Here is a 57,671-nt window from a genome sequence, read left to right as displayed (position 1 = left end):
GGTGAACTCGAGTACTTGGGTCGCGCCGACGATCAGGTGAAGGTGCGTGGTTTCCGCATCGAGCTCGGCGAGATCGAAGCCGCCATCCTCGAACAGCCCGGTATCGCCCAGTCCGCGGTCATCGTGCGCGAGGACCAGCCCGGCGGCCAGCGCATCGTCGCCTATGTCGTCGCCGAACCCGGTATCGAGCTCGACCTCGACGACGTCCGCCGCGCCGCCTCGGACCGGCTGCCCGCCTACATGGTGCCCTCGGCGTTCATGGCGCTCGACGCGATCCCGCTGACCGTCAACGGCAAGCTGGACCGCCGCGCGCTGCCCGCGCCGGTGTTCGAGGTGCGCGAATTCCGCGCTCCCGCAACGCCGATCGAGGAGATCGTCGCCCAGGTCTTCGCCGACGTGCTCGACCTGCCCCGCGTCGGCGTCGACGACGACTTCTTCGACCTCGGCGGCAACTCGCTGATCGCCACCCAGGTCGCCTCCCGTGTCGGCATCGCACTGGACACCCGCGTCCCGGTGCGCATGCTCTTCGAGGCGCCCACCGTCGCCGCACTCGCCGCCCGCGTGGAATCGCAGGCGGGCGACGGCGCGCGCAAGGCGCTGGTCGCGCGCGAGCGGCCCGAAGAGGTGCCGCTGTCGCTCGCTCAGCAGCGCATGTGGTTCCTGAACCGCTTCGACACCTCCTCGGCGGTCAACAACATTCCGGTCGCCATCCGTCTCTCCGGTGAGCTGGACGTGGCCGCGCTGCAGGTCGCGGTCATCGACGTGATCGACCGGCACGAGTCGCTGCGCACCGTCTTCCCGGAGACCGGGAGCGGCCCGGTGCAGGTGGTCCTCGACGCGGCGCAGATCGTGCCGGACCTCACCCCGTACCGGGTGACCGAGGAGACCCTGCTCGAGCATCTGATCGACCTGGCCACCATGGCCTTCGACGTGACCAGCGAAGTACCGCTGCACGCACGGCTTTTCGAGATCAGCGAGACCGAGTACGTGCTCGGCATGGTGGTGCACCACATCTCCGCCGACGGCTGGTCGATGGGGCCGCTGTCGCGCGACGTCATCGTCGCGTACGCGGCGCGCACCACGTGGGAAGCGCCGACCTGGGCCGAATTGCCGGTCCAGTACGCCGATTACGCGCTCTGGCAGCGCGAGATCCTCGGCTCCGAGGACGACCCGCGTTCGCTGATCTCCAGCCAGATCAGCTACTGGACGCGCGAACTCGCCGACCTGCCCGACGAGCTGGTGCTGCCGTCCGATCATCCGCGTCCCGCGGTCGCCTCCTACCAGGGCGGCACCTACGCGTTCGTGATCTCCGGCGAAACCCAGCGCGCCCTTGTGGAATTGGGCCGCCGCTACAACGCCTCGCTGTTCATGGTCATGCACAGCGCCCTCGCGGTGCTGCTCGCGCGGGCCAGCGGCACCTCCGACATCGCCATCGGCACGCCGGTCGCGGGTCGCGGTGAGGCCGCCCTCGACGACCTGATCGGCATGTTCGTCAACACCCTCGTGCTGCGCACCGAGGTGGATGGCGCGGGCACCTTCGCCGAACTGCTCGACCGGGCCAGGGAAACCGACCTGCAGGCGTTCGCGCATTCCGACGTGCCGTTCGAGCGGCTGGTCGAGGTGCTCAACCCCGCCCGCTCGCAGGCGCGGCACCCGCTGTTCCAGGTGATGCTGGCCTTCCAGAACACCAAGCAGGCCACCCTGCAGCTGCCGGGCCTCTCGGTCAACGGCATCGACTACGACGCCCGCCTGGCCAAGTTCGACTTGCAGCTGACCCTGCAGGAGACCCAGGACGAGCTGGGCGAGGCCGCGGGCATGTCGGCCGAGTTCTCCTACGCGCTCGACCTTTTCGACGAGTCGACGGTGGCCGCCTTCGCGCGCCGCCTGGACCGCATCCTGGCGGCCGTCATCGCGAACCCGGACGTGCCGATCGGCGACATCGATCTGCTCGCGCCCGAGGAACACGCGCAGGTGCTCGTCGACTGGAACGACACCGACCACGCGGTGCCCACCGAGACGCTGGTCTCGCTGTTCGACGCGCAGGCGGCGGCGAGCCCGGACGCCATGGCGCTGGTCTACGAGGACGAACAGCTCACCTATCGCGAGCTCCAGGAGCGCGCCAACCGCATCGCCAGGGAGCTGATCGCCTCCGGCGTCGGCCCGGAATCGCTGGTGGCGCTTGCCATGCGGCGTTCGACCGAGCTGGTCGTCGCCATGTACGCGGTGCTGCAGACGGGCGCGGCCTACGTGCCGCTGGACCCCGATCAGCCCGCCGACCGTATCGGTCACATCCTCGACACCGCGCGGCCCAGCCTGCTGCTGACCACCCGCCGCGACGGGTTCGTCACCGACGGCGCGGTCGACGCCCGATACGTCGAGGACCTGCCGAGCTCGGCGCAGATTTCCGGTGCGCCGATCACCGACGCCGAGCGGGTGCGCCCGCTGCGGCCGGGCAACACCGCCTACGTCATCTTCACCTCCGGTTCGACCGGTCGGCCGAAGGGCGTGGCGGTCAGCCATGCCGCGATCGTGAACCGCCTGCTGTGGATGCAGCACGAGTACCCGATCGGCGCCGACGACGCCGTGCTGCAGAAGACTCCCGCCACCTTCGACGTGTCGGTGTGGGAGTTCTTCTGGCCCTTGCAGACCGGCGCTCGCCTGGTCGTCGCGAAGCCGGACGGCCACCGCGACCCGGTGTACCTCGCGCAGATCATCGCCGAACAGGGCATCACCACGGCGCATTTCGTGCCGTCGATGCTGTCGGTGTTCGTCTCCACGCTGGGCAACGAGAACGGCGACGCCGCGACCGTGCCCGCGCCGCGCCTGCGTCAGGTGTTCGCCTCCGGTGAGGCGCTGCCCGCGCCGACCGCGCAGCGTCTGCGTGAGCTGACCGGTGCGCGTCTGCACAACCTGTACGGCCCGACCGAGGCCGCGGTCGACGTGACCTACCACGAGGTCGTGGACGCCGACGTGGTGTCGGTGCCGATCGGCCGTCCGGTGTGGAACACCAGGGTTTTCGTGCTGGATTCGCGTTTGCACCCGGTGGCGCCGGGTGTCGCGGGTGAGCTGTATCTGGCGGGTGATCAGCTGGCGTTGGGCTACCTGAGCCGCAGCGATTTGACCTCGGATCGTTTCGTCGCCAACCCTTACGGCGCCGCTGGTTCGCGTATGTACCGCACGGGTGACTTGGTCGCCTGGACCAAGCAGGGCGAGCTGGAGTATCTGGGCCGCACCGACTTCCAGGTGAAGCTGCGTGGTCTGCGTATCGAGCTGGGCGAGATCGAGGCGGCGCTGCTGGCGCAGCCGGGTGTCGCGCAGTCGGTGGTGGTGGTGCGCACCGATCCGCACGCCGGTGATCAGCTGGTGGGTTACGTTGTCGCCGAACCGGATTCCGTCGTGGACAGCACGGCGGTCAAGTCCGGCCTCGCCGCGGCGCTGCCCGGGTACATGGTGCCCGCGGCGCTGGTCGTGCTGGACGCCTTCCCGCTCAACGCCAGCGGCAAGCTGGACCGTAAGGCGCTGCCCGCGCCGGTCTTCGAGGCCAAGAGCTTCCGTGCGCCGTCCACCCCGATCGAGGAGATCGTCGCGGACATCTTCGCCGACCTGCTCGGCGTCGACCGCGTCGGCGTGGACGACGACTTCTTCGAACTCGGCGGCAACTCGCTGGTCGCGACACAGGTCGCGGCCCGGCTGAGCAAGGCGCTGGACGCCGAGGTCGGCGTGCGCACGCTGTTCGAGGCGCCCACGGTCGCCGCGCTGGCGGCCCGCGTCGAATCGCACGCGGGAACCGGTGTGCGCCAAGCGCTCAGCGCGCGGACCCGTCCCGAGCACCCGCCGCTGTCGCTGGCGCAGCAGCGGATGTGGTTCCTCAACCGCTTCGATCTCGGCACCGAGCCGGGCGCGGCGGCGGGCACCTACAACATCCCGGCCGCCGTCCGGCTGCGCGGTCTGCTCGATCTGAGCGCGCTGCGCGGCGCGCTCGGCGACGTGATCGCGCGGCACGAGTCGCTGCGCACCGTCTACCCGTCGCACGAGGGCGTCCCGTACCAGCGGGTGCTTCCGTCCATCCGCGCCATTCCGGAGCTGGACGTCGTCGAGGTCGACCAGACCGAGATGTACGGCGCGCTCTACGAATTCGTCAACCGCGGCTTCGACGTCACCGCCGAGCCGCCGGTGCGGCTGCGCATCTACGAACTGGGCGAGCGCGATTACGTGCTCGCGGTCGTGGTGCACCACATCGCCGCCGACGGCTTCTCCATGCGGCCGCTGGTGCGCGACCTGATGACCGCCTACGTGGCGCGCACGTCGAACTCCGAACCGGGCTGGCCGCCGCTGGCCGTCCAGTACGTCGATTTCGCGCTCTGGCAGCGCGAAACCCTCGGCGACGAGGACGATCCCACCTCGCTCATCTCCGAGCAGCTCGACTACTGGCGTACGGCGCTCGCCGATCTGCCCGACGAGTTGCGCCTGCCCGGCAAGCCGCGCCCGACCGTGGCCTCCTATCAGGCCGGTACGCACCGCTTCCGGGTGCCCGGCGAGCTGATCGACGAGCTGAACCGGGTCGCGCACGCGCACGGCACCACGCTGTTCATGGTGGTGCACAGCGCCTTCGCGACGCTGCTCTCGCGCCTGTCCGGCGCCGACGACATCGCCATCGGCATCCCGGTGGCGGGCCGCGGCGAGCAGGCGCTCGACGACCTCGTCGGCATGTTCGTCAACACCCTGGTGCTGCGCACCCAGATCGACACCGCCGCCTCGTTCACCGACCTGCTCGCCCAGGTCCGCGAGCGCGACCTGCAGGCGTTCGCGCACGCGGACGTGCCGTTCGAGCGGCTGGTCGAGGTGCTCAACCCGGCCCGTTCGCAGGCGCGGCATCCGCTGTTCCAGGTGATGCTCACGTTCCAGAACATCGGCCGCACCTCGCTGGAGCTGCCCGGCCTGACCGTGTCCGAACTGGGCATCGATCAGCCGACGGCCAAGTTCGACATGCAGCTCACGCTGAGCGAGATCCCGGACGGCGAGTCCGAGATGGACGCCGAACTCGTCTACGCCACCGACCTTTTCGATTCCGCCTTCGCGGATTCCTTCGGCGCTCGCTTCCTTCGCGTGCTGCGCGGAATCGCCGCAGCGCCGTCCACCGCGATCGGCGACATCGAGCTGCTCGACGCCGCCGAGCGCGCGCTGGTGCTGAAGCAGTGGAACGACACCGAATTCGCGGTGGACGCGGCACTGGCCTCGCCGGTGGGCGACGACGACGCCGCGACGCTGGTCGCGCTGTTCGAGGCGCAGGTCGCGCGCACCCCGGACGCGACCGCGCTCACGTTCGAGGGGACGAGTCTGTCCTACGCCGAGTTCGCGAGCCGGGTGCACCGGCTTGCGCGCTGGCTCAAGCAGAACGGCGTCGGCCCGGAATCGTATGTGGCCCTTGGTATGCGCCGCTCGCTCGACCTGCTCGTCGGCATGTACGCGGTGTCCGCGGCCGGTGGCGCGTACGTGCCGCTGGACCCGGACAACCCGACCGAGCGCATCGAGCACATCCTCGACACGGCGCGCCCCGTCTGCGTGCTGACCTCCGGCGCGGATCTCGGTGTCGCGCTCGCGCGCCAGGTGCGCATCGACGAGCTGGATCTGTCGGCGTACTCCGACGAGCCGCTCACCGACGCGGACCGGCACCGGCCGCTGCGCACCGGCAATACCGCGTACGTGATCTTCACGTCGGGTTCGACCGGTCGCCCGAAGGGTGTCGCGGTCTCGCACGCCGCGATCATCAACCGCCTGGTGTGGGGTCACGCGCAGTACGGCCTCGCCGCCGACGACGTGGTCCTGCAGAAGACCCCGGCGACGTTCGACGTGTCGGTGTGGGAGTTCTTCTGGCCCTTGCAGGTCGGCGCCCGCTTGGTGATCGCCAAGCCGGACGGCCACCGCGACCCGGCCTACCTCGCCCAGCTGATCATCGAGGAGCAGATCACCACGGCGCACTTCGTGCCGTCGATGATGTCGCTGTTCGTCGTCGAGCCGCGCGCGGCCGAATGCACCGGTCTGCGCAACGTCTTCGCCTCCGGCGAGGGCCTGCCCTCGGTCACCGCGCAGCGCCTGCGCGAGCTGACCGGCGCGCGACTGCACAACCTGTACGGCCCGACCGAGGCCGGCGTCGAGGTGACCTTCCACGAGGTCACCGACGCCGACACCGTCACGGTGCCGATCGGCGCCCCGGTGTTCAACACCCAGGTGTACGTGCTGGATTCGCGCCTGCGGCCGGTTCCGGTCGGCGTCCCCGGCGAGCTGTACCTGGCGGGCGCGCAGCTGGCGTACGGCTACGTCACCCGCCCCGACCTGACCACCGAGCGCTTCGTCGCCGACCCGTTCGGCAACGGCGTGCGCATGTACCGCACCGGCGACTTGGTGGCCTGGACGCCCGCCGGTGAGCTGGAGTACTTGGGCCGCACCGACTTCCAGGTGAAGCTGCGCGGTCTGCGCATCGAGCTCGGCGAGATCGAGGGCGCGCTGACCGCGCTGGACGAGGTCTCGCAGTCGGTCGTGGTGGTGCGCACCGACGAGCGCACCGGCGATCAGCTGGTGGCCTACCTCATCGCCAAGCCGGGCACGGCCATCGACATCGAGCGCGTCAAGTCCGCGCTCGCCGAGCAACTGCCCGCCTACATGGTGCCCGCCGCCTTCGTGGTGCTCGACGCGTTCCCGCTGAACACCTCGGGCAAGCTGGACCGGAAGGCGCTGCCGGAGCCGACGTTCGAGGCCAAGGTCTTCCAGGCGCCGGTCACCCCGGTGCAGCAGATCGTGGCCAGCGCGTTCGCCGACGTGCTCGGCATCGAACGCGTCGGCCTGGACGACGACTTCTTCGGTCTCGGCGGCAACTCGCTGGTCGCCACCCAGGTGGCGGCCCGGCTCGGCGAGGCGCTGGACACCCAGATCCCGCTGCGCACCCTGTTCGAGGCGTCCACAGTCGCCGCGCTGGCCGCCAAGGTGGAATCGGCCACCGGTACGGGAGCGAAGGCGCCGCTGGTCGCGCAGCCAAGGCCGGAGCTGGTGCCGCTCTCGCTCGCACAGCAGCGGATGTGGTTTCTCAACCGGTTCGACAACCGCACCGCGGTGAACAACATCCCGGTCGCCATCCGGTTGACCGGGAAGCTCGACGCCGTCGCGCTGCAGGCCGCGATCCGCGACGTGATCGCCCGCCACGAGGCGCTGCGCACCATCTACCCGGAGGTGGAGGGCGCGGGCTACCAGCGCGTCGTGCCCGCCGACGAGGTGCGCTTCGACCTGTCCGCGGAATGGGTGCCGAGCACCGAACTGCCTTCGCGCATCGTCGAACTGGCGAGCGTGCACTTCGACGTGACCAGCGAGATCCCGTTCCGGGCCTACCTGCTCACAGTCGATGAACGCAGCCATGTCGTGGTGCTGGTCATGCACCACATCAGCGCCGACGGCTTCTCGCTGCGTCCGCTGCTGCGTGACGTGGTGGTGGCCTACACCGAGCGCGCCGGCGGGGAAGCGCCCGGCTGGGCGCCGCTCGACGTGCAGTACGCCGACTACGCGCTGTGGCAGCGCGAGGTCCTCGGCTCCGAGGACGACGCGGAGTCGGTGGCGGCCAAGCAGATCGCCTACTGGACCGAGCAGCTGCGCGATCTGCCGGATCAGATCGAGTTGCCCGCGGATCGGCCGCGCCCGGAAATCGCGTCGAACACCGGTGGGCTGCACGCCTTCTCGGTGGACGCCGAGCTGCACCGCGCGCTCGAGGATGTGGCGCGCGCGCACGGCGTGACGTTGTTCATGGTCGTGCACGCCGCGTTGGCGACTTGGGCGGCACGGCTGTCCAACAGCACCGATATCGCGATCGGCACCCCGATCGCCGGTCGCGGCGAGCGTGCCCTGGACGACTTGGTCGGCATGTTCGTCAACACGCTGGTGTTGCGCAACGAGATCGACCTGGGCGGAAAGTTCAGCGATCTGCTCGAGCAGGTGCGGCGCACGGATCTGGCGGCCTTCGCCAACGCCGACGTGCCGTTCGAGCGGTTGGTGGACGTACTGAGCCCGGCGCGTTCGCAGGCGCACCACCCGCTGTTCCAGGTGGCGTTGACCTTCGAGGCGGCCTCGGCCGCCGACATGGGCACCGTCGCGCTGCCCGGCTTGGACCTGGATGTCGTCGAGTTCGACGCGGGCACCGCGAAATTCGACGTGCAGCTGACCGTGGGCGAGGCCCGCGACGGTGGGCTGGCGATGTCGTGGAACTACGCGAGCGAGTTGTTCGACCCGGAGACGGTCGCCTCGTTCGCCGATCGCCTGGTGCGCATCCTGCGCGGTGTGGCCGAGGACCCGTCGATGGTCGTCGGTGACATCGATCTGCTGGGCGAGGCCGAGCGGCTGGATGTCTCGCAGCGTTGGGTGTCGGCGGGTGCAGATGCCGGTGTGGGCCGGTTCGCCGAGCCGGGTGTGACGCTGGTCGAGTTGTTCGATCAGATGGTCGCCGCGCACCCGCACCGGGTCGCGGCGCGGTTCGGTGCGGACTCGTTGAGCTACGCCGAGCTGGACAAGCGCGCGAATGTCTTGGCGCGCAGGCTGATCGACGACGGCGCTGGGCCGGAGTCGCTGGTCGCGGTGATCCTGCCGCGGTCGTTGGATCTGGTCGTCGCGCTGCTCGCGGTCGTGAAGACCGGTGCCGGTTACGTGCCGGTGGACCCGACCTATCCGGCCGACCGTATCGCCTACGTGCTGGCGGATTCGCGTCCGACCAGCGTGGTCCTGGATTCCACGGTCGAGGTCGAGATCCCGGCGGGTCTGCCCTCGGTGGTGCTGGACGGGTTCGCGGTGGAGACCGGCAATGTGGTCGACGCCGACGACGCGCCGATCACCGACGCCGATCGCCGCGCCGCGCTGACCCCCGACCATGTCGCCTACGTGATCTACACGTCGGGTTCGACGGGTCGTCCGAAGGGTGTGGCGGTCGCGCATCGGAACGTGGTGCGGTTGTTCGCGAACACCGATCGTGATTTCGGTTTCGGTCCGGATGATGTGTGGACGTTGTTCCACTCGTATGCGTTCGACTTCTCGGTGTGGGAGTTGTGGGGTCCGCTGCTGTTCGGCGGCACGGTGGTCGTTGTCGACTACTTCACCTCGCGGTCTCCGGAGCAGTTCCTGGAGCTGTTGCGCGACGAGCGGGTGACCGTCCTCAACCAGACGCCCTCGGCCTTCTACCAATTGGCCGAAGCCGACCGCAATGCCGCCTCGGATGCCGCGCCGCTGTCGCTGCGTTACGTGGTGTTCGGCGGTGAAGCACTGGAGCTGCGTCGTCTGTCGGATTGGGTTGCCCGGCATGGCGATTCCGCTCCGGTGCTGGTCAACATGTACGGCATTACCGAGACCACGGTGCACGTGTCCTTCCGTGCCCTGGACGCGGCGACGATCGAAGCAGCCTCCGGCAGCATCGTGGGTCGCGCGATCGCGGGCCTGAACGTGTACGTGCTCGACAACCGGCTGCGTCCCGTGCCGGTCGGTGTCGCTGGCGAAATGTACGTCGCCGGACCGCAGTTGGCGCGCGGCTACCTCGGCCGCCCCGATCTGACCGCTGCTCGTTTCGTGGCCAACCCGCTGGCGACCCCGGGCGATGCGGGTTCGCGCCTGTACCGCTCCGGCGACCTCGCGCGCTGGAACCGCTTCGGTGAACTCGAGTACTTGGGTCGGGCCGACGATCAGGTGAAGGTGCGTGGTTTCCGCATCGAGCTCGGCGAGATCGAAGCCGCGGTGCTCGCGCAGCCGGGCATCGCCCAGTCCGCGGTCATCGTGCGCGAGGACCAGCCCGGCGATCAGCGCATCGTGGCTTACGTCGTCGCCGAACCCGATGTCGTCCCCGACCTGGACGCGGTGCGTTCCGGCGCGGCCGAGCGGCTGCCCGCCTACATGGTGCCCGCGGCCATGGTGCGCCTGGAATGGATCCCGCTGACCGTCAACGGCAAGCTGGACCGCCGTGCGCTGCCCGCGCCAGCCGCCAAGGCCAGGGCTTTCCGCGCTCCGGTGACGCCGGTGCAGGAGACGGTGGCCGCCGTGTTCGCCGAGGTGCTCGACCTGCCTCGCGTCGGCGTGGACGACGACTTCTTCGATCTCGGCGGCAACTCGCTCATCGCGACCAGGGTGGTGTCCCGGATCGGCGCGGCGCTCGGCACTTCGGTGCCGGTGCGCACGCTGTTCGAGGCCTCCACCGTGGAAGCCCTTGCCGCACGGGTGGAATCGCATACCGGTGGCGACGGCCGCGCCCCGCTGGTCGCGCGCAAGCGCGCCGCCGGCGAACTGGTGCCGCTGTCCTACGCGCAGCAGCGCATGTGGTTCCTGAACAAGTACGACACCTCCTCGGCCGCCTACAACCTGCCGATCGCGATCCGGATGTCCGGCGCGCTCGACGTCGAGGCGCTGCGGCTCGCGGTCGCCGACGTCGTGCGCAGGCACGAATCGCTGCGCACGCGCTACCCCGAGCACGGCGGCACGCCGGTGCAGGTGATCGTCCCGGCCGAGGAGATCGCGCTCGACCTGCACCCGGTCGCGGTGCCGCAGGCCGAGCTGCTCGGCGCGGTGACCGAGTTCGTCACCGCGGGATTCGATGTGGCCGAACAAGTTCCGCTGCGCACCAGGCTGTACGCCGCGGGACCGGACGAGCACGTGCTCGTCGTCGTCGTGCACCACATCGCCGCCGACGGCTTCTCCATGGGCCCGCTGACCCGCGACGTCATGCTGGCCTACACGGCTCGCACCCAGGACAGCGCGCCCGGCTGGTCGCCGCTCGCGGTGCAGTACGCCGATTTCGCGGTCTGGCAGCGCGAGGTTCTCGGTTCCGAGGACGACGCGGATTCGCTGCTGGCCCGCCAGGTGGCGTACTGGCAGCGCGCCCTCGACGGCGTGCCGGACGAGCTGGCGCTGCCGACCGACCGCCCGCGTCCGGCGATCGCCTCGCATCGCGGCGCGACGCTGCATCACGAGCTCCCCGGTGAGCTGATCGCGGCGCTCGACGAGATCGCCCGCGCCAGCGGCGCTTCGCTGTTCATGGTCATGCACAGCGCGCTCGCCGTGCTGCTCGCGCGCCTGTCCGGCGGCGACGACATCGCGGTCGGCACGCCGATCGCGGGCCGTGGCGAACAGGCGCTCGACGACCTCGTCGGCATGTTCGTCAACACGCTGGTGCTGCGCACCGGCATCGACAACGGCGAATCGTTCACCGAACTGCTCGACCGCGTCCGCAAGACCGACCTGGACGCCTACGGCAATGCCGACGTGCCGTTCGAGCGCCTCGTCGAGCTGCTCGCGCCGGAGCGTTCGCAGTCGCGCAACCCGCTGTTCCAGGTGATGCTGGCCTTCCAGAACCTGGACCGGACCGCGCTGGAACTGCCGGGTCTTTCGGTCTCCGCGCTCGATCTCGAAGAGAACGTGGCGCGCTTCGACCTACAGTTCACGCTGTCGGAGAACGATGCGGTGGCCGGTAACGGCGTCGCGGGCATGACGCTCGCGCTGACCTACGCCACCGAGCTGTTCGACGAATCGACCGCGCGGGAGATCGTGGACCGCTGGGTGCGCGTGCTCACCGCCGTCGCGGCCGATCCGGCCGTCACGGTCGGCGCCGTCGACGTGCTCGACGCGGCCGAACTGGCCGATCTGGTCGCGCGCACCGGCGCACCCGCGGTGCCGCCGCGCACGCTGCCCGAGCTGCTCGCCGAGGCCGCCGCGCACAACCCGGACGGGCCCGCGGTCGTGTTCCGGGGGACAACTCTCTCCTACGCCGAACTCGACGAACGCTCGAATCGCTTGGCCCGCTTGCTGATCGCCGAAGGCATCGGCGCGGAAGACCTGGTCGCGGTCGGCGTTCCGCGTTCGGCGGACTCGGTGTTCGCCGCGTGGGCGGTGTCCAAGACCGGCGCCGCGTTCGTGCCGGTGGACCCGAACTACCCGGCCGAGCGCATCGCGCACATGGTCACCGATTCCGGTTCACCCCTTGGCATCACGGTCACCGCGGTGCGGGAAGGTCTGCCCGAGTCGGCGCGCTGGCTGGTGCTCGAGGACCTCGCGCTGGACGGCTTCGACGGCGGTCCGATCACCGACGCCGACCGGGTCCGCCCGGTGCGTCCGGAGCACCCGGCCTACGTCATCTACACCTCCGGTTCCACCGGTGTGCCCAAGGGCGTCGTGGTGACGCACGCGGGTCTGGCCAACTTCAGCGCCGAGCAGATCGAGCGCTACGGCCTCGACTCCGATTCGCGCGCACTGCATTTCGCCTCGCCCAGCTTCGACGCCTCGATCCTCGAGCTGTTGCTCGCGGTGGGCGCGGGCGGCGTGCTGGTCGTGGTGCCGCCGGGCGTGTACGGCGGCGAGGAGCTGTCCGAGCTGATTCGCGGCGAGCGGGTCACGCACGCGTTCATCACCCCGGCCGCGCTGGCCACCTTCGACCCGAGCGGCCTGGACACGCTGCGTGTGCTGGTCGCGGGCGGCGAGGCCTGCCCGCCGGAGCTGGTCGCGAAGTGGGCCGTGCCGCTCGGTGAGGGCGGCGCGCTGCGCGCGTTCCACAACGGCTACGGCCCGACCGAGACCACCATCATGACCAACATCAGCGATCCGCTGGTGGTCGGCGAGACGGTGACCATCGGCGGACCGATCCGCGGCATGCGGTCGCTTATCCTGGACGCCCAGCTCAGGCCCGTTCCGGTGGGTGTCGCGGGTGAGCTGTACCTGTCGGGCGTCCAGCTGGCGCGCGGCTACCACGCCCGCCCCGGCCTGACGGCCGAGCGTTTCGTGGCCAACCCGTACGTCGACGGCGAGCGCATGTACCGCACCGGTGACGTGGTCCGCTGGACTCGCACCGGCGAGGTCGAGTACGTGGGCCGCTCCGACTTCCAGGTGAAGGTCCGCGGTTTCCGCATCGAGCTCGGCGAGATCGACGCGGCCCTCGCGGCGCACGAGACCGTCGACTTCGCGGTCACCGTCGGCCACAAGAACGCCGCTGGCGCGGTGTCGCTGGTGTCGTACGTGGTTGCGGCGCAAGGACATTCCATCGATGTCGCGGCGCTCACCGCGCACGTCGAGGACCGGCTTCCCGCCTACATGGTGCCCTCCTCGATCATGGTGATCGACCGGGTGCCGCTGACCCCGGTCGGCAAGCTGGACCGCAAGGCGCTGCCGGAGCCGGTGTTCGCGACCGAGGTGGTGTTCCGCGCCGCCCGCACGCCGGTCGAGCAGGTCATCGCCGAGGTGTTCGCCGAGGTGCTCGGCGTGCAGCGGGTCGGCGTCGACGACTCGTTCTTCGCGCTCGGCGGCGACAGCATCGTCTCGATCCAGCTGGTCTCGCGGGCGAAGGCGCGCGGCGTGGTGTTCACGCCGCGGCACGTCTTCGAGCAGAAGACCGTCGCGGGCTTGGCCGCGGTCGCCGAGACGGCCGACGCTTCGGCGCCCGCCGTCGCCGCGCTCGCCGAACTGCCCGGCGGCGGCGTCGGTGACATGCCGCTCACCCCGGTGGTGCGGTTCATGGCCGAGCGCCCGGGCTCCTTCGGCCGGTTCAACCAGACCCTCGCGCTGGAGCTGCCGCTCGGCATCGACCGCGCGGGCATCGCGACGACCGTCGGCGCGGTGATCGACCGGCACGACATGCTGCGCGCCCGGCTCTCCCGCGAGGGCGACGACTGGGTGGTGCGGACCGCCGAGCCCGGCGCCGTGGACGTGGACGCGCTGATCGAGCGCGTCGAGTTCCCGGCCGCGGCCACCGATGCCGAACTGCTCGACATCGCCTCCGCCGCACTGGATTCCGCGCTGGACCGACTGGATCCGGCGGCCGGTGTCGTGGTGCGGTTCGTCTGGCTCGATCCCGCGCAAGGCGGCCGGATGGGCCGCCTGATCGTGGTCGCCCATCACCTGGTGGTCGACGGCGTCTCGTGGCGCATCCTGGTGCCGGACTTCGTCGCCGCCTGGGGCCAGCTCACCGCCGGGCAGCAGCCCGAGCTGGTGGCTCCGGCTACGTCGATGCGGGCTTGGGCGCACGCGCTGGAGCGCGAGGCCGAAAGCGCTTCGCGGGTAGGCGAACTCGACTACTGGCGGTCGGTGACCGACACCCCCGATCCGCTGCTGACCGCGCGTCCGATGGATCCCGCGGTGGACGTCTCCGGCGCGATCGAGAAGGTTCAGGTCGAGGTCTCCGCCGAGACCACCAAGGCACTGCTCACCACGGTGCCCGCGCTGTTCCACGGCGGCGTGAACGACGGTCTGCTCACCGCGCTCGCGCTGGCGACCGCGAAGTGGCGGGCCAGCCGGGCGGGCGCGCGCACCGACGACGCGCTGCTGATCCGCCTGGAAGGCCATGGCCGCGAGGAAGACGTCGTCCCCGGCGCCGATCTGTCCCGCACCGTCGGCTGGTTCACCGCCATCTTCCCGGTGCGGCTGGACCTGACCGGCGTCGACGTGGACGCCGCCCTCGCGGGCGGTCCCGCGCTGTCCAAGGCCGTGAAGGCGGTCAAGGAGCAGCTGCTCGCGGTGCCGGACAAGGGCATCGGCTACGGCCTGCTGCGCTACCTCAACCGGCGCACCGCCGCGGAGCTGCCCGCGCAGCTGCCCGGCCAGGTCAGCTTCAACTACCTGGGCCGCGTCTCCGACAGCGACGTGCCCGAGGCCCTGCGCGGCTTCGGCTGGACTCCCGCGCCGGAACTCGGCGCGCTCGGCGGCGCCTACGACGCCGACATGCCCGCGATGGCCCCGCTGGACGTCAACGCGATCGTGGTCGGCGACAAGCTGACCGCGAACATCGGCTACCCGTCGACGCTGCTCGACGCCGCCGAGGTGCGCGAGTTCGCCGAGCTGTGGACCACCGCCCTGGACGCGGTTGCCCGGCACGCCAATTCGGCCGAGGCGGGCGGGCACACCCCGTCCGACTTCGCCCTGGTTCGCGCGAGCCAGCGCGACATCGAGGGCTGGGAGCGGCGCTTCCCGGCGCTGGCCGACGTGTGGCCGCTCTCGGCGCTGCAGGCGGGTCTGCTCTTCCACGCCCGCCTCGCCGCCAGCTCGGTGGACGTCTACACCGCGCAGGCCGTGCTCACCCTCACCGGCCGCGTCGACGCGGCCCGGTTGCGGGCGGCCGCGCAGGCGCTGGTCGACCGTTACGAGAACCTGCGCACCGCGTTCGTCAGCGACGCCGACGGCAACCCGGTGCAGGTGGTGCTCGACAGCGTGCGCGTCGCCTGGGCCGAGCACGACCGGACCGAAACCGGTTCGGCCGCCGACCTGATCGAGGCCGACCGCATGCAGCGGTTCGACCTCACCGCGCCGCCGCTGATCCGCTTCACGCTGATCCAGGTCGCGCAGGATCGTTGGCAGTTCGTGGTGTCCAACCACCACATTCTGCTCGACGGCTGGTCGATGCCGCTGCTGATGCGCGACCTGATCGTGCTCTACGCGGTGCACGCCGACGCCAGCGCGCTGCCCGCGGTGCGCTCCTACCGGCACTTCCTGGAATGGACCGCGCGCCAAGATCATTCGGCCTCGCTGGCCGCCTGGTCGACGGCGCTGCGCGGGGTGAGCGAGCCGACGCTGCTCGCGCGCCCCGACGCGGGCCGGGAGATCACCGCGCTCTCCGGCGAGTACCTGTTCGACCTCGACGAGGCCGCGACCGCGCGCCTGACCGCGCTGGCGAGCTCGCTGGGCGTCACCCCGAACACGGTGCTGCAGGTGGCCTGGGGCATCCTGGTCGGCCGCACGACCGGCTCGGAGGACGTGCTGTTCGGCACCACCGTCTCCGGCCGCCCTGCGCAGCTGTCCGGCGTGGAATCCATGGTGGGTCTGTTCATCAACACCGTCCCGGTGCGGGTGCGCTTCGATCCCGCGGAGTCCGCGCGCGAACTGCTGACCCGCACCCAGGGTGAGCAGGCCGACCTGCTCGACCACCACTACATCGGACTGGCCGACATCCAGTCCGCCGCGGGCGTCGGCGGCCTGTTCGACACCCTGGTCGTGTTCGAGTCCTACCCGGTGGACGCCGAAGGCCTGCGCTCCCAAGCCGCCGACATCGACGGCATGGCCGTGGCCGACCTGGAGGCCGCCGACGCGACGCACTACCCGCTGACGCTGATCGCTCAGCTGGATTCGCGCCTGCGCATCCGCGCGGGCTACCTGCGCGACCTGTTCGACGAGCAGACCGTGCGCCGCATCGCCGACCGCCTGGTCCGCGTGCTGTCCGCGATCACCGCCGATTCCGGTGTGGCCGTTGGTGATATCGAGCTGCTCGACACCGCCGAGCGCGAGCTCGTGGTGTCCGGCTGGAACGAGACCGCGCACGAGGTCGACGCGGCGGCGACGCTGGTGTCGAAGTTCGAGGCGCAGCTGGCCGAGACGCCCAACGCGACCGCGGTGACCTTCGAGGGGACGAGTCTGTCCTACGCCGAGTTCGCTGGCCGGGTCTACCGCCTGGCGCGCTGGCTCATCGAACGCGGCGTCGGCCCGGAGTCCTCGGTGGCGCTCGGCATGCGGCGCTCGATCGACCTGGTCGTCGGCATGTACGCCGTCACCGTCGCGGGCGGCGCGTACGTGCCGCTCGACCCGGATCACCCGGCCGAGCGCACGGAATACATTCTGGCCACGGCCGATCCGGTGTGTGTGCTGACCTCGGGCAGCGACCTGGAGATCGACACCGCGCAGGTGCGCATCGATCTGCTCGACCTGTCCGGTGTGTCCGAGGCGCCGGTGACCGACGCCGAGCGCCGGGCGCCGCTGCGTCCGTCGAACACCGCGTACGTGATCTTCACGTCCGGCTCGACCGGCCGCCCGAAGGGTGTCGCTGTCTCGCACGCGGCGATCGTCAACCGCCTGGTGTGGATGCAGTCCGAGTACGGGCTCACCGAGTCCGACGCGGTCCTGCAGAAGACGCCCGCCACCTTCGACGTGTCGGTGTGGGAGTTCTTCTGGCCCTTGCAGATCGGCGCGCGGTTGGTCGTCGCCAAGCCGGACGGCCACCGCGACCCGGCCTACCTGGCCGAGGTCATCGCGACCGAGCGGGTCACCGTCACCCACTTCGTGCCGTCCATGCTCGCGGTGTTCGTGGCCGACGCCGCCGCGGCCCGCTGCGACACGCTGCGCATGGTGTTCGCCTCCGGTGAGGCGCTGCCGCCCAAGCCCGCGCACCGCCTGCGCGAGCTGACCGGCGCGGAACTGCACAACCTGTACGGCCCGACCGAGGCCGCGGTCGACGTCACCTATCACCGGGTGACCGAGGCCGACACCGACACCGTGCCGATCGGCGCCCCGGTGTTCAACACCCAGGTGTACGTGCTGGATTCGCGGCTGCGGCCCGCTCCGGTGGGTGTCGCGGGTGAGCTGTATCTCGCGGGTACCCAGCTGGCGCGCGGCTATGTGGCCCGGCCGGACCTGACCGCGGATCGCTTCGTGGCCAACCCGTTCGCCGACGGACAGCGCATGTACCGCACCGGTGACCTGGTGGCCTGGACCGCGGACGGCGAGCTGGAGTACTTCGGCCGCACCGACTTCCAGGTGAAGCTGCGCGGTCTGCGCATCGAGCTTGGCGAGATCGAGCAGGCGCTCACCGCGCTGGACGAGATCGCGCAGTCGGTGGTCGTGGTGCGCGGCGACCAGCGCACCGGCGATCAGCTGGTGGCCTACGTCGTGGCCGCGCCGAACGCGCGCGTCGACGGCGACGTGGTGCGCGAGGACCTCGGCAGGCAGCTGCCCGCCTACATGGTGCCCGCGCTGGTCGTGGTGCTCGACGAGTTCCCGCTCAACGCCTCCGGCAAGCTGGACCGCAAGGCGCTGCCCGCGCCGGTGTTCGAGGCCGCGGTGTTCCGCGCGCCGACCACGCCGGTGGAGGAGATCGTCGCGCGCACCTTCGCCGACGTGCTCGGCCTGGACCGGGTCGGACTGGACGACGACTTCTTCGCGCTCGGCGGCAACTCGCTCAGCGCCACCCAGGTGGCGGCGCGGCTGTCCGCGGCGCTGGAGACCGAGCTCGGGGTGCGCGAGCTGTTCGAGGCCTCGACCGTGGCGGCGCTGGCGGCGCGCACCGAGTCGAAGGCGGGCGCGGGCGCGCGTGCGGCGCTGGTCGCGCAGCGGCGGCCCGAGCGGGTGCCGCTCTCGCTGGCCCAGCAGCGCATGTGGTTCCTCAACCGGTTCAACATGGGCGGCGGCGGCGAACACTCCGCGGCCGCCGCGGCCGACAACATCCCGGCCGCCGTGCGGCTGTCCGGTCTGCTCGACCGGCAGGCTCTGCAGGTCGCGGTCGCTGACGTGCTGGCCAGGCACGAGTCGCTGCGCACGTACTACCCCGAGGTCGGTGGCGTCGGCTACCAGCAGATCGTGCCGACCGCGCAGGTGATCCCGGATCTCTCGCCGATCGACATCACCGAAGCCGAACTGCCGCAGCGTCTTGCCGAGGTCGTGCTGACCGCCTTCGACGTCACCGCCGAGGTGCCGTTCCGCGCCAGCCTGTTCGAGATCAGCCCCACCGAGCACGTGCTCGCGCTGGTGGTGCACCACATCTCGGCAGACGGCTTCTCCATGGGGCCGCTGACCAGGGACGTGATGATCGCCTACAGCGCGCGCGTCGACGGCGACGAGCCCGCGTGGCGTCCGCTCGACGTGCAGTACGCCGACTACGCGCTGTGGCAGCGCGCAGTGCTCGGCGCCGAGGACGACCCGGACTCGCTGATCTCCGGTCAGATCGAGTTCTGGAAGAACGAATTGGCCGGGCTGGTCGAGCAATTGGATCTGCCCGCCGATCGCCCGCGGCCCGCGACCGCCTCCAACCGCGGCGACACGGTGGCCTTCACCGTGGACCCCGAGGTGCACGCGGCCCTGCGCGCGCTGGCCCAGCAGCACAATTCGACGCTGTTCATGGTCGTGCACGCCGCGCTCGCGGTGCTGCTCGCGCGCCTTTCCAGCACGTCGGACATCGCCATCGGCACCCCGATCGCGGGCCGCGGTGAGCGCGCGCTCGACGATCTGATCGGCATGTTCGTCAACACGCTCGTGCTGCGCACCGAGATCGAGCCCGGCGTCGCGTTCGAGGAACTGCTGCGCACCGTGCGGCGGGTCGACGTGGACGCCTTCGGTCACGCCGACGTGCCGTTCGAGCGCCTGGTCGAGGTGCTCGACCCGGTGCGTTCGCCGGGCAGGCACCCGCTGTTCCAGGTCGCGCTGACCTTCCAGAACACCGCGCCGACCGCGCTGGAACTGCCGGGCCTGACGGTGTCGGGCGTGGACATGGCCGTGCCGCTGGCCAAGTTCGACCTCCAGTTGACGCTGGAGGAGAAGCTCGGCGCGGACGGCGGACCGCAGGGTATGTCGGCCGAATTCAGCTTCGCGACCGACCTTTTCGACGCGAGCACGGTCCGCGGTTTCGCGGATCGCCTGCTGCGCGTCCTCGGCGCGGTCTCGGCGGACGCGAGCGTGGTGGTCGGCGATATCGACCTGCTCGCCGACGGTGAGCGCGAACTGGTCCTGCGCGAATGGAACACCGAGGGCGTCGAGGCGCCCGCGGCCACGCTGGTCGACCTGATCGGCGCGCAGGCGCGGCGTCGTCCGGACGCACCGGCGATTCGCTTCGGCGAGACCGCGGTCTCCTTCGGCGAGTTCGAGCGCCGGGCCAACCGGATCGCGCGTGCGCTCATCGGGCTCGGCGTCGGGCCGGAATCCAAGGTGGCGGTGGCTGTTTCGCGCACCGAGGAACTGCCGATCGCGCTGTACGCGGTGCTGCTGACCGGCGCGGCCTACGTGCCGATCGACACCACCTACCCGGTGCAGCGGCTCGAGTTCACCCTCGCCGACGCGGCGCCGGTGTGCGTGCTGACCACCGCCGCGGACGCGGAAGCCGTTCCGGCTGGCGATCTTCCGCTGCTGCTGGTCGAGCGGACCGCGGACGAGTCCGACGCGCCGGTCACCGATGCCGACCGCGTCCGGCCGCTGCGCCAGGACAACCTCGCCTACGTCATCTACACCTCCGGTTCGACCGGTGTGCCCAAGGGCGTCGGCGTCTCGCACCGCAACGCGGTGGAGCTGTTCGCGAACACCCAGCCGCTGTTCGGCTTCGACGAGTCCGACGTGTGGACGCTGTTCCACTCGTTCGCCTTCGACTTCTCGGTGTGGGAACTGTGGTGCGCGCTGGCCTACGGCGGTTCGGTGGTCGTCGTCGACTACCTGACCTCGCGTTCGCCGGAGCTGTTCCGCGAGTTGCTGGTTCGCGACCGGGTCACCGTGCTGAACCAGACGCCGTCGGCGTTCTACCAGCTGGTGGAGGCCGACCGGGCGGCGAGCGCCGCCGACGACAACGGTGAATTCGCGCTGCGCCACGTCATCTTCGGCGGTGAGGCGCTCGACCTGCGCCAGCTGCGTCGCTGGTACGAACGCCATCCGGCGGACGCGCCGCGCCTGGTGAACATGTACGGCATCACCGAGACCACGGTGCACGTGTCGTTCCTGGCCCTGGACGACCAGGACGTCGACAACCCGGCCAGCGTCATCGGCCGCGCCCTGCCCGGCCTGAGCGCCTTCGTGCTCGACAACCGCCTGGCCCCCGCGCCGGTCGGCGTCGCGGGCGAGATCTACGTGACCGGCGCGCAGCTGGCGCGCGGGTACCTCGGCAGGCCGGGCCTGGCCGCGACCCGTTTCGTGGCGAACCCCTTCGGGGAGCCCGGTTCCCGGATGTACCGCTCCGGTGACGTCGGTCGCTGGTTCGGCACCGGCGACGCGGCCAACCTCGAATACGCGGGCCGCAGCGACCAGCAGGTGCAACTGCGCGGCTTCCGCATCGAGCTCGGCGAGATCGAGTCGGCGCTGGTCCGCTGCGAAGGCGTGCGTCAAGCCGTGGTCATGGTCCGCGCCGACGAGCACGCGGGCGACCGCCTCGTCGGTTACGTGGTGCCCGAGACCGGCGCCGCGGTCGACCCGGTCGCGCTGCGCGAGGCGGTCGCGGAGTTCCTGACCGCGTACATGGTTCCGGACGCCATCGTGGTGCTCGACACCCTGCCGCTCACCCCGAACGGCAAGCTGGACCGGCGCGCGTTGCCGGAGCCGGAGTTCGTCAGCACCGCGACGTTCCGCGCACCGAGCACGCCGATCGAGCAGGCCGTCGCCACGGTGTTCGCCGAGCTGCTCGGCGTCGAGGAAGTCGGTCTGGACGACGACTTCTTCGCCCTCGGCGGCAACTCGCTGCTGGCGACCCGCGTCGTCGCGCGGATCAACGAGGCGGTCGACGCCGACCTCGCCGTGCGCGAGCTGTTCGAGGCGCCCACCGTGGCCGCGCTCGCCGCGCGCACCGCGGCGAAGGCGGGCAGCGGGCGCAGGCGCGAACTGGTCGCCGGTCCGCGTCCGGAACAGATCCCGCTGTCGCTCGCGCAGCAGCGGATGTGGTTCCTCAACCGCTTCGACAACCAGACCGCGGTCAACAACATCCCGCTCGCGGTCCGGCTCACCGGCGCACTGGACACCGACGCGCTGCGCAGGGCGGTCGCCGACGTGGTCGACCGGCACGAGGTGCTGCGCACCGTGTACCCGGAAACCGCCGACGGCCAGGGCGTGCAGGTCGTGCTGCCCGCGGGCCAGGAGAACCTGGACCTGACCCCGATCGTGGTGTCGGAGACCGAGATTCAGGAGCGCATCAGCGAGCTGGTGCTCACCGGATTCGACGTCACCGCCGCCGTGCCGGTGCGCGCCGCGCTGTTCCGTATCGCCGGTTCGATGGACGGCTCCCAGCCGGACACGCATGTGCTGGTCTTCGTGGTGCACCACGTCTCGGGTGACGGCTGGTCGGTCGGCCCGCTGGCCCGCGACGTAATGGTCGCCTACGCGGCGCGCTCGCGCGGCGAGGCGCCCGGCTGGGCGCCGCTGCCGGTGCAGTACGCCGACTACGCGCTGTGGCAGCGCGAGACGCTCGGCTCCGAGGACGATCCGGACTCGCTGATCGCGGCGCAGGTCGCCTACTGGTCGCAGAACCTGGCCGGTCTGCCCGACCAGCTCGACCTGCCGTCGGACCGCAAGCGTCCGGCCGTCGCGTCCAACCGCGGCGGGGTCTACGAGTTCGAGCTCTCCGCCGAGCTGGCACAGGCCTCCGAGGCGCTGGCGCGCGAGCACGGCGCGAGCTTGTTCATGGTGGTGCACGCGGCGTTCGCGGCGCTGCTCGGACGCCTGTCCGGCAGCGACGACATCGCCATCGGCACCGTGGTCGCGGGCCGCGGCGAGGCCGTGCTCGACGACGCCATCGGCATGTTCGTCAACACGCTCGTGCTGCGCAGCGCCGTCGACCCGGCCCAGCCGTTCGCCGAACTGCTCACGCGGACAAGGGAAACCGACCTCGCCGCGTTCGGGCACGCGGACCTGCCCTTCGAGCGGCTCGTCGAGCTGCTGAACCCGGCGCGTTCGCAGGCACGGCACCCGCTGTTCCAGGTGATGCTCTCGTTCCAGAACACCGGCGAGACCACCTTCGAGCTGCCCGGCCTCGAGGTCTCGGGCGTGCCGCTGGACGTGGTGACCGCGAAGTTCGATCTGCACCTGAACTTCACCGGCTCCGCCGCCGAGGGCATGAAGGCCGAGATCGCCTACGCCACCGACATGTTCGACGGCGCGACGGTGGCCTCGTTCGCCGAGCGGCTCGTCCGGATGCTGGACGCTGTGGTCGCGGACCCGGCCGTGGTGCTCGGCGACGTCGAGCTGCTCGACGCGAGCGAGCGCGCCACCGTCGTGCGGACGTGGAACGACACGGCGCACCGTGTCGACCAGGACGCGACCCTGGTGTCGATGTTCGAGGCGCAGGCGGCGCGGACGCCGGACGCGATCGCGTTGACGTTCGAGGGGACGAGTCTGTCCTACGCCGAGTTCGCTTCTCGCGTGCATCGTTTGGCGCGGCATCTGATCGCCTCGGGTGTCGGACCGGACACGCTGGTCGCGCTCGGCATGCGCCGCTCGCTCGACCTGGTCGTCGGCATGTACGCGGTGAGCGTCGCGGGCGGTGCGTACGTGCCGTTGGATCCGGATCACCCGGCCGAACGCACCCACTATGTGCTCGACCTGGCCGACCCGGTGTGCGTGCTGACCACCTCGCGGGACGGCTTCGACTCCGGCTCGGTCGCCGCGCTGGAGATCGACACGCTCGACGTGTCGGCCTACGACGACGCGCCCGTGTCGGACGCCGAGCGCCGCGCGCCGCTGCGTCCGTCGAACACCGCCTACGTGATCTTCACGTCGGGTTCGACGGGTCGTCCGAAGGGTGTCGGCGTCTCGCACGACGCGATCGTCAACCGCCTGGTGTGGATGCAGTCCGAGTACGGGCTGGACGGCACCGACGTGGTGCTGCAGAAGACCCCCGCGACGTTCGACGTGTCGGTGTGGGAGTTCTTCTGGCCCTTGCAGATCGGCGCGCGACTGGTGGTCGCCAAGCCGGACGGCCACCGCGATCCGGGCTACCTGGTCGAGGTCATCAAGCGGGAGCGGGTCACCACGGCGCACTTCGTGCCGTCGATGATGTCGGTGTTCGTCGCCGAGGAGCGCGCGGACGAGTGCACCAGCCTGCGCAACGTCTTCGCCTCCGGCGAGGCGCTGCCCGCGGTGACGGCGCAGCGTCTCCAGGAGCTGACCGGCGCCCGTCTGCACAACCTGTACGGCCCGACCGAGGCCGCGGTCGACGTGACCTATCACGAGGTCACCGAGGACGACGTGGTGTCGGTGCCGATCGGCGCGCCGGTGTTCAACACCCAGGTGTACGTGCTGGATTCGCGCCTGCACCCGGTTCCCGTCGGCGTCGCGGGCGAGCTGTATCTGGCCGGTGTCCAGCTGGCGCGCGGTTACGTGGCGCGGCCGGACCTGACCTCGGATCGCTTCGTGGCCAACCCGTTCGCCGACGGCGAGCGGATGTACCGCACCGGTGACTTGGTCACCTGGACTAAGAAGGGCGAGCTGGAATATCTGGGCCGCACCGACTTCCAGGTGAAGCTGCGCGGTCTGCGCATCGAGCTCGGCGAGATCGAGGCCGCGCTCACCGCGCTGGATGCGATCGCTCAGGCGGTCGTGGTCGTGCGCTCGGACGAGCGTCTCGGCGACCAGCTGGTCGGCTACGTCATCGCGGACAACGGTCAGGCGATCGACGTCGAGTCCGTGCGTTCCCAGCTGGGTGGCGAGCTGCCCGCGTACATGGTGCCCTCGGCGTTCGTGGTGCTCGACGAGTTCCCGCTGAACGCCTCCGGCAAGCTGGATCGCAAGGCGCTGCCCGCGCCGGTGTTCGAGGTCAAGGCCTTCCGCGCCCCCTCGACGCCGATCGAGGAGATCGTGGCGAACACCTTCGGCGACGTGCTCGGCGTGGCGCGGGTCGGCTTGGACGACGACTTCTTCGAGCTGGGCGGCAACTCGCTGGTCGCCACCCAGGTGACCGCGCGTCTCGGCGCGGCGCTGGACACCCAGCTCGCGGTGCGCGACCTGTTCGAGGCGTCCACCGTGGCCGCGCTGGCGACCCGGGTCGAGCGCATCGCGGGCTCCGGCCGGACGCGTCCGGAACTGACCGCCGCCGAGCGGCCCGAGCGGATTCCGCTCTCGCCCGCGCAGGCTCGGTACTGGTTCCTCAACCAGTTCGACACGGCCACTTCGGCGGTGGACAACATCCCGCTGGCCGTCCGGCTCTCCGGCGCGCTCGACGTGCGGGCGCTGGAGCAGGCGATCGGCGACGTGTTCGCCCGCCACGAGGTGCTGCGCACCACCTACCCGAGCTCGGCGGACGGGCCGCACCAGGTGATCCTGCCGGTGAACCTGCCGCAGCTGGACCCGGTCCAGATCGACGAGTCGGAGCTGATCGGGCGGGTCATCGCGTTCGCCATGACCACCTTCGACGTCACCACCGAGGTGCCGCTGGCGGTCGCGCTGTTCCGCATCTCCGAGCAGGAGCACGTGATCGCGTTCGTCGTGCATCACGTGTCGGCGGACGGCGCGTCGATGGGTCCGCTCGCGCGCGACCTGATGGCGGCCTACGTCGCCAGGGTCGCAGGCGACGCACCGCAGTGGACGCCGCTGCCGGTGCAGTACGCCGACTACGCGCTGTGGCAGCGCGCGGTGCTCGGCTCCGAGGACGATCCGGAGTCGGTGGCCGCACGCCAGGTCGCCTATTGGAAGCAGGCGCTGGCCGGGCTGCCCGATCAGCTCGAGCTGCCCGCCGACCGGCCGCGCCCGCCCGCGCAGTCGTTCCACGGCAAGGCGCTGCGTTTCGAGCTCTCGCCGCAGCGGCACGCCGAACTGGCCGAATTGGCGCGCGCCAACAACGCCTCGCTGTTCATGGTCGTGCACGCGGCGCTGGCGGTGCTGCTGGCGCGGCTCTCCGGCACCGAGGACATCGCGGTCGGCACGCCGATCGCGGGTCGCGGTGAGCGCGAGCTCGACGACCTGATCGGCATGTTCGTCAACACGCTGGTGTTCCGCACGGGCGTGCGGCCGGGCGACCGGTTCGCCGACCTGCTCGCCGACGTGCGCGAACGCGACCTGGAAGCCTTCGCCAACGCCGACGTTCCGTTCGAGCGCCTCGTCGAGGTGCTGAACCCGGAGCGCTCCACCGCGCGCAACCCGCTGTTCCAGATCGGCCTGTCCTTCCAGAACCTGGCCGAGACCACGTTGACGCTGCCCGGGCTTCAGGTGAGCGCGGTCAACTTCAACTCGCAGCTGGCCAAGACCGACCTGCACGTGACGCTCTACGACCGGTACGCCGACGACGGCACCCCGGCCGAGATCATCACCGAATTCGGTTACGCCACCGACCTGTTCGACGAGGCCACGGTGCAGGGCTTCGCGGACCGGTTCGTGCGGGTGCTGGACGCGGTGATCGCGGACGTGACGGTTCCGGTCGGCGAGATCGACCTGCTCGCCGAGACGGAGACCGAGCGGATCCTCGGCAAGTGGAACGACACCGCGCGACCCGTGGACACCGACGCCACGCTGGTGTCGCTGCTCGACGCCGCGGTGGCCCAGGCCGCACCGGGGACGGTCGCGCTGGTCGCCGACACGGCTTCCGGCGAGCGGACCCAGCTGACCTACGCCGAGCTGGACGCTCGGGTGAACCGGTTGGCGCGGTACCTGATCGGTCGTGGTGTGGGTCCGGAGGATCGGGTGGCGTTGGCCATTCGCCGGTCGGCGGATCTGGTGATCGCGATGTACGCGGTGGCCAAGGCCGGTGCGGCGTACGTGCCGATCGATCCGGATCAGCCGGTGGATCGTGTCGACTACATCCTCGGCACGGCCGCTCCGGTGTGCGTGCTGACCACGGCTCGGGACGCGTTCGAGACCGAGGCGGCGCGGACCGTCGCGATCGACGAGCTGGACCTGTCCGGCTACTCGGACGCGCCGATCGCGGCCGCCGAGCGCAATGGTGTTCTGGTTGCGGCGAATACGGCGTATGTGATCTTCACGTCGGGTTCGACGGGTCAGCCCAAGGGTGTGGCGGTGCCGCACGCGGCGATCGTGAACCAGTTGTTGTGGAAGTCGGACGAATTCGGTCTCGACAGCGAGAACGTGGTGCTGCTGAAGACGGCGGCGACGTTCGACCTGTCGGTGTGGGAGTTCTGGTCCGCGGCCGTCAGCGGTGGTCGCTTGGTGATCTCCACCGCCGACGGGCACCGCGACCCGGCGTACCTGAACGAGCTGATGCGTTCGACGGGTGTGACCACGTTGCACGTGGTTCCGTCGATGCTCGACGCGCTGCTCACCGAATCCGAAGGGCGTATGCCGCATTCGCTGCGGCGCATCCTCGCCATCGGTGAGGCGCTGCCCGCGGCGACCGCGCAGAAGTTCCGGCGCGGCAACGCGGCCGGGCTGTTCAACCTGTACGGCCCGACCGAGGCGGCGGTGTCGATCACCAACCACGCCGTCACCGATGCCGACGAGTTCTCGGTGTCGATCGGCGCGCCGGAGTGGAACAGCCAGGTCTACGTGCTGGATTCACGCCTGCGGCCGGTTCCGGTCGGCGTCTCCGGCGAGTTGTACTTGGCCGGTGCGCAATTGGCGCGCGGCTACTTCGCCCGTCCGGATCTCTCCGCGGAACGGTTCGTCGCGAACCCGTTCGGCGAGCCGGGCGCGCGGATGTACCGCACCGGTGACCTGGTCGCCTGGAACGCCGACGGCGAGCTGGAGTACCGGGGCCGCACCGACTTCCAGGTGAAGATCCGCGGTTTCCGCATCGAGCTCGGCGAGATCGAGGCCGCGCTGCTGCGGCAGGACGCCATCGCCGCCGCGGCGGTGCTGGCGCACAACGATCCCGGCCTCGGCGATCGGCTCGTCGCCTACGTCGTGCCGTCGGCGGCCGGAATCGACCCGGAGACCGGCGAACTGGACAAGCGCAAGTTGCAGTCCGCGCTGTCCGCGGAGCTGCCGTCCTACATGGTGCCGAGCGCCTTCATGGCGCTGGACGCCTTGCCGCTCAACGCGAACGGCAAGCTGGACCGCAACGCGCTGCCGCAGCCGACCTTCGAGAAGGCGGCGTTCCGCGCGCCGGTGACCCCGGCCGAGCAGATCGTGGCGGGCGTGTTCGGCGACGTCCTCGACGTCGAACTCATCGGCGCCGACGACGACTTCTTCGCGCTCGGCGGTAACAGCATCCTGTCGATCCAGCTGGTCTCGCGGGCCAAGGCGCTCGGCGTCGAGTTCAGCGTGCGCGACGTGTTCGACCAGCGCAGCGTCGCCGCGCTGGCGGCCATCGCGACCGCCACGCAGGCCGAGCGGGAGCAGCCCGCCGAACTGCCCGGCGGCGGTGTCGGCGAGATGCCGCTGCCGCCCGCCGTCGCGGCGGCGCTGGCCGGTGGCGCGCCGTTCCAGCGGTACGCGCAGTCCGCGCTGCTGCCGCTGCCCACCGCGCTCGACTGGTACACGCTGCTCGACGCGCTCGAGGCCCTGTTCGACCGGCACGACGCGCTGCGCACGAAGCTGCGCGCCGACGGCGACGGCTGGGTGTTCGAGGCCGTCGATCGTGTCGAGGTGGAGCCGCTGGTCAGCGAGGTCCGGGTCGAGAAGAACGTCGAGCTGGCCGACCTGCTCGCGGCCGAACGCGCCGCGGCGGTCGATCGACTCGATCCGGCCCAGGGTGTGATGGCCCAGTTCGTGCTGTTCACCTTCGCCGACAACCGTCCCGACGAATTGCTGGTCGTGGCACACCGTTTCACGGTGGACGCGAGGTCCTGGCGGGTCCTGCTCGGCGAGCTGACCACCGCGGCCGAGCAGCTCGGCGTCGACGCGCCGCTCGAGCTGCCCGCCACCGGCACCACGCTGCGGCGCTGGGCGCACAGTGTGGCCGCCGACGACGCCGCCGCGCACGAGTCGGAACTGGCGTTCTGGCAGGAGATCTCGGCGACCACCGAGCCGCTGCTCGGCGCGCGGGCGCTCGACCCGGCGACCGACACCGCGGCCACCGTGGACCGGGTGCGGGTCACCGTGCCCGCCGAGGTCACCGAGGCGGTATTGAGCACGGTGCCCGCCCGCTACCACGGCGCGGCGGCCGACGGCCTGCTCGCGGCGCTGGCCATGGCGCTGGTGCGCTGGCGCGGCGAACAGCACGGCGCCGCCGCGCTGATCCGCCACGCGGGCGACGGCCGCGCCGCACGCGCCGCCCGTGGCGCGGAGCTGGCGCGCACGCTCGGCTGGTTCGATCTCGCCCACCCGGTGCGGATCGACCTCGACGGCGCCGACCTCGACGAGGCCTTCGCTGGCGGAAACGCCTTGGGCCGCATCGTGAAATCGGTCAAGGAGCAGCTGCTCGCCGTGCCCGATCACGGACGCGGCCACGGTCTGCTCGGACTGGCCGACGCCGCGCAGGTCGGCTTCCGCTTCCTGGGCTCGCTGCCCGCCGAGATCACCACCGTCGCCGACGACGACCGGCCCGCGGACGCGGCGCTCGACATCGACGCGATGGTGCTCGACGGTGCGGGCGGTCCGGAGCTGGTGGCGTCGTTCGCCTTCCCGACCGGCCTGCTCACGGCCGAGCGCGTCGGCGAACTCGGCGAGCTCTGGGTGTCCGCGTTGACCGCGCTGGCCGCGCACGTGCGTCGGCCCGGCGCGGGCGGCCACACGCCGTCCGACATGCCGCTGGTGCGGGTCGACCAGGCCGACATCGAGCTGTGGGAGCGGACCTACCCCGGCCTCACCGAGGTCTGGCCGCTCACGCCGCTGCAGTCCGGCCTGCTCTTCCACGCGCAGATGACCACGACCACCGTGGACGTCTACAACATGCAGGCCGTCATCGAGCTCACCGGCGAGGTGGACACCGAGCGGCTGCGCGCCTCGGCGCAGGCGCTGCTGGACCGCTACCCGAACCTGCGCACCGCGTTCGTCACCGACGCCGCAGGGCAGTCCGTGCAGATCGCGATGGACCGGGTCGAGGTGCCTTGGCGCACAGTGGATCTCACCGGGGTGCCCGAGGGCGAGCGGGAGGCGGAACTGCGGAAGCGGCTGGCCGAGGACCTGGCGCAGCGGTTCGACATGGCCGCGCCGCCGCTGGTGCGCTACAGCCTGTACCGCACCGCCGCCGACCATTGGCACCTCGTCATCAGCACTCACCACGTGCTGCTGGACGGCTGGTCGATGCCGCTGCTGATGCAGGACCTGCTCGTGCTGTACGCACTGCACGGCGACGCCTCGGCGCTGCCGGAGGTCGCGTCCTACCGGACGTTCCTGGAGTGGCTGGCGGGCCGGGACCTGGACGCCTCCCTGCGGACCTGGTCGCGCGCGTTCGACGGTCTCGACGATCCGACCGAACTCGCCCCGCAGGCGCGTTCGGCCGAGGACTACCGGACCGGCGAACTGGTGACCCACCTGGACGCCGACCGCACCCGCAGGCTCACCAAGCACTGCGCGGAGCTCGGCATCACGGTGAACACCCTGGTGTCGGCGGCCTGGGGCATCCTGCTCGGCAGGCTCACCGGTCGCTCGGACGTGGCCTTCGGCGCCACGGTGTCGGGCAGGCCCGCGGAGCTGCCCGGCGTCGAATCGATGGTCGGCCTGTTCATCAACACGCTGCCCGTCCGGGTGCGCATCGATGATCGCGCCACCATCGAGGAGCAGCTGCGGCAGTTGCAGCGCGAGCAGGCGGATCTGCTGGATCACCACTACGTCGGCCTCGCCGACATCCAGCGGGCCGCGGGCGCCGGGTCGCAGTTCGACACGCTGTACGTGTTCGAGTCCTATCCGATCGACCGCGAGGCGATCGCGGCGGCTAGCTCGATCGACGGCATGTCGGTGACCGGGGTTGACGTCAGCAACACGACGCACTACCCGCTGTCGCTGAAGGTGGCGGCCGAGTCGATCCTGGAGATCAGCTTCGAATACCTGCTCAGCCGGTTCACCGCCGAGGAGGTGCAGACGCTGTCCACCCGGTTGGTCCGGGTGCTGGAGTCGCTGCTCGGCGATCCGTCGGGGCTGGTCGGCGACATCGACATCCTGGACAGCGAGGAACGGGCCCGGCTGCTCGCCGAGTCCCACGTCGCTTCGGCGGCCGCGGCGCCGGAGTCGGCGAACCGGGTCGGCGCGCGGACCGTGGCCAAGGTGCTCGCCGAGGTCGTCGAGGCGGATCCGCAGGCGCCCGCGCTGCTCGCCGACGGCGACGAGATCGCCTACCACGTGCTGGATCGGCGTTCCTCGCAGCTGGCCCGGGTGCTGATCGCGCGGGGCGCTGGTCCGGGCGACGTCGTCGCGGTGGCGCTGCCGCGCGGTGTCGACGCGGTGGTCGCCGGCTGGGCCGTGCAGAAGGCGGGCGCCGCCTGTCTGTTCGCCTCGGGCCTCGGCGCGGACGAGATCGCCGCGGCCGGAGCCGGTTTCGGTATCGGCTCGGCGCCGGACGGCGCGGACGCGGTGAACTGGCTGGTGCCGAGCGATCCGCAGGTCCAGACCGAACTGGCCGCGGCCGCAGGGCATCCGGTGTCCTACGCCGATCGGGTCCGCCCGCTCGGCGAGGAGCACCCGGCCTTCGTGGAGCTGGTCGACGGCGCGCCGGTCGCGCTGAGCCAGACCGTGGCGCTCGACCTGGGCGAGCGGATTCGCGACGAGAACGACATCGACTACGAGTCGACGACGTTCACCACCGCTGCCGCGGGCCGCGCCGCCCTCTGGGAGTTCCTCGCCACGGCCACCGCGGGCGCACTCTCCGTGCTCCCCACGGCCGACGACCTCGCCGACGACCTCGCCGACGGCGAAGTCACCCACTGGTTCGTCATCCCGGGCGAACCCACCGACGCCGCCGACGAGGAAATCCGAATCATCGTCGCGGAGTAGGTTGTTCGACCACGAAGGCCGCCGCCGAGGGATCGGTGGCGGCCTTCGTTCGTTGCACCCGGGAGCCCCGGCCGACGGTGCGGGATGACAACGTCCGTCTCATCTGTGCTGGACTGGGAAACGTCGATTTCTACGGAGGGGTTTACCGGCGGGGTGGAGGTGATTCATGGCGATGCCGGGTCGGGGCTCCGACGGTTGGACGGTTGCCGATCTCGACCGCATGCCTGAGAACGGGCTTCGGTATGAGGTACTGAACGGTCAGCTCGTTGTAAGCGCGCCTCCGAGGCTGCGCGATCAGCGGTTGATCAAGCGGCTCGATCGTGCGCTCGAGGATGCCAAGCCGGACGGCTTCGAGGTGCTGCCCGGCGTTGGGGTCCTGGTCGGCGAGGACGAGCCCATCCCTGATTTGATCGTGGTCACCGGCCCGATCGACTGGGACGGTCGGGGGATTCCCGTCGAGCAGGTTCAGCTCGCCGTCGAAGTGGTCTCCAAATCGACCACGTTGCAGGACCGCATGGTGAAGCCGGTCCTGTACGCCGAGGCGGGCATTCCGAACTATTGGCGCTTCGAGCTGAACGCTTTCAAAGGACAACTGCCGGGCGAGTCGTTGCCGGTGGCGTTCGTCCACTCCCTCGGCGGCGATCGCAGCTACGAGCCGACGCATCGGATCCCCGCCGGTGAGAAGATCACCGTGCGAACGCCTTTCGAATTCACCCTCGATCCCGCCGCGCTCTTGCCGTGAATCCGATCTCACGGAGGGCGGTGCGGTCGAGCACGGCAGCTCCTGGGTCCGGTTGGGGCGCCACGTTATGAGCGCCGCGTGGCACGGACGGGCCCGATCCCGCCCGTGCCGTCGACCGGTCTACGTGCCGGGATCCTAGGCGCAGCTGTAGGCGGAGCCGCAGCGCAGGAGGCGCAGGATCGGGTCGAGGACGGCGCTGCCCGACGACACTCCGCCGGGGGCGGGCTCGCCGGGCGCGACCACCGGGGCGGGGGTGATCGGCTCCGCGAGCGCCGGACCTGCGGTGAGCACTGCGCCGAAAGCCAGTGCGGCGACGCCTGCGCCGAGCAGCTTGGTGAACGACATGGTGAATCCTTTGTTCAATTCTGTAGTTGCTGTTGCGGCTCGCAGTCTCGCATATTTGACCAATCGGTCGCAATAGATCGGTTGCGCGTAAAGTGAAGCGCACCAAGGAATTCGAACCCGAAGGGTTGCTCTTCGGGTGCGGGATCTCGGCGGGCGGCGCTGCGACGAGACGGCAGCGCTCGCGAATCCGACGCCTGCGCCCACGAATCGAGCCGAAGCCCACCGCCGGTTCTTCGGCGGCAGCCGTCGAGGCGGTCGGGGGTCATGCGGAGATGGCGTGTTCTTCGGCGAAGAGTTTGCGGCAGGCGGGGGCGCAGAAGGCGTAGTCGGTGCCGTTGTGGGTCAGGGTCAGGTCGGCGGTGGCCAGTTCGACGGTCATGCCGCAGACCGGGTCGATGACGAAACCTTCCGGCGCTTCGCGGGTTTCGCCGGAGTTGCGGTAGTCGTCGGTCAGCAGTTCGGTGAGTTCGGCGCTGGTGAGGGTGCGGCCGAGGGTGGCGAGGCCGCGTTCGCGTAGGCCGACGATTTGGACGACGCAGTGCGGTTCGCGGGTGAGGCGATCCGGGTCGGGCTCGGTCGCGGCGATCGCCCCGGTGATCATCGGCACGACGTGGTCGGCGAATTGCGGGTTGTTGCTCCACGCACCGGGGACGGTGAGGCGGACGAGGTAGCGCGGTGCGGCGGGGCCGCCGGTGGCCCACACTTCCGGCTCCCGGACGAGCACGTGGGTGAGTTCGCGGGCCTTGTCCAGTACCGCGTCCGGCGCGCTGTCCTCGGTGGTCAGCGCGTGCAGGATGCGTTCGGCGAGCGCCTGTTTCCGCTCGGCGTCGAGAACGCCTGGGGGGACGAATAATTCGATGGTCATCATGGGCGTGTTCCCTTCTCGGTGAAATGCGGGATGGTGAGCAGGACGATCAGCGCGAAGGCCAGCAGCGCGCAGCCGGTGCGGGCGAAATGGAATGCCTCCCAACGGCCGAGCATCTCGGCGTAGTCGGCGGGTGGCCCCTCGATCGCCCAGCGCTTGATGTGCTGGTTGATCGGCACATTGCCGAAGCGCGTGATCAAGAAGGACGAGAAGTCCAGCGCCGCAGCGGCTCCGGCAGTCCATCGCTGCCTGCCGGAAGCGCGCACGGCGAGCACCGCGCAGCTCACGATGGTCAGCCCCATCAGCGACTGCATGACGAATCCGTTGACCTGCATCAGCGCGGTGTGGAAGGTGAAGCGGACATCGAGCGGAACCTCGCGAAAGGCGTAGAGCACGTTGACCGCTCCGTATCCGAACGCACCAGCGAGCAGTCCGCCGGACAGCAGCGCGCACGCTACGGCGAGTCGGGGCCGAGGAGACGGGGCCGGGACCGGATCTCGCCGTGTGGCGCCCGGCGCACGCGGCCGGATGAGCGGGCTCATCGAAGCTGCCTCGAGGGCGCCAGCGCCAGCAGTTCGTCGACCGACCACTGGTCGTAGACGTGCGTGCCGTGCTTGGAAGCCAGGACGCGGCCGTCGGGGGCGATGAGGAAATCCGCGGGCAGGCCGAGCGGGCCGCCGTCGGGCCGGGACGGGGGAGCGGGGCGGCCGCGGCGCGATGCGGCGCGCAGGTCGTGCGCGACGGCGCGGGCGATGGCGGGCCAGCCGCGCGGATCGAGCAGCGCGCGCGGGGACGATTCGACGCCGAACTCGCGGTACAGCACCCGATCCGGGTCGGCGATCACGTCGAGGGGCAGTTCGTCGGTGTACTTGCGCAGTTCGTCCGCGTGCGAGTGGAAGACGATCACCTCGCGGATGTTCGCGGCGGTGATCTCGTGCTGGCGGACCACGATCGAACGCAGGTGCATGTTGCACACGGGACAGCCCGCGAAGCGGCGGAATTGCAGGTGGACGAGGCAATCGGGATCCGGGACCGGCACCTCGACGCCGGTGACGGTCCGCAAGTTTCGGGCGGCGATGGAAGTCGGCAATGACATGGTCTCTCCTTTGTAGGTGTACGACGTACGCCTACGACCAGTATGCGCGTACCTTGTACGCTGTCAACCCATGCCACGTCCTCGTTCGCTGACCACCGACGATCTCGGGACCGCCGCCCTCGCCGTCATCGACCGCGACGGGCTCGACGGACTGACCATGCGGGCGATCGCGAAGGAACTGCGCATCGCCACCATGGGCCTGTATCGCTATGTCGCCGATCGGGATCAGCTGGAGGTCCTGGTGGTGGATCGGGTGCTGAGCGCCATGGAGACCGCGCCGCCGGAGGGTCCCGATTGGCGAGCCAGGGCGACGGTCCTGCTGACGCGGATGCGTGCCGCCGTCGCGGACCATCCCGCCGCGGTCCCGCTGATCCTGCGGCACCGCCAGTCCTCGGCGGCGTCGCTGCACTGGATGGAGGCCATGCTGACCGTGCTCACCGACGCGGGCTTCACCGGTTCCGAGCGGGTGATCGCGCAGCGCACGGTGGTCGGCTTCCTGCTCGGCTTCCTACAGAGCGAGCACTACGCCTCGATCGCGGGCCCGGGCACCGCGACCATCGCCGCGCTGTCCCCCGATGAATTCCCGCTGCTGGTGCAGACCGCGGGACAGGCGCGGACTATGTCCATCGACGACGAGTTCTACGGCGGCGTCGAGATCGTGCTGCGCGGTTTGGCGCCGCGCTGAATTTCGTTGCCGCCGTGATCATCACCCGAAGACGGCAGTGAGGTCGACGGCCTCGGCCATCGCCCGCGCGCCCGCGTCGTTGAGGTGCATGCCGTCACCGCTGTCGAACTCGGGCCGAATGTAGTCCGGTCGCTCCGGATCGGCGACGGCGCGGTCCACGTCGAACACCGAGTCGAAAATGTCCGTCCCGCGCAGCCATTCGTTCACCTCGCGCCGAGTGTCCAGGGTCTCGAAGACGGTCGGGCCTTCGTAGACGCAGCCGGCGTACGGGCCGATGGTGCCGACGTGGATGGTGAGCCCGGCGGCGTGCGCGCGGCGGGCCAGTTCGGTGAAGCCCTCGATGAGTTCCGCTGCGGTGGCGGGTGGCTGATCGCCCAGGCCGCCGAGGATCAGATCGTTGATGCCGAAGTGGACCAGGACGTGGCGCACGCCGGGGACGTCGCGGGCGTCGCGCTCGAACCGGTCCATGCCGCGTTCCCCGATCTCGGCGGTGAGCAGGCGGTTTCCGCCGATGCCCTGGTTCACCACCCAGCCGCGTGACAGGCGGTCGTTGAGCGCGTCCACCGAGCGGCGATTGGCGCCGATCGTGCTGCCGAAGCCCTCGAACCAGGAATCACCGAAAGCGACCGCGATTTCGGTCTCGGCCGATGCGAGGACATCGACGCCGGTCACGAAGAACCTAGCGGGGATCACCTGCGACTCAGGCATTTCGATACTGCTGGCGTGGTCACCCGTTGCGACGTAGGCGATTTCGGCGGGCATGTGCGAAAAGCTCGCGAGCCCTGTCGGTCCGGGGAGGTAGAGGCTCAGCAGCAGGTCGTCGCCCGCATCGACCGCGAGGTCGATCGGATCGCTGATCAGCTCGCCGCCCGCGGGTACGGTCACCCGCTCCGCGCCGTCGAAGCGAAGTGCGCGGTCGGTCTCCGGGACGATCTGGTCGGCGGTTTTGCGCAGTGCGACCCTGGCCGCGCCGACGACGAGCGGCGTCTGCCCGTAGCGGTTGGTCAGATGAACGCGGATCTGTTCGCCGCCGCCCGCGAGGTGCAGTACCTGGCGCAGCGTCTGATCGGCGAAAACGTGCGGTTCGGTGAGCTTGATCCGCTCGTAGGGGCTGATCACGGCCGAACGGAAGCCTGCGATCCAGGTGGTTTGCGGTGACATGAGCCCTCCAAGTGTTTGACGTGAGGAATATTGCGTATGCATAGATCTACTCCGACATATTCCTCATGTCAACTATCCGCGCGTCAACAATGTGCGGTAGGTTCGCATCATGGACCTCTTCGACGATCCGCGTCTCACCGCGATGGGCCTGATGTACGAGGCGCACGAGGGTCTGGTCGCCAAGATGGAGCCGACCTGGAAGGCGAACGGCCTCTCCGGCTTGGACATGAACGCCCTACTGCGATTGAGCCGGTCCCCGCGCCGGCGGCTGCGCATGACGGACCTCGCGACGCAGACCTCGCTGTCGACCAGCGGCGTCACCCGCCTCGTCGATCGGCTGGCATCGGCGGGATTGGTCGAGCGCGTCCTCGACCCGGCCGACCGCCGCAGCGCCCACGCGGTGCTGACCGACGCCGGAGCGCGCCGACTCGAACAGGTGCTGCCGGACTACCTCGACGCAGTACAGCGCTGGTTCACCGGACTCCTCACACCGGACCAGCTCGACGGCCTGACCACTGCGTTGCGGATCATCCGCGACGCCACCAACCCGTCCGCCACCGCCCGCACCGACTGACGGGCTACTCGACTTCCGGGCCTAATTATAGTGCCGAACGCTATACTCTTGGTATGACCAGCCGGAGCGATCTGTTGCGCGAGGTGATGCTCGAAACGGGTACCACGCAGTCCGAGCTGTCGCGGGTGAGCGGCGTCCGCCAATCCAGCATCAGCCAGATGTTGTCCGGCAAGTTGGATCTGAGCGACGAGCAGCTCGAGCGGCTGTTGGCGTGCATGGGCTACCGCTTGGAGATCGTGCGGCGCCACACCGCTCCCGAGTTGACTCGTTCCGAGCGTCGTTCGTGGCAGTTGCACCGTCGTCTCGCGACGCACTTGACTCGGCCGAGCCTCGAGTCTTGGCGGCCGCGCATCGAACGCAATTTGCAGCGTCTGCGCGATGGGGTATCCGGCCAGCCGCATGTGCGCAATCTCGATCGTTGGGAACTGCTGATCGAGCGCGGCGATGTGCCGGGCCTCCATCGTGTCCTGACCGGTCTCGATCGCGACTCGATCGAGATGCGTGAAGTCTCCCCTTTGGGTGGGCTACTTCCGCAAGACGAGCGTGCTGATGCGCTGCGTCGGGCCGGCTGATGCGCCGCGACCAATTGGAGCACGCCATCCGGACGGCGTGCCAGATCATCGGCAGGCCCGAGGTGATCGTGGTCGGCTCCCAAGCGATCCTCGGCACCTTCGATGAAACACGGCTTCCCGCGGACGCCACGATGTCACTGGAAATCGATATTCTCCCGATCGCCGACGACAACGACGAGACCGCGAGGCTGGCGGACCTCATCGAAGGCGTGGCCGGAGAATTCTCCGCGTTCGAGGATCTGCATGGTTTCAGCATCGACGGCGTCGATATGGAGACCGCCGCGCTTCCGGACGGGTGGCGGGGTCGGCTGGTCAAGGTGCAGAACGTCAACACGGCTGCGCCGTCCGGCGAACCGCAGTTCACCGGGTGGTGCCTCGACAAGGAAGATCTGTGCGTGGCGAAGCTGTGCGCCTTTCGCGAAAAGGATCAGAACTTCGTGGCAGCGCTACTGGAATCCGGGCTCGTCGCCCCGTCCGTGATAGCCGAACGCCTACCGAACGTTTCAGAACGCTACAAGCCCGCTGTAGAACGCGCGCTCGGGTGGATTCGCTGTTGGCTGTAGCTGGATCCAGTCGACGAGGGTCACCTCGAACCGGATTGCCGTAGGAAGGTGCGTGACCGCGCACCAGTGCCGACTGCTTCGAGGCGTCGCCGCAGTCAGCCGCGGGCCACACGAGTTCCACGGCTGACCGCCGCTGCGGATTGTTCGCGACGCCACCAACCGGTCCGCACCGACTGACGGGTTACTCGTCGAGCAGGCGCTCTAGCCCGTCGAGGATCAGGTCGAGGCCGAACTCGAAGTCCGCGATGCCGTCGTGCTCGCCGTCGATGACGAGGTGGGTGAGCGCGTTCATGTGGGGGTGTGTCGTTTTCGGGATGCGTGGAAGGAAATGGGTTGCCGCGGCGATGTATTCGGACGGGTCGAGTGGAAAGGTCGACTCGCGCAGTGTGAATCCGTAGATGTGCCCGTCCATGGCGTTCCAGGCGCGGTCCGCCTGTTGGTAGGTGAAGCCCGCGGAGCGTAGGCAGCCGAGCGTGGCGTCGATGTAGCGCAGCATTGCCGGTCCGACGTTCACGCGTGAGCCGATCAGTCCGGTCGCCCAGGGGTGGCGGCGTAGCGCCTCGTGCGCGGAGACGGCGCGGGTGCGCAGCGCCGCCTTCCAGTCCCCGCCGATTTCCGGCACCGCCATCTCGGCGACCACCAGATCCACGATCCCGTCGAGCAGGTCGTCCTTGTTCGCGACGTGGTTGTACAGCGACATCGCCTCCACGCCGAGGGCCTGGGCCAGCTTGCGCATCGACAGCGCGTCGAGCCCCTGCTCATCGGCGAGGCGGATGGCGGTGCGCAGCACGAGTTCGCGGGTGAGCCGGGCGCGGTCGGCGGGTTTGGGCATCAGCACTCCTTGACGGACTTACACCGTAAGCGTAGCGTTCGAGCCAACGCACTTACGGTGTAAGTAAAGGTGGTATCCGCAATGTCGATCTCGGCCTCCGAGCGAGACGTCATGACGGCGGTCGTCGCGCCGCGCTACGGTTCCAGCGACGTCCTGCGCGTCGAGGAAGTGCCCATGCCGACGCCCTCCGCGCACGAAGTCCTGGTTCGGGTCCGGGCGGCCGCCGTCGCCTCGGGTGATGTGCACCTGCTCACCGGCAGGCCGTACCTGATCCGGCTGATGGGTTTCGGTGTGCGCAAACCGAAGGATCCGGTGATCGGGCACGATCTGGCGGGCGAGGTCGTCGCGATCGGGTCCGCGGTCACGTCGTTCCGGGCCGGTGATCTCGTCTACGGCGCAACCCGTTTCGGGGCCTTCGCCGAGTACGTCTGCGTCGACGAGGCGACGCTCGCTCCGATGCCCGCTGGTCTCGGCTTCGAACAGGCTGCCGCCGTGCCGGATTCGGGCATGACCGCCCTACAGGGTCTGCGTGATGTCGGCGGGTTGCGCGCCGGGCAATCCGTGTTGATCAACGGGGCGTCCGGCGGTGTGGGCAGTTCCGCGGTGCAGATCGCCAAGGCGATGGGTGCACGGGTGACCGCGGTGTGCAGTACGCGCCACGTCGAGTTCGTGCGCGCACTCGGTGCCGATCGGGTAATCGATTACACCCGCGCAGATTTCGTCGAAGATGGCGAACGCTACGACGTCCTGCTCGATCTCGCGGGCAACCGCCGCCTCTCCGACTACCGCAAAGTGCTCGCGCCCGAGGGCGTCTTCGTATCTTCGGCCGGAGCCCCAGGTGGCGACTGGCTCGGCCCGGTGCTCTGGATCGGAAAGGTCGTGGTGGCAAACCTTTTCGTCCGCCAGACCTTACGGCCGCTGCTGATGAAGCCGCGGCGCGCCGACCTCGACTACCTGACCGAACTCGTGGAGAACGGAAAGCTGCGCCCGGCGATCGAACGCGAGTTCCCGCTGCGCGAAGCCCCCGCCGCGATCGCGCACGTCGCCGAAGGTCACGCGCAAGGCAAGACGGTGCTGATCGTCAGCCGGACAGGTGCTTCCGAACCTTCGTGAGATTCGCGCAGTGCTCGCAGCAACGCGAAGCGTTGTCGAAGGGCGGGCCGCGATCGGCCGCCTTGGTGATGTTCATGTGCCCACTGACCCCGATCCGCACCATCCAGCCCACTCCTATGCCGTCACCGCGACGAGCGGCCGCATACGCTCCCGCACCTCGGCACCACCCCGACCTTCACGTATTGTCCGGTGCGGTTGTATACCTTGCCGAGCTCTTGGCCACGCGATCTGACATCAGGTTACGGTCGAGTGGTGAGCCGCACCCAGTGGACGATCCACAGTGAGACCGTCGTGGACGAGAACCGACACATCAAACTGTCGACCGTTGACGTCGAGCTGCCCGACGGCGTGAAGTTCACCCAGTACATCGCTCGGATGCCGCGCTGCGCGATGACGCTGGTGCTCAACCATCGACGCGAAGTTCTGTTGATGTACCGGCACCGCTTCATCATCGACCGTTGGGTGTGGGAACTGCCTGGCGGTTACGTCGATCAAGCAGAGGATGTCGCGCTGGCGGCGGCGCGTGAAGTCGAAGAGGAAACCGGCTGGCGTCCGAGGAGCATGGAACACCTTGTGACCTACCAACCCGCGATCGGCACCCTGGATCATCCGCAAGAGATCTACCTTGCCCGCGGCGCCGACGTGACCGACACGCAACCGGACATCAACGAGGCCGAGGACATCCGCTGGATACCGCTCGATGAGGCGGCACGGATGATCGAACGCGGCGAGATCGTCGGCGCGGCTACGGTCGTCGCGGTATACCGTCTGCTCAGTCTGCCCGCGTAGCGATGGCCAGCACGCGGTGTCGGAAGTCGGCGACGTCGGGAAGCTCGGCGTACGGCGTGAGCCGGTGCCGCAGCTCGCGCAGGTAAGTAAGGGTGCGCTGGGATTCCAGCCCGGCTGCGATCGCCAGGGCTTCTGATCCGACACGCACGGCTTCGTGCGGGTCTTCGACGGCACGGGCCGAGGCCAGCAGACACAAATTGAACGAGCGGCCGCGGGTGTAGCCGTCGGACATGTCCAACGACTGCTCGGCGAAGTGGGCGGTGCGGGCGTTGTCACCGAGGTCGCGGAAGCAGTGCGCGGCCTTGGCCGACATGTAGGCGGCGTCGAAGTAGTCCAACCATGGCGGTCGCACGTCGTCAGCGCGGCCGAACGCGCGCTCGGCGGCGTTGAGCGCCCTCGCGCACAGCGAGCTGTCCGAGCGCGCGGCGTGCCCGTGCGCCTCCACCATGTGGCACCCGGACTCCAATGCCGCTAATCCAGCCGTGCGGGCGGCGATCTGGGCTGCGCGCGCCAGATCGACGGCATCGCCCGGCCGACCGACATAGGTGGCCTGATGGCTCATCGCCGCGAGAATCTCGGCACCGAGTGCGGAGTCTCCGGCAGCTCGCGACATGCGCAGAGCCTGAATCAAATACCGCTGCGCCAGACCGTGTTCCTCGAGGTCGTAGGCGGCCCAGCCCGCGAGTTTGGTGAGCTCGGCCGTCGTAGCGAAAAGCTGGCGGCCGATCGCTTCGGGATAGCTGCCATGCAGCAGAGGAGCCACCGACGTGTGCAGGTAATGGACGATGGTCGAGCGGACTTTGCCACCGCCCACCCGGTTGTCCAGGTCCCGGAATGCGCTGGTCATCGAGCGCACCGCGTCGACATCGGACTGCCCGATCCGCCGAAATCCCCGGCCGGACACCGGGTGTTCCGGTCCCGGCATGGTCAGCCAACGCATCGACGCGGCCGGGTAGACCGCGACAGCGTAGGACGCTCCTACCAGGAAGCGGCGACGCTCCACGTCACTCCTCCACAGTGCAGTCGCAGCGGCCGTCGCTTCCGCGAGGCTCAACGAGAACTCCAAACCCAGGTCCGCCGGGTCGGTGCCGCCGACCATTCCGCAGTCGGCTGGGGTGACGCGACGTCCGACCACCTCGGTCAGTACCTCCGCGATGAGATGCGGCCCCGGTGGATGAGGTTGTTCACCGGCCACCCAGCGGCCAACAGCGGTGTGGTCGTAGCCGAGTTCGATGCCAACGGCGCGGCCGCGCTCCACCACTCTGCGCGCGAGTCCTTTCCGGCTGAGCCGCGCTTCCTCGACAAGCTCCACCAACTGCCGATTCGGTTGCTTGGGCTGGCGTCCCATACCCCGGAGTCTGGCACGGGGATCGGCTCGCTGGCCACGATTGCCGCAGTGCGCACACCCCCTGTGCGCACACCTGCCTGACGCGCCCGCCTTACGAGAAAGGACACCCGGGCGGTCTCCTGAACGTGCACACCGGCGTCGGACCGCAGGCGATTCCTTACCTCGTCTCGGATACGTGAACCGGCCGCACCGGAGGCCGTCGTAGGGCGCGGGCTCCGACGCGGCCGGTCCGGCGTCGGTGTGCTCCAACCGTCGCAGGGGAGGCCGAATATGTCGTCGCTGATGGACCGTTTGGCGCAGTGGGAAACCGAACACCGCGAGTGCGCCAGTCGTTCGATCGCTATGGACCGCGAGCGCGCGATGCTGGTGCTCACCCAGCACGCGGAACATGGTCCGCGCTGTCGGCAGTATCTCGCTGCCCTTGCCCGCGTATCGACGGTCCTGGGCTGAGCAGCCATGTCGGAGAGCATTGTCCGTCCGAATACCTATGGCGCGCCTCGGACACTTCCGCAATGGCGGGAGCTGTCGGCCGCGTTCCGTGGCGCCGCCGGACAGCTACCCGGCGATCATCTGGTATTGCGGTGGGCGAACGCACTCGCGCACCTGCATCGGACGCGAATCATCAATCCCGCAGGGCAGGCCCGCATCGACGCCCGACGTAACGAACTCTGCACCTTGATCGACGAGTGGATCGCCGTCCACATCCAACCGCGTCAACCCTGGTCGCAGACGACCGGCTACGGCCGGGCCGTCGATGACATGGCTGCCGCGCATGTGGTCGCCGAGCTTGTCCTGATGGCGGAGCACACCGCCGACGAACTGCATCGGGCGTGGTCGCACGTCGGCTATTTGGCCACCCGGTGGGCCGATCTCGTGACCGAAGCGGTCGACGGCCAGCGGACGGTGGCCCCGCGTCCGACACAATTCGCGACTTCACCATCGACAGCCTGAAATGATTCTGTTGCGATGTGATTCGGCCGGACAGGGTGGGGTTGGCGATCGAAGTTCGGCGTGGGTGAGGGGAATTCAGGGCACGGCGTCGGCGAACCGAGCCGCCAGGATGCGCACGCGCTCGACGAGCTCGGGCGGTTCGTGTACCCGGAACGGGAAGTCGAACAGTGCCACGTAGATGGCGAGTTCGTCCAGGGAGTTCGAACCCGCTCGCAGCAGGCAACTTTCGGTGTCGATCGGTTCGATGACGCCCACCGTCGGCGCGACGCGGTCGGCTGCCACCTCTGCGGGGACCAGCAGGGTGATACGGGCGGCGTAGCGGTAGGGGGAGGTCGTCACGCCTCGTGAGAGGTAGCCGGAGAGGTCCATGTCGGGCGCCTCGCGCGGTGTGAACTTCGGGCCGGTGGGGATGCGCGGGTGCATTCGGTCGACGCGGTAGGTGCGCCAGTCGCCGCGGTCGACGTCCCAGCCGATGAGATACCAGCAACGGCCGGTGTGTGCGAGCCGGTGTGGCTCGGTGGTACGTGAAGTGCTGTCGCCCTGGTGGTTTCGGTAGTCGAAGCGTAGGCGGTGCTGGTCGCGGATGGCGGCGGCGACGGCGGTGAGCACGTCCGGGTCGACCGTGGCGCCCGCCGCGGGAACGGTGACCGTCACCGAGTGCAGCAGCTGCACGCGGTGCCGCAACCGCGAAGGCAGTACCTGCTCGAGCTTGGTGAGCGCGCGCAGCGAGCTGTCCTCGATCCCGGCGACGGTCCCACCCGCCGCGGTGCGCAGACCGATCGCGACGGCCACCGCCTCGTCGTCGTCCAGCAGCAGCGGCGGCAGCTTCGCGCCCGCCCCGAGCCGATAGCCCGCCACCCCGGCGCTGGCCTGCACCGGATAGCCGAGCGTGCGCAGCTTGTCGATGTCGCGGCGGACGGTGCGCACGTCCACCTCGAGACGCTCGGCCAGTTCGGCTCCGGTCCAGTCGCGCGGAGTTTGCAGCAAAGAGAGCAGGCGCAGCAGGCGGGCGGAGGTTTCCAACATGCCGAGAAGTCTGCCCGAAACCTAGGGCCGGGATTGTCCTAGGTGCCGCATATCGTCGTTCTCATGACCTTCGAGATCACCGAATTCCGCATCGACATCCCGCAGCGGCAACTCGACGACCTGCACCGACGGCTCGACGCGGTGCGCTGGCCCGATCCGCTGCCCGGCGACGACTGGGATACCGGCGTGCCCACCGCCTGGCTGCGCTCGCTGGTCGAGTACTGGCGCACCGCCTACGACTGGCGGTCCGCCGAGCGAGAGATCAACGCGCATCCGCAGTTCCGTACCGAGATCGACGGGCAGACCATCCATTTCCTGCACGTCCGTTCGCCGGAGCCGGACGCGCTTCCCTTGCTGCTCACGCACGGTTGGCCCGGTTCGGTGGTCGAATTCCTCGATCTGATCGGCCCGTTGACCGACCCGAGGGCGCACGGCGGCGATCCCGCCGACGCGTTCCACGTCGTCGTTCCCGCGCTGCCGGGATTCGGATTCTCCGGGCCGGTGCGCGAATCCGGTTGGACCATCGAACGCATCGCCCGAGCCTGGGCGGAACTGATGCGGCGGCTCGGCTACGACCGCTACGGCGTGCAGGGCGGCGACATCGGCGCGGCGGTCAGCCCCGAGGTCGGACGGGTCGCGCCGGATCGGGTGATCGGCGTGCACACCAATGGCGGGCTGGGCGGTTTCCCTCAGCTGCCGCTGTCGGAGAAGGAGTTCGCCGAGCTGACCGACCTGGAGCGTGATCGGATTCGCCGGATCGAGGCGTTCATGAACGAGGAATTCGGCTACATCGCGATCCAGTCCACCCGTCCGCAGGCGCTCGCCTACGGACTCACGGATTCGCCGGTCGGCCAATTGGCTTGGATCATGGACAAATTCCGCGAGTGGACGTACCCGCGGGCGGTGGAGCCGGACAAGATCATCGACCGGGATCGCCTGCTGACCAATGCGATGCTGTACTGGCTCACCGGCACAGCGGGTTCCGCGGCGTACGTGGGCTACGCACAGGACGCACCGTGGGGCGCCCCGAAGGTGAACTCCGGCGTGCCGACCGGTGTCATCGTATTCGCCCACGACGTCGCGATCCGGTGCTACGACGAGCGGGAGAACACCATCACCCGCTGGACCGACGTCGACCGCGGCGGGCACTTCGCCGCGCTGGAGGAACCGGAGCTGCTCACCGACGACGTCCGCGCGTTCTTCCGCGAGCTGCGCTGAAAGTCCACGGCCGCGCCTTGTTCCGGTCTATCACTTCCGGAACAAGGCGGGCCATGTGCGGACTATCGGCGGACGCACCCGAGATCGGCGAAACGGTTTCCAGCAGAGCCGATTCAGGCGCACACTCGGAAGCGCAGGACCGCGGTGAGCAGGAGCGATCGCCATGACCGAACCGTTGCGGATGACGCAGGAACATCGAGAGGCCTTCTGGCGGCGCTGCGGCTGGTCACCCGAGCAATCCGAGGCCCAGCGCCGCGAGATCGAACAGCGCTGGGGCGACGAATGGATCGACATGGCCGAGTTGCTCGGCTGGTAACCGATTCACTCGGCGCTGAGCTCACCCGCCGCCCGCCACGATTCCCGCTCGGCGGCAAACGCTTCCGCTTGCGTCGCGCGGAATCGGTCGATGGCGGCCGCGTTGTCGGCGAGGAACGCGCGGTACTCCGCGAGCCGGAACTCGCCGTCCTCCGCACGCACCTCCACCTTGCCCGCGGCGAAATCGGCTCGCATGTCGAGCAATTCTTCCGCGCTCACCGGATACCAGCTGATGCGGTCGAAATAGCGCAACAGCCAAGGCGTCTCGGTGGCGGCGTGGTTCCACACCTGGGTCGTGCGGCCGACGAACTGGTAGCCGCCCGGCCCTTCCATGCCGTAGACGCACAGGTAGGCGCCGCCGATACCGACCGCGTTCTCCGGCGTCCAGGTGCGGGCCGGGTTGTACTTGGTGGTCACCAAGCGGTGGCGCGGATCGATCGGGGTGGCCACCGGCGCGCCGAGGTACACATCGCCCAGACCGAGCACCAGGTACTGCGCGCCGAAGACGGTGTCGTAGACGTCCTCGACCGTGGCCAGTCCGTTCATGCGGCGGATGAATTCGATGTTCCACGGGCACCACGGGGCGTCGGCGCGCACACCGTGCATGTAGCGGGTGATCGCCTCCCTGGTCGAGGGGTCGTCCCAGGACAGCGGCAAGTGCACAGTACGGCTCGGCACCACGAGCTCCGCGACGGCGGGTAGCTCCCGCTCGGCCTCGGCGAGCAGATCCAACAGCTTCGGCACGGGCAGGACGTGCGGATCGACGCGAATCTGCAAGGACCGCACACCGGGGGTCAGCTCGACCACCCCGCGCGGATCCGCCGCGAGCAGGTGCTGGTGCAGCGCGTGCACGCGGGCGCGCAGGCCGAGATCCAATGTCATCGCGCCGTATTCGACGAGCACACCGTCGTCGCCCGCGCGGCGATACGTCACCCCGGTCTCGCCGTCCGCTTCGGCGCGCCGCAGCACGCCGTCGTCGCCGTCACCACCGGGGGAGAGCACCGAAGGCCACGAAGCCCGTCTACCGGGACCGAGATCGCGCAGCGACGCGGCGTGTTCGCGGCGCACCGGCACGAACCGCACCGCGTCGCCGGGACAGAGCTGGCCCAGCTTCCACCGATCCGCCGCGACCACCGTGACCGGGCAGACGAAACCGCCGAGGCTCGGGCCGTCGGGACCGAGCAGGATCGGTGTGTCGCCGGTGAAATCCAGTGCGCCAACGGAATAGGGCGTGTCGTGGATGTTGGACGGGTGCAGACCCGCTTCGCCGCCGTCGGTGCGCGCCCACTCCGGCTTGGGTCCGATCAGCCGCACGCCGGTGCGATCGGAGTTGAAGTGCACTTCGTAGTCGGTGCCGATGATGGTGTCGAAGTCGGCGCGGGTGAAGAACTCCGGTGCGCCATGCGGTCCTTCCGTGACTGCTAGTTCCCAGCGCCTGGCCAGCACTGGTCGGTCGTCGGCCGGGACAGCGGTGGCGAGGGGCGCGTGGGATGCCCCCAGGCGCAGCACTTCTCTTGCGCGCAGGGCGGTACCCGTGCTGCCGCCGAATCGCCCGAGCGTGAAAGTCGCGACGCTCCCAAGGTATTCGGGCAAGTCGATGCCGCCGGAGAGCAGCACATAGGTCCGCATTCCCGGCCCGTGAATCGCGCCGACCTCCAGCACGCCGCCGTCCGGCACCCGCACCGTCCGCCACTGCTCGACCGGCACGCCGTCCACCGTCACCTCCGCGGGCGCGCCCGTCACGCACACCCACGTGGCGGTGGCGAATCGCAGCGCGGGACCGGCGAGCGTGCATTCCAACCCCGCCGCACCCTCGGGATTGCCGAGCACCCGGTTGCCCAGCCGGAAGGAGAGGTCGTCCATCGGGCCGGATGGCGGAACGCCGACGTGCCAGTAGCCGACGCGACCCGGCCAATCCTGCACGGTGACGAGCGTTCCCGGCCGCAGCACTTCGACGCGCGCGCCCACAGCGTCGGTGATGTCGGCTTCCGGCGTGCGGGCGGGCGCCTCGACGACCGTCATCGCGTGACCACCATGCGCACGGGCGTCGGGTCGAAGCCGTTGCAGGGGTTGTTGATTTGCGGACAGTTGGAGACCAGCACGAGCGTGTCGATCTCGGCCCGCAGGGTGACCTTCTTGCCGGGAGCCGACAACCCGTCCACGATGCCGAGAGTTCCGTCCGGCTCCACCGGGACGTTCATGAACCAGTTGATGTTCGAGACGAGATCTCGTTTGCCCAGACCCCATTTCATCGCCTCGGCGAGGAAGTTCTCCACGCAGGCGTGCTGGTGGCGGGTGTGGTGCCCGTAGCGGAGGGTGTTGGATTCCTGTGAGCACGCGCCCGCGATGGTGTCGTGGTTGCCGACCTCGTCGGCGAGCACCGTCATCAGCGAGGTACCCGCGTCGGTCAACAGGACGCTGCCGGTGGTCAGGAAGATGTTGCGCTGGGCGACGATGGTGGCCTGGGCGCTGTAGCGGTCGGCGTGGTCGGCGGCGGAGTAGAGCAGGCAGTCGACCGCCTGATTGCCGTGCAGATCGATGATCTCCCACTGATCGCCCGCACGGACGATCGTCGACCACGGCGCGCAGGCGGGCACGGTCTCGTCGAGCACGATGGCGCGGGACAGGGTCGAGGTCATGCCGTCGCCTCCAGGGTCATGGCCGTCCAGGCCGCTTCGGTGTTCTGCACGGCCCGTAGGTATTCCGGGTCGCTGTTGTGGGTCGTGACCAGATCCTCGGGCGCGGACCAGGCGACGACATCGAGATCGGTGGTGGCGCGCTCGTCGAGCGGGTGCGCGGCATTGGCCACCAGCAGCACCGCGGGCAGGTGGACGAGCAGATCAACCGACGATCCGGCGGCCGCGCTGCCGGTGGCGACGAGCGCGCCGTCGGCGGCCACCCGGACGCCGCGGAAGAACGAGACACTCGGCGCGATATCGCGTGCCGCCAAGCCTTGTTTGGCCCCCGCGAGACGCAGCAGCCCGCGGGCTTCGGGGGTGGGTCCGCAGAGCGTGTCGTGGTGTCCGGAATTGTCGGCCAGCACGGTGGCCAGGACTCGGCCCTGATCGGTGAGCAGCGGGTGACCCGCCGAAAGATACGCCTGCCACGGCACTTTCACGGTGTCGGCCACATTCAGCCGCTCCCACGGCGCATCGGCGCGGAGCAGAAGCATGTGGGCGCAGGCGGATCCGGCCGGGTCGCTCAGCCGGACGCGGGTGCCTCGACCCAAAACGACATTGGCGTAGCCGCTCGGCGGAATGCGTTGCGACCAAGTGACCTTGGCGGACGGCACGTCGGAGGGAAGGTCCGGGGCCGCGAGAGTCGCGGCCGCGGCTTGGGCGCGGGCGTGGGAGCGCGCGGCCTCGGTGGAAGCGGTGCCCGTCGGGGACTCGGTCATGGTGTTCCCTTTTCGAGTTATCTGTGCGCGGCGGTCGGCAGAACCGCCGCGCACGGCATGGATGTGGTCAGGCCGGTTGGACGGCGGGTTCGCCGCTCGTCTCGGCGCGCGGAACGGCGACGACGAACCGGTGCACGACCGCGCCGACGGCCGCCACGGTGAGCACGAACAGCGTTGCGGCCCAGAGCATCCACCAGCCGCCACCGTGCGGCGTGTAGACCTCGGCGCGCGGCCAGGCCAGATTGATCGCCATGGCGACGCCCCACACCACCGCGAGCGCGTTGATCGGAATGCCGAAACGGCCCAAGCTGAACAGCGATTCGTCGGCGGCCTCCACAGTGCGCCCCCAGCCCTTCAGCCGCCGGATCAGCAGCGGAACAGTGACCAGCAGATAGGCCACGTACAGCGAGACGATGCAGACGCTGGCGAGGGTCGCGAAGATCGCGGCGTTGCCGAGATTGACCATCAGCAGGGCGATACCGAGCAGGCCGATCACCACGGCCGGCAGCACGGGCGTGCCGTACCGGGGATGCACCGCGGCGAGCCGCCGGGCGAAGGGCAGTTTGCCGTCGCGGGCCATGGAGAACATCAACCGTGAGCCCGCGGTCTGAATCGCCAGGGTGCACACCATGATCGCGATGGCGACGCAGCCGAGCAGGACCTTGCCCGCCGGACTGTCCAGCTTCGAGGTGAGCACGTAGGCGAGACCCTCGGTGGCCAGCGCGCCGTCGGTCAGGCTCGGGGCCGCCATCAGCGCGCCGAGCAGCATGAGCCCGCCGCCGAGCGCGGACACCGACAGCGCGGTCAGGATGGTGCGCGGAGCGACCCGGCGCGGGTTCTTCGTCTCCTCGGAAAGCTCACCGGCGGAATCGAATCCGACCATCACGTAGGCGGCCATCAGACCGGAGACCAGGAACGCGGCCCAGTACGGCCCCGGCGCGGCCTGATCGGTCTGCAACACGACGCCGGGTCCGCGCTCGCTGTTCACGAAGAACAGGCCGATGATCGCGGCGATGCCGACGATCTCGATGGTGACGCCGATGGAGTTGATCTTCGCCATCAAATCGATGCCGATGACGTTGATCGTCGTGGTGACGACGAGCAGGACGCTGCCGAGCAGCACCGCGTTGGTCGCGCCCGACGCGGAGGTGAGCGCGGTGTCCTCACCGACGATCTGGAAACCGCTCCAGATCGTCGGCAGCACCACCTGTAGCGCGATGGCGGCCGCAGCAGCGGTGACGATCTGTGCGATGACCATCATCCAGCCCGCGAACCAGCCGACGAGCTCGCCGCCCAGCCGCCGCGACCACTGGTAGATACAGCCGGAGAGCGGGTAGCGGGCGGCCAGTTCGGCGAAGTTCAGCGCGACGAGGAACTGTCCGGCGAAGACGATCGGCCAAGTCCAGAAGAAGGCGGCGCCGCCGAACGAATAGCCGAAGCCGAAGAACTGGAAGATCGTGGTGAGGATCGAGACGAACGAGAAGCCCGCCGCGAACGAGGCGTAGCGGCCCAGTTTGCGGTGCAGCACCGGCCGATAGCCGAAACTGGCGAGGTCTGCGCTGTCGACGTTGGCGTCGGAGGATGGGGGCGGAACGACTGTTGTGGCCATGGGCGGGGTCCTTCGGCGTGCGGCCAATACCTATCGCATGACAGTTTTGCGCTCACGATCGCGATTTCGGTGTCCGCCGTGTATCGCTTGCGGCAACGCCGGTAACTTCTGTGTTGCCCGAGTTTCTATCAAGTGACAGAAACCTCTCCGTCGGGTGACGGCCGCAGACGGCCCGACCGCCGCTGTCGGTCGACAGTGCCAGAATGGGCACGTGGCAAACCCCGGTCCCGGCCGTCCCCGTCTGGAACAGCGACCCCGTCGCGGCCATACGCCGCGCGCCGAAATCCTGGACGCGGCAGGCGAACTGTTCACCACCAAGGGCTACGCCAATACGTCCACGAGGGCGGTGGCCGACGCCGTCGGCATCCGCCAGGCCTCGCTGTACCACCATTTCGCCGCCAAAGACGACATCCTCGACGCACTGCTCACCGAAACCATCGCCACGCCACTGGAACTCGCCGAGCGGCTGCGCGCCGAAGCGGAACCCGCGCCGACCCGGCTCTACGCGCTGGCCTGGTACGACGTGCGCCAGCTCTGCGCGGCGCGCTGGAATCTCGGTGCGCTGTACCTGCTTCCCGAGCTGCGCACCAAGCGCTTCGCGGCGTTTCGCCTTCGTCGCGACGAATTACGCGGGCACTACGAGACACTGGCCGAGGCCGTGATCGAAGGCGCGGGCGCGGCGGGGATTCCGGGCGCGGAGGTTCTGCCGTTCCGGCTCGTGGAGACGGTGATCAGCATCCGGTCCGACGAGGGCAGCGCGCCCGCTTACGCCGAGCAGACCATTCCGGACGCCGCGCTGCGCATGCTCGGCTGGAACGGGGACCTGGAGGAGGCGCGCGACGACGCGGCCGTCCTGCTGGAACGCCTCGCCGTGCACTGAGACGGGCGGGTCAGCCCTTGCCGCGACCCGCCTTGAAACCGAAGTCCCAGTTGTACATTCGCGCGATCTCCATGACACCCGCGCCAGGCCTGCCCGCGGGCGGCCGGATGAAGGTGCCCTCGCGGCGGACCACCAGCTCGCCGTTGATGTTCTCGATGTGCGCGAGCACCGCGTCCCGCGAGTCGTCCATGCAGCCGTCGAGTGTCATCTCGATCGGCGGGCAGTTCAACGGGTACAGCGTCGCGGTGGCTTGGACGCCGCGGAAATCGTTGGCGCCCTCGTAGATCGAGGTGAATACCAAAATACGACGGAACTGCGCGGTGAAATCCAGGTTGATGTCCAGGTTCTCGCCGGTGGCGCTGCCGCCCGTGCGGTCGTCCTGATCCAGCCGGATGAACGGCGGGCGGTCCAGCGCGCCGAACGAACGGTCCAGTGCGCGCACCGAACCGATGCGGCCGTCGGCCAGCTCGAAGAAGCAGCTGAGGTCCAGATCCAGTCCGCCGCTGCCGCGCCGCCTGCCGAACAGGCCGCCGCCGCGGTGGGATTGGCTGGTCCAGTTCAGGTTCACCCGCATGGTGCCGCCGGTGGCGCCCTGCTTGGTCAGCGAGACCGAGGGCGCTTCCTTGGTGAGCGAGATCTTGCTCATGTTCACCGGCGCGCCACCGCCCTGCGGAGGCGGCGGGGGCGCGTACTGCTGCTGCGGTGGCGGCGGTGCGTACTGCGGCTGGGGCGGGGGCGGGGGCGGTGCGTACTGCTGCTGCGCGAATTGCGGTGGCGGCGGAGCGTATTGCGGCTGCGGCGGCGGTGCGTACGGCTGCTGCGGCGGAGCGTACGGCTGCTGCTGGGGCGGCGCGTATTGCTGCGGCGGCGGCGCGAACTGCTGGGTCGGCGCGGGCGGCGGGGTCTGCTGGGCGGGCGGCGCGGACTGCTGTGCCGCGGGCGCCGGATCGTCGTCGACGGAGATGCCGAAATCGGTCGCCAGTCCACCCAATCCGGAGTCATAGCCCTGACCCACCGCGCGGAACTTCCACGCGCCCTGTCGGCGGTACAGCTCGCCGAGCACGAACGCCGTCTCGGTGGTGGCGCCGGTGCTGTCGAAGCGCGCCACCTCGGCGCCGTTCGCGGCGTCCAGCACCCGCACGTAGAGACCCTGGAACTGGCCGAAGGTGCCGCCGTCGGAGGACGCCGCGATGACAACGGTCTCGACCTGCGGTTCGACCTGCGCCAGCTGCACCGACAGCACGTCGAGCACCGTCGGGCCCTGCTGTTTGCCCTCGTGCCGGACGGCGCCCGACGGGTGCAGCGGCTGGTTGTAGAAAACGAAGTCGTTGTCGGAGCGGACCTTACCGCCGACCAGCAACAGGGCCGAGGCATCCGCGTCCGGGATTCCAGGACCCGACTGCCACCCCAGCTCGATGCGGACCGCGGACATCGGCACCGCAACATTGGCGCCCTTCATCATCGACACAGCAGTCAACGTATACGACGCGGGCGGTGCTCGTCATCCGTGTTCGGCGCCACGGCGGAGAACAGTTCGTCCCGGGCGATTCAGCGCGTCGGCGGCGCGATCTTCCAGTGCGCGTTGAGCGCACCGGCGATCTCCGGCAACACGGTCACCGGTACCCGCTTGTGGCGCAACATCTCCCGGATCTGCTTGACCTGATCGCGTTTGCGCAGGTCGTACGCGCCGGAGACCGGCCGGACCACCGGCGGGATGGACAACAGCACCAGTTCGCCGTGCCGCTCGTCGCCGCCCGACAGATCGAGCGCCAGCGACCAGCGCGCCCGCTCGTCCAGCGTGAAGCGGCCCGCGACCACCCGGTCCCAATCGATGCTCGACTCCGCCCACGGCGTGCGGCGATAGATGGCGCCCTCGGTGAGCACGATCGCGTCGCGCCCGAAGAGCGCCACCAGGAGCCCGATACCCGCGACCGCGCCCGCGAGCAGGCCGGTGAACACGCGATTCAGTCCGAAACCGGTGACGATCGCCGCGCATATGAGGACGGTCACCGCGATGCCGAACATGCCGTAGAGCATCGCTCGCCGAGTCGGGACCACACCCGCGCGCACCATCGTCATACCGTCGCACCTCCTCGCAACTACGGGCTCACCGTACCCGCCGCCCCACCGGCCTTCCCCGCGGCCGACGTTGCGCCCTTGCCACACGGGTACCACACGGTTCACATAGCTGGTGCCTATGTGGACCGTGTGGAACTTCTGTGGCAGCACCCCGAAGGTGGTGGGGTGGGTGGTGTCAGGCGCGTAGGGCGACTGCCGCTTCTGCGGTGTGGACCAGGAATTGCAGGCTCTGCTGGAAGTACAGGCGCACCGACTCGGCGTCGTGCGAGAGGTAGCCGATGGACAGGTCCTGGCCGAGGCTCAGGTCGAAGTCGCCGCCGCGGGTGGTCAGCACGAACGCGCCGTCGATCGCCGGGGCCCAGATGATCTCGCCCTCGGGAATCAGGCGCTCGATGTGGGTGCGGATCATGTGCCCGTGGTCGGAGGTCTCGCTCACGGCGGTGTACAGGTCGGCGCTCAGCAGCACCGAGTACGGTCCGTCGACACCGGCCAGGCGCAGCGCGCTGAGCGCCTGGGCGACGGCCTCCGGGACCAGGCGCGGATCCTCGGGCAGCTGGATCGGCTCGTTCGACGAGCTCGCGCGGATACCGGTGATGCTCGCCCCGGCGTAGCCCTCGAAGATGGCGCGGTCCTCGGCGAAGGCGATGCGCCGCGCGGCCTCCTTGACCGGATCCAGATCGGTGTCCTTGGCGCCGCGCTCGACGTTGTCGAGTTCCTCGCGGGAGAGCGTGAACGGCACCCGGAGCTCCACCAGCGGCGCGACGACGCGCTGGCGCGCCTGCACGCCCTCGTCCGGCGCGGCGATCGGGGTGGTGCGGCCGAGGCCGACGGCGGAGTAGTCGGTGCCGTGCGGGCCGGACACGTCGACCACCCGGCGGCCCGCGATGTGCCGTTTGAAGGTGCGGGTCGCCTCTTCCTCGATCGCCGTCCATGCCTCGGAGGTGATCGGCGCGAGTTCGCGATGGAGGTTGTTCACGGGGTGCTCCTTTTCAACGTGCCGATACCGAGTGAGCCGTCGCCCGCCACGGCGGACATATCAACGTCGTTGCGCGGCAAAGATTCCGCGCTGGTCTCCGCGTCCGGTGGCGGCGGCAGCTCGTCGAAGAAGTCCAGCGGCGGCGCGAAGAACAGCGTGCCGGTGACCGCGACCGAGAAATCCAGAATCCGGTCGTAGGCCGCCTCTTCGGTGCCCTCGAACATCCGCGAGAGCATGGTCTCGGTGACGCTCGGGGTGGCCGCGTAGGCGATGTAGTAGGTGCCGAACTGGCCCTCGCGCACGCTGCCGAATGGCATATTGGCGCGCACGATCTGGCGTTCGGTGCCGTCCGCGTCGACCACGGTGTTCACCGCGACGTGCGAATCGGCGGGCTTGTCCTCGTCGGGGAGCTCGAAATCGTCCAGCTTGGTGCGGCCGATGATCTTCTCCTGCTGCTCGACCGTCAGCGCGCGCCACTCGTCCAGCGGATGCAGATATTTCTGCACCACAACGTAACTGCCACCGGCGAATTCGAGATCCTCGTCGCCGACCAGCGCGGCGCCGATCGCGGCCGTGCCCTCAGGATTCTCGGTGCCGTCCACGAAACCGAGCAGATCGCGCTGCTCGAAATACCGGAAGCCGACGGTCTCGTCGACGATGGTCGCCGCGCCCGCGAGCCGGTCGCCGATCACCATGGCCAGCTCGAAGCAGGCGTCGTGCACCTCGGACCTGATGTGGAACAGCAGATCGCCCGGCGTCGACGGCGCCCGATGGTGTTCGCCGACGAACTCGCGCAGCGGATGCAGCTCGGCCGGACGCGGCCCGGCGAACAGGCGATCCCACGCGTCCGAGCCGATCGAGGTGACACAGCTCAACCCGGCGCCGGGCAGCCGGAAACCGACCGAACGGCGCAAACCGGGCATATCGGCGAGCAGGTCGCGCACCGTCGCTTCGCCACCCTCGTCGATGGTGGCGACGAGGAAGATCGCGGCCGGTGTGAGCGGTTCGAGGATCGGCTGCGGCTCACCCATGATCAACAGAGTAGTGGTGCCGTCCGACCGGGTCCGTCGAGACCCGGACCGGATGGCGCTCGCTCACTTCGCGACGGTCAGCAGGAACGCGACGTCGTCGACCGCTTTCACGCTGTGCCGCGCCTTCGGGACGACGAGCAGGTCGCCCGCCGAGCCCTTCCATTCGTTCGCGCCGCTGATCAGGGTGAGGGTGCCGGTGAGCACCAGCAGGGTGGCGTCGCCCGCGTTGTCGTGTTCGGCCAGGCTCTGGCCCGCCGTGAGGCCGACGACGGTCTGGCGCAGCGTATGGGCGTGGCCGCCGTAGATGGTCTGCGAGCTGCGCCCGCTGGTGGCAGTTGCGGCCAATTTCAATTGCTGTCGAGCGACCGCGGTCAGGGATTTCTTGTCCATGGACTGCCTTTCGCGTCACATCCGCCGGTGCAGGGCTGGTGTCACCGGCTCTGAGCGCTCGGGCGAACGATGGTCCGCACCGCCGCTTACCTGGAGTATGCCCGACCGGGGCCGCCCGCGTGCCGGGTTTGCCCGGCCTCCCCGGTAGGCGGCGTGTTGCGGCGGTCAGCCGGCGGTGCGGCGCAGGTACCTGCGGATGCGGTAGCGCAGGCCGGTGGTGGACGTGCGCCATTCCTCCGGCTCGTCGGCGTGCCATTCGGGACCGATGGCGGGAGCGTGCGCGTCGCCCTGGACGCTGATCTCCACCTCGGTCACCAGCAGTTCGGTCGCGAAATCCATGGCGGCGCGGTAGATTTCGCCGCCGCCCGCGATCCACACCGGATCCGGCGCCGAGAGCTCGAGCGCCTCGGCCAGCGAGCCCGCGCGTTCGACGCCCGGCGCGGACCAGTGCGGCTGCCTGGTCACCACGATGTTGCGTCGCCCGGCCAGCGGGCGGAACTTGGGCGGCAGCGAATCCCACGTGCGCCTGCCCATGATCACCGGGTGGCCCCAGGTCACGGTGCGGAAGTTGGCCATGTCCTCGGGCACGCGCCAGGGGATGGTGTTCTCGAAGCCGATCACGCCGTCGGGAGTCTGGGCCCAGATCAGGCCGATGGTGCGGGTGCGCACGGCCGTACTCACACCGCCACCGGCGCCTTGATGGCCGGATGATGTTGGTAGCCAACCACTTCGATGTCCTCGTAGGTGTAGTCGAACAGGCTCGCCGCGCGGCGCAGGCGAAGCTGGGGGAACGGATACGGCTCGCGGCGCAACTGCTCGGCGACCTGCTCGACGTGGTTGTCGTAGATGTGGCAGTCGCCGCCGGTCCAGATGAAGTCGCCGGGTTCGAGCCCGGTCTGCTGGGCCACCATGTGGGTGAGCAGCGCGTAGCTCGCGATGTTGAACGGCACGCCGAGGAACAGGTCCGCGCTGCGCTGGTACAGCTGGCAGGAGAGTTTCCCGTCGGCGACGTAGAACTGGAAGAACGCGTGGCAGGGCGCCAGCGCCATCTTGTCCAGCTCGGCGACGTTCCACGCGGAGACGATGATGCGGCGCGAATCCGGATCGGTGCGCAGGGTGTCGAGCACCTGGCCGATCTGGTCGATGTGCGCGCCGTCCGGGGTCGGCCAGGAGCGCCACTGCACGCCGTAGACGGGGCCGAGCTCGCCCTGCGGGTCGGCCCACTCGTCCCAGATCGTCACGCCGTGCTCGCGCAGCCAGCCGACGTTCGAATCGCCGCGCAGGAACCACAGCAGTTCGTACACGATCGACTTGAGGTGCACCTTCTTCGTGGTGATCAGCGGGAAGCCCGCCCCGAGGTCGTAGCGCAGCTGATGGCCGAACACGCTGCGGGTGCCGGTGCCGGTGCGATCCGCCTTCGCGGTCCCGGTCTCCAACACCAGGCGGAGCAAGTCCTCGTACTGCGTATCCGTCGCCACGGTTGGCAAGCTTACTTGTCCGGGTCGGTGGGACCGACCGGCTGTAGTGGTGCGCGGACGCGGTGCGGCTCGCGGCGTCGGGGCGGGGTGCTGGCAAGCTTTCGCGCATGCGCAAGCTCTTCGTGATCGGCATCGGTGCGGGTGACCCGGATCAGGTGACGGTGCAGGCGATCAAGGCCATGCGGCAGGTCGACACGTTCTTCGTGATCGCGAAGGGCGTCGAGAAACAGGAGCTGCTCGACGTGCGGACCGCGATCCTGGCCGAGCACGTCGAGCGGCCGTACCGGGTCGTGGAGATCACCGATCCGCCGCGCGATCGCGATCCGTCCGACTACCGCGGCGTCGTCGCGGACTGGCACGAGCGCAGGGCCACCCTGCTCGC

At 69.6% G+C, this 57,671-nt stretch carries 33 protein-coding genes (2 of these 33 cut by a window edge); 14 read left to right on the top strand and 19 right to left on the bottom strand.

Annotated features, from left to right (window positions below; genetic code table 11):
- Positions 1–31,254, top strand: partial view of a non-ribosomal peptide synthase/polyketide synthase gene (locus T333_RS13410; RefSeq protein WP_496424614.1) — the 3' portion only. The gene continues 5,832 nt to the left of window position 1, outside the view; 31,254 of the gene's 37,086 nt are visible here — the last part of the coding sequence; the start codon falls outside the window, past its left edge; its stop codon occupies positions 31,252–31,254.
- Positions 31,255–31,420: 166 nt separating this feature from the next.
- Entirely contained in the window at positions 31,421–31,996 is a 576-nt protein-coding gene (locus T333_RS13405) for a Uma2 family endonuclease (protein ID WP_357255606.1), read from the top strand.
- 135 nt (positions 31,997–32,131) lie between these two features.
- Here the strand turns inward: T333_RS13405 and T333_RS13400 are convergent, their stop codons facing one another.
- The 4 genes from T333_RS13400 to T333_RS13385 form a co-directional block, all read right to left on the bottom strand.
- On the bottom strand, positions 32,132–32,341 hold the full coding sequence (locus T333_RS13400; protein ID WP_355002169.1) for a hypothetical protein: 210 nt from the start codon (positions 32,339–32,341) through the stop codon (positions 32,132–32,134).
- A gap of 262 nt (positions 32,342–32,603) precedes the next feature.
- Positions 32,604–33,206, bottom strand: coding sequence for a YHS domain-containing protein (locus tag T333_RS13395; protein WP_496424613.1), 603 nt, complete (start codon positions 33,204–33,206; stop codon positions 32,604–32,606).
- Positions 33,206–33,748 carry an anthrone oxygenase family protein gene (locus T333_RS13390; protein ID WP_496424612.1) on the bottom strand — a complete coding sequence of 181 codons (543 nt, stop codon included), beginning with the start codon at positions 33,746–33,748 and terminating at the stop codon, positions 33,206–33,208. Before T333_RS13390 ends, T333_RS13395 begins: the two co-directional genes overlap by 1 nt.
- Positions 33,745–34,302: a peroxiredoxin-like family protein gene (locus tag T333_RS13385; protein WP_496424611.1), complete on the bottom strand. Its 558-nt coding sequence runs from the start codon at positions 34,300–34,302 to the stop codon at positions 33,745–33,747. Before T333_RS13385 ends, T333_RS13390 begins: the two co-directional genes overlap by 4 nt.
- 70 nt (positions 34,303–34,372) lie before the next feature.
- Here T333_RS13385 and T333_RS13380 point away from each other — a divergent pair, with 70 nt between their 5' ends.
- Positions 34,373–34,987: a TetR/AcrR family transcriptional regulator gene (locus T333_RS13380; protein ID WP_496424610.1), complete on the top strand. Its 615-nt coding sequence runs from the start codon at positions 34,373–34,375 to the stop codon at positions 34,985–34,987.
- Positions 34,988–35,008: 21 nt separating this feature from the next.
- On the opposite strand, the gene T333_RS13375 is transcribed toward T333_RS13380, so the two are convergent.
- Positions 35,009–36,148, bottom strand: coding sequence for a GDSL-type esterase/lipase family protein (locus tag T333_RS13375; RefSeq protein ID WP_496424609.1), 1,140 nt, complete (start codon positions 36,146–36,148; stop codon positions 35,009–35,011).
- A 109-nt stretch (positions 36,149–36,257) separates the two neighbouring features.
- Here T333_RS13375 and T333_RS13370 point away from each other — a divergent pair, with 109 nt between their 5' ends.
- From T333_RS13370 to T333_RS13360, 3 genes are all read left to right on the top strand, one after another.
- Positions 36,258–36,722: a MarR family winged helix-turn-helix transcriptional regulator gene (locus T333_RS13370; RefSeq protein WP_355002163.1), complete on the top strand. Its 465-nt coding sequence runs from the start codon at positions 36,258–36,260 to the stop codon at positions 36,720–36,722.
- Positions 36,723–36,775: 53 nt separating this feature from the next.
- Positions 36,776–37,294: a helix-turn-helix domain-containing protein gene (locus tag T333_RS13365; RefSeq protein WP_496424608.1), complete on the top strand. Its 519-nt coding sequence runs from the start codon at positions 36,776–36,778 to the stop codon at positions 37,292–37,294.
- A gap of 62 nt (positions 37,295–37,356) precedes the next feature.
- Positions 37,357–37,857 carry a DUF6036 family nucleotidyltransferase gene (locus tag T333_RS13360; RefSeq protein WP_496424607.1) on the top strand — a complete coding sequence of 167 codons (501 nt, stop codon included), beginning with the start codon at positions 37,357–37,359 and terminating at the stop codon, positions 37,855–37,857.
- A 181-nt stretch (positions 37,858–38,038) separates the two neighbouring features.
- Here the strand turns inward: T333_RS13360 and T333_RS13355 are convergent, their stop codons facing one another.
- Positions 38,039–38,689, bottom strand: a complete 651-nt coding sequence (locus T333_RS13355; protein ID WP_355002162.1) for a TetR/AcrR family transcriptional regulator C-terminal domain-containing protein — start codon at positions 38,687–38,689, stop codon at positions 38,039–38,041.
- 81 nt (positions 38,690–38,770) lie between these two features.
- Here T333_RS13355 and T333_RS13350 point away from each other — a divergent pair, with 81 nt between their 5' ends.
- On the top strand, positions 38,771–39,802 hold the full coding sequence (locus tag T333_RS13350; RefSeq protein ID WP_496424606.1) for an NAD(P)-dependent alcohol dehydrogenase: 1,032 nt from the start codon (positions 38,771–38,773) through the stop codon (positions 39,800–39,802).
- Positions 39,803–40,054: 252 nt separating this feature from the next.
- A complete protein-coding gene (locus T333_RS13345) occupies positions 40,055–40,591 on the top strand; it encodes an NUDIX hydrolase (RefSeq protein ID WP_496424605.1) in 537 nt (178 codons plus the stop codon).
- Here T333_RS13345 and T333_RS13340 read toward each other — a convergent pair.
- The gene (locus tag T333_RS13340) at positions 40,575–41,939 is read right to left on the bottom strand and encodes an NsdA family TPR-like regulatory protein (RefSeq protein WP_496424604.1); all 1,365 of its coding nucleotides are present in this window, start codon (positions 41,937–41,939) and stop codon (positions 40,575–40,577) included. The two genes, T333_RS13345 and T333_RS13340, sit on opposite strands and share 17 nt — an antisense overlap.
- A gap of 270 nt (positions 41,940–42,209) precedes the next feature.
- On the opposite strand from T333_RS13340, the gene T333_RS13335 reads away from it, so the two are divergent.
- Both T333_RS13335 and T333_RS13330 read left to right on the top strand, forming a co-directional pair.
- Entirely contained in the window at positions 42,210–42,389 is a 180-nt protein-coding gene (locus tag T333_RS13335; protein WP_496424603.1) for a hypothetical protein, read from the top strand.
- A gap of 6 nt (positions 42,390–42,395) precedes the next feature.
- Complete coding sequence (locus T333_RS13330; RefSeq protein ID WP_496424602.1) at positions 42,396–42,890, top strand: DUF4254 domain-containing protein; 495 nt, start codon at positions 42,396–42,398, stop codon at positions 42,888–42,890.
- A 75-nt stretch (positions 42,891–42,965) separates the two neighbouring features.
- Here T333_RS13330 and T333_RS13325 read toward each other — a convergent pair whose 3' ends face one another.
- Positions 42,966–43,916 carry a helix-turn-helix transcriptional regulator gene (locus T333_RS13325; RefSeq protein ID WP_496424601.1) on the bottom strand — a complete coding sequence of 317 codons (951 nt, stop codon included), beginning with the start codon at positions 43,914–43,916 and terminating at the stop codon, positions 42,966–42,968.
- A gap of 63 nt (positions 43,917–43,979) precedes the next feature.
- Between T333_RS13325 and T333_RS13320 the strand changes: the two genes are divergently transcribed.
- A complete protein-coding gene (locus T333_RS13320; RefSeq protein WP_496424600.1) occupies positions 43,980–45,134 on the top strand; it encodes an epoxide hydrolase family protein in 1,155 nt (384 codons plus the stop codon).
- Between the two features lie 163 nt (positions 45,135–45,297).
- Entirely contained in the window at positions 45,298–45,450 is a 153-nt protein-coding gene (locus T333_RS13315) for a hypothetical protein (RefSeq protein ID WP_169810847.1), read from the top strand.
- 5 nt (positions 45,451–45,455) lie between these two features.
- On the opposite strand, the gene T333_RS13310 is transcribed toward T333_RS13315, so the two are convergent.
- The 4 genes from T333_RS13310 to T333_RS13295 all read right to left on the bottom strand — a co-directional run bounded on the left by T333_RS13310 (position 45,456) and on the right by T333_RS13295 (position 50,455).
- Positions 45,456–47,417: a 5-oxoprolinase/urea amidolyase family protein gene (locus T333_RS13310; RefSeq protein WP_496424787.1), complete on the bottom strand. Its 1,962-nt coding sequence runs from the start codon at positions 47,415–47,417 to the stop codon at positions 45,456–45,458.
- 50 nt (positions 47,418–47,467) lie between these two features.
- Entirely contained in the window at positions 47,468–48,088 is a 621-nt protein-coding gene (locus tag T333_RS13305) for an urea amidolyase associated protein UAAP2 (RefSeq protein WP_496424599.1), read from the bottom strand.
- Complete coding sequence (locus tag T333_RS13300; protein ID WP_496424598.1) at positions 48,085–48,846, bottom strand: DUF1989 domain-containing protein; 762 nt, start codon at positions 48,844–48,846, stop codon at positions 48,085–48,087. Before T333_RS13300 ends, T333_RS13305 begins: the two co-directional genes overlap by 4 nt.
- 67 nt (positions 48,847–48,913) lie before the next feature.
- Entirely contained in the window at positions 48,914–50,455 is a 1,542-nt protein-coding gene (locus T333_RS13295; RefSeq protein ID WP_496424597.1) for an amino acid permease, read from the bottom strand.
- Positions 50,456–50,666: 211 nt separating this feature from the next.
- Between T333_RS13295 and T333_RS13290 the strand changes: the two genes are divergently transcribed.
- Positions 50,667–51,335 carry a TetR/AcrR family transcriptional regulator gene (locus tag T333_RS13290; protein WP_355002153.1) on the top strand — a complete coding sequence of 223 codons (669 nt, stop codon included), beginning with the start codon at positions 50,667–50,669 and terminating at the stop codon, positions 51,333–51,335.
- A gap of 10 nt (positions 51,336–51,345) precedes the next feature.
- Here T333_RS13290 and T333_RS13285 read toward each other — a convergent pair whose 3' ends face one another.
- The 7 genes from T333_RS13285 to T333_RS13255 all read right to left on the bottom strand — a co-directional run bounded on the left by T333_RS13285 (position 51,346) and on the right by T333_RS13255 (position 57,289).
- Positions 51,346–52,797: a TerD family protein gene (locus tag T333_RS13285; RefSeq protein ID WP_496424786.1), complete on the bottom strand. Its 1,452-nt coding sequence runs from the start codon at positions 52,795–52,797 to the stop codon at positions 51,346–51,348.
- 86 nt (positions 52,798–52,883) lie between these two features.
- Positions 52,884–53,414, bottom strand: a complete 531-nt coding sequence (locus T333_RS13280; RefSeq protein ID WP_496424596.1) for a hypothetical protein — start codon at positions 53,412–53,414, stop codon at positions 52,884–52,886.
- Between the two features lie 175 nt (positions 53,415–53,589).
- Positions 53,590–54,390, bottom strand: coding sequence for a family 1 encapsulin nanocompartment shell protein (locus T333_RS13275; protein WP_355002151.1), 801 nt, complete (start codon positions 54,388–54,390; stop codon positions 53,590–53,592).
- Entirely contained in the window at positions 54,387–55,421 is a 1,035-nt protein-coding gene (locus T333_RS13270; RefSeq protein WP_496424595.1) for a Dyp-type peroxidase, read from the bottom strand. The genes T333_RS13275 and T333_RS13270 overlap by 4 nt, the downstream gene beginning before the upstream one ends.
- 63 nt (positions 55,422–55,484) lie before the next feature.
- Positions 55,485–55,811 (bottom strand): cupin domain-containing protein, encoded by a 327-nt coding sequence (locus tag T333_RS13265; protein WP_067784180.1) that lies wholly within the window; start codon positions 55,809–55,811, stop codon positions 55,485–55,487.
- Between the two features lie 165 nt (positions 55,812–55,976).
- Complete coding sequence (locus T333_RS13260) at positions 55,977–56,492, bottom strand: dihydrofolate reductase (protein WP_355002149.1); 516 nt, start codon at positions 56,490–56,492, stop codon at positions 55,977–55,979.
- On the bottom strand, positions 56,489–57,289 hold the full coding sequence (locus T333_RS13255; RefSeq protein ID WP_355002148.1) for a thymidylate synthase: 801 nt from the start codon (positions 57,287–57,289) through the stop codon (positions 56,489–56,491). Before T333_RS13255 ends, T333_RS13260 begins: the two co-directional genes overlap by 4 nt.
- A 107-nt stretch (positions 57,290–57,396) precedes the next feature.
- On the opposite strand from T333_RS13255, the gene cobF reads away from it, so the two are divergent.
- Positions 57,397–57,671, top strand: the start of a protein-coding gene (gene cobF, locus T333_RS13250; RefSeq protein WP_496424594.1) for a precorrin-6A synthase (deacetylating). Its footprint extends 466 nt past the window's final position; only the first 275 of its 741 coding nucleotides appear in the window; the start codon lies at positions 57,397–57,399; its stop codon lies beyond the right edge, outside the window.

Source organism: Nocardia sp. CNS-044 (assembly GCF_059570515.1).
Note: the sequence above shows the minus strand (reverse complement) of the source record. Positions and strands in the feature narration are given on the sequence as shown.

Coding starts and splice junctions, on each gene's coding strand:
- T333_RS13300 (WP_496424598.1), bottom strand. CDS start 48,846: ATGACCGAGTCCCCGACGGGCACCGCTTCCACCGAGGCCGCGCGCTCC.
- T333_RS13265 (WP_067784180.1), bottom strand. CDS start 55,811: ATGGACAAGAAATCCCTGACCGCGGTCGCTCGACAGCAATTGAAATTG.
- T333_RS13365 (WP_496424608.1), top strand. CDS start 36,776: ATGACCAGCCGGAGCGATCTGTTGCGCGAGGTGATGCTCGAAACGGGT.
- T333_RS13390 (WP_496424612.1), bottom strand. CDS start 33,748: ATGAGCCCGCTCATCCGGCCGCGTGCGCCGGGCGCCACACGGCGAGAT.
- T333_RS13335 (WP_496424603.1), top strand. CDS start 42,210: ATGTCGTCGCTGATGGACCGTTTGGCGCAGTGGGAAACCGAACACCGC.
- T333_RS13270 (WP_496424595.1), bottom strand. CDS start 55,421: ATGGGTGAGCCGCAGCCGATCCTCGAACCGCTCACACCGGCCGCGATC.
- T333_RS13325 (WP_496424601.1), bottom strand. CDS start 43,916: ATGTTGGAAACCTCCGCCCGCCTGCTGCGCCTGCTCTCTTTGCTGCAA.
- T333_RS13340 (WP_496424604.1), bottom strand. CDS start 41,939: ATGGGACGCCAGCCCAAGCAACCGAATCGGCAGTTGGTGGAGCTTGTC.
- T333_RS13315 (WP_169810847.1), top strand. CDS start 45,298: ATGACCGAACCGTTGCGGATGACGCAGGAACATCGAGAGGCCTTCTGG.
- T333_RS13395 (WP_496424613.1), bottom strand. CDS start 33,206: ATGACCATCGAATTATTCGTCCCCCCAGGCGTTCTCGACGCCGAGCGG.
- T333_RS13285 (WP_496424786.1), bottom strand. CDS start 52,797: ATGATGAAGGGCGCCAATGTTGCGGTGCCGATGTCCGCGGTCCGCATC.
- T333_RS13330 (WP_496424602.1), top strand. CDS start 42,396: ATGTCGGAGAGCATTGTCCGTCCGAATACCTATGGCGCGCCTCGGACA.
- T333_RS13385 (WP_496424611.1), bottom strand. CDS start 34,302: ATGTCATTGCCGACTTCCATCGCCGCCCGAAACTTGCGGACCGTCACC.
- T333_RS13400 (WP_355002169.1), bottom strand. CDS start 32,341: ATGTCGTTCACCAAGCTGCTCGGCGCAGGCGTCGCCGCACTGGCTTTC.
- T333_RS13320 (WP_496424600.1), top strand. CDS start 43,980: ATGACCTTCGAGATCACCGAATTCCGCATCGACATCCCGCAGCGGCAA.
- T333_RS13355 (WP_355002162.1), bottom strand. CDS start 38,689: ATGCCCAAACCCGCCGACCGCGCCCGGCTCACCCGCGAACTCGTGCTG.
- T333_RS13305 (WP_496424599.1), bottom strand. CDS start 48,088: ATGACCTCGACCCTGTCCCGCGCCATCGTGCTCGACGAGACCGTGCCC.
- T333_RS13280 (WP_496424596.1), bottom strand. CDS start 53,414: ATGACGATGGTGCGCGCGGGTGTGGTCCCGACTCGGCGAGCGATGCTC.
- T333_RS13375 (WP_496424609.1), bottom strand. CDS start 36,148: ATGTCACCGCAAACCACCTGGATCGCAGGCTTCCGTTCGGCCGTGATC.
- T333_RS13350 (WP_496424606.1), top strand. CDS start 38,771: ATGTCGATCTCGGCCTCCGAGCGAGACGTCATGACGGCGGTCGTCGCG.
- T333_RS13405 (WP_357255606.1), top strand. CDS start 31,421: ATGGCGATGCCGGGTCGGGGCTCCGACGGTTGGACGGTTGCCGATCTC.
- T333_RS13370 (WP_355002163.1), top strand. CDS start 36,258: ATGGACCTCTTCGACGATCCGCGTCTCACCGCGATGGGCCTGATGTAC.
- T333_RS13380 (WP_496424610.1), top strand. CDS start 34,373: ATGCCACGTCCTCGTTCGCTGACCACCGACGATCTCGGGACCGCCGCC.
- T333_RS13295 (WP_496424597.1), bottom strand. CDS start 50,455: ATGGCCACAACAGTCGTTCCGCCCCCATCCTCCGACGCCAACGTCGAC.